Below are 57671 nucleotides of genomic sequence, written 5' to 3'. Positions count from 1 at the left end.
GGCGCTGACCCGGGACGGCCTCACGGTCGCGCACGGACGCGCCGCCGTCGACCGGGCTGTCGCCGCTCCCGCTCATCCGCGCCCCGACCTCGTCGTGATCCTCGGGTCGCCGCTCGTGGACCCCCGCCGGGGCGACCTCTGGCTGCGACACGGCGTCCCCCATCTGCCGGTCACCCCCGCTGCCCCGCGAACCACCATCGGTCCTCTCATCGACGGCTCCGCGACCGTGCCGTGCCTGTGGTGCCTCGACAGGCACCGCGCCGACCGCGACGACGCCTGGCCCGTCGTCATCAGCCAGGCCGCGCCGGCTCCGGCCCTCGTGCCACCCCTCGCTCCCGACGGCCTCCACGACCCCCTCCCTCCGGGCCTGGCCCACATCGTCGTCGGCAGCGTGGCGTTGTTCGTCTTCGGCCTGCTCCAAGGCCACTCACCCCCGGCCGGCGTCTCGGTGGAGGTGAGCCTCCCCTGGCCGAGGATGGACCACCGGCGCTGGCCGACCCACCCCCTGTGCCCCGACCACCAAGCGGCCGGCGACCGGGCCGGCGCCCCTCCCGCCACGCTCCCCGGGCACCCGCACCTCGATGACGGGGCACCGGACGAGCAGGCCCCGGGTGAGCAGGCCCTGGCTCGCGGCGCCTGACCCGCGGCGCCCGGAACGCGGCGGGACACTCCACCACAAGGCTGGACAGGCTGCCGGTCGCACGTCGGGTCTCCGGTAGACATAGAGTCGTGGGTGGGCCGCACCCCGGCGCGACCCTCCGTCCGCGGGTGGTGAACGGCCACGGGCCCGCACGAGAGACCGACACTCCCGAGGAGGTGCGTCGTGACCGACCTGCCACGCAAGGCCGTCGTGCGGTCGGCGAAGCTCGCGTCGGTGCCGCTCGGCTTCGCGGGCCGCACCGCACTCGGCCTCGGCAAGCGCCTCGGCGGCCGCCCTGCCGAGCTCGTCGCCGCCGAGCTGCAGGCTCGCACCGCCCAGCAGCTCTTCCAGGTGCTCGGGGAGCTCAAGGGCGGGGCCATGAAGTTCGGCCAGGCCCTCTCCATCTTCGAGGCCGCCCTGCCCGAGGACCTCGCGGTCCACTACCGTGCGCTCCTGACCAAGCTCCAGGACAGCGCGCCGCCGATGCCCACGAGCTCGGTCCACGGCGTGCTCCGCACCAACTTCGGGACCCGCTGGCGCGGCCGGTTCGAGTCGTTCGACGACGAACCGGTCGCCTCGGCGTCCATCGGCCAGGTGCACCGCGCCGTCTGGAAGGACGGGCGCGACGTCGCCGTCAAGATCCAGTACCCCGGGGCCGGGGCAGCCCTGATGAGCGACATCCGCCAGATCAGCCGCGTCGCCAAGATGACCGGCGGCTGGGTCCCCGGCATCGATCTCGGCCCCATCCTCGAGGAGCTTCGCGACCGGATGGCCGAGGAGCTCGACTACCGCCTCGAGGCCGAGTCGCAGGCGGCGTTCGCCACGGCGTTCGAGGACGACCCCGACTTCGCCATTCCCCACGTCGTCGAGGCCCGCGAGCACGTCATCGTCTCCGAGTGGCAGGACGGCCTGCCGCTGTCGCGCATCATCGCCGAGGGCACGCAGGAGCAGCGCGACACCGCGTCCCGGCTCTACCTGCGTTTCCTGCTGGCCGGGCCGGCCCGAGCCGGCCTGCTCCACGCCGACCCGCATCCGGGCAACTTCCGCATCACCCCCGACGGGCGGCTCGGGGTCATCGACTTCGGTGCGGTCAACCGCCTCCCCGACGGCATGCCCCCGGAGATCGGCGAGCTGCTGACCGTGGGCCTGGGCGGCAGCGCCGAGGACGTTCTCGACGGCCTGCGCGAGATCGGCTTCGTCAAGGAGAACATCGACCTCGACGCCCATCGGCTGCTCGACTACCTCGAGCCCTTCATGGCGCCCTTCCGCAGCGACACCTTCACCTTCAGCCGGGACTGGCTCCGAGGTGTCTTCGCCCACATCAACGACCCCCGCCAGCCCAACTACGCCGTCGCCTTCAAGCTCAACCTGCCGCGCGAGTACCTCCTCATCCACCGCGTCTGGGGTGGGGGCATCGGCGTCCTCAGCCAGCTCGGCGGCACCGTCCAGGGCCGGGCCATCGTCGACGAGCTGCTTCCCGGGGCCGACCTGCCGCCCGTGGGCGACGGCTGACGCCGCGGCTCGGCACCGGTTCGCCGGACGCTCACCACCAGGCGGGGTCGAGCTTGCCCTCGATCGCGCGGACGTTCTCGCGACTGCAGCTCTCGCACGTCCACGTGGTGCGCCCACGGTCGATGCCGCGGCTCCACGTCAGCAGCGCCGTGCCACGCTCGGCGGCTGGAGGGACCGCTCCGCACACGCAACAGACGAGCGGCTCGTCGCTCGTCGGGCCGTCTGTCCTGCTCTCGTCCACAGGTCCTCCCTGGTCTCGGTCCGAGTATGCGTCAGGCTGCGGACCGCCGGAAGGGTCGTGTCGAACCCTTCGAGACATGAGGAACCGCGGGTGACGTGCGCGTCACCCGCGGCTCGCTCACTCGATTCAGTTGTCCTGCAACGCGCCTCGTGGCGCGGTCGTTCACTTCTGGCTGTGGCGTCGACCGGCGCGGATCTCCTGCGCGATCAGCCGGGCGCTGCGACGAATGCCGCCGCGGTCCTGGCGCTGACTGCGCTGGTTGATCCGGTCGCGAGCCAGCATCTCGAGCTGGTTCATGACGATCTCCTGATCTGTGAAAAGGCTTGTGCTGTGGTGTTGTCGGTGTCGTGCTCATGCGTGGTCAAGGGCTCACGCCGCCACGGGGTGCTTGCGCGGACGGCCACGGGGCCGCTTCCGGGCCACGACGGCGCCCTGGACGAGCAGCTGCCCGCCCCACACGCCCCAGGGCTCCTGGCGCTCGAGGGCGCCCGCGAGGCACTGGACGCGCGCCGGGCAGAGCCCGCAGAGCGTCTTGGCGAACTCGACGTCCTCGGGGCGCTCGGCGAACCAGAGCTCCGCGTCGTAGTCGCGGCAGGGAATGGTCTCGCCGACCTGCTCGGCCTGGTTGCTCAGGTCCAGTAGCTCACTCAGCTGCATCGTTCTCACCTCCGTCTCCTGGGCGGCCATGGGCTGCCCCTGCTCACTCGTGTCTGGTCTGGTCCGAAGACCGGCACCCGTGGCGCCTGTCTCGGTCCTGCTGCTCGGCATCCGGGGAGTCATCTGTGTCCCTGATCTGTCGGGCACCCGGTCGGGTGCTTCCTGTGCGGTGTCGGTTACTGCGATGGAGCGGCATTCGGCCGGCGAGAAAGGCCGGGGAAAACACGAAGGCCGCGGACCCGGTGATGTCGGGTTCGCGGCCTGGAGGTGAGGCTTCGGGTCTTGTCAGACCGGTGGCCTCCCAGAGCGGGAGCGAACGACATCGGGGGTCTTGTAGGTGGGGGCGAAGCCGAGGCGGTCGACCGAGACGTCTCCCTGGATCGGGGAACGGAGGTCGGCGACGGAGGCGCCCAGGACGGCGGCGACGGACACACTCGTCCCCTGGACCGAAGCGTCGATGGCCGCGAGGCGGACCTGGCCGGCGGTCGGCCGCAGACGCACGGAAAGGACGCAGGAGACTGCGTTCATCGTCATCGTGGTGTTGTCCATCAGGCCGACCTCCTCACTGGTGCTCATGGGTCCCAAGCCGGCCACCTAGACCGCTGGGCTTGACTTCGACAAGGTTACGCGTGCGCTGCGCGCCCGAACAACTGATTTATCGAACTTTCTGTAACTTCTTTTCGCCGGCTAACCAATGTCCGCGGATTCGGTTGCGGCAGAACGGTTTTCGAGAAGCTCTTGCGGGTCGGCGCCACGCAGGATGGCCAGGATGTCGCTGCCGTACTGCTCGAGCTTGCGCACCCCGACCCCGCTGATGCCCGAGAGCGCCCGCTCGTCGGCGGGGTTGTGCTCCGCGATGGCCGTCAGCGTCGCATCGGTGAAGACGACGTATGCCGGCACGCTCGCCTCGCGCGCGACCGCGAGCCGCCAGGTGCGCAGCCTCTCGAACGTCGCCTCGTCGTAGGTGGGAGGGCAGTCGTCGCAGCGGCCGGTCTTGCGCTGGGCGGCGGAGACCAGCTCGGCGCCGCAGCCGCGGCAGTGCGCGAGCCGGGCCACCTTGGGCGCCGTCCGCTTGGAGCCGCCGGTGCGGGCCTCGGTGCGGGCCCCCTGCCCGAGGATGTCGGCGGCCGGGGCGAGGAATCGCGAGACACGACGGGTGGCGCGGGCTCCCGGTGTACGGGCGCCGGACCAGGAGAGGAAGAGCTGGCGTCGCGCCCGTGTCAGCCCGACGTAGAGCAGCCGACGCTCCTCCTCGATGGCGTCGGGGCCCTCGGCCATCGAGATCGGCATGAGCCCGTCGGAGGCGCCGACGAGGAACACGGTGTCCCACTCCAGACCCTTGGCCGCGTGCAGGCTCGCCAGGGTCACTCCCTGCACCGCGGGTGCGTGCTGCTCGGCGGCGCGCCGGTCGAGCTCGGCCACGAGCTCGGGCAGCCGCGCCTCGGGCGCCGCGACGGCGATGTCGTCGGCCAGCGTCGCGAGGGCGCTGAGCGACTCCCACCGCTCGCGGGTGGCCCCTCCACCTGCCGGGGGCTCGTGTGACCAGCCGGCCCCGGTGATGACGTCCCGGGTGATCTCGCCCAGCGGCTTCTCGCCGTCGTCGCTGCGCGCTGCCCCGCGCAGCAGGAGGATGGCGTCTCGCACCTCCTTGCGGGCGAAGAACCGCTCGCCACCGCGCACGAGGTAGGGCACGCCGGCGTCGGTGAGGGCCGACTCGAACGCCTCGGACTGTGCGTTGGTGCGGAAGAGGATCGCGATCTCCGCGGCCGGGTGGCCGCCGTCGACGAGAGCCCGGATGCGCTCGGCCACCGCCGCCGCCTCGGCCGGGTCGTCGGGATGGCTCACCAGCTCGGGCACGGGCCCGGGCTCGCCCTGCGCGAGGAGGCGCACGGCCCCGTCGCGCGCAGCCTGGGTGCCGGAGGCGACGATCGTGTTGGCGAGGCTCACGATCTGCGGCGTGGAGCGGTAGTTGCGCACGAGCCGGACCACGTGGGCGCCCGGGAACCGCTTGGGGAAGCCGACGAGGTGCCGGGGGCTGGCGCCCGTGAAGGAGTAGATCGTCTGGGCGGGGTCGCCCACCACCGTGAGGTCCTGGCGCTCGCCGAGCCACAGGTCGAGGAGCCGCTGCTGCAGGTCGTTGACGTCCTGGTACTCGTCGACGACGAACTGGCGGTACTGGCCGCGCACGGTGCGGGCGATGTCCTCCCGCTCGTCGAGGATGCCGACGGTCAGCAGCAGGACGTCCTCGAAGTCGATGACCCCGCGGCGCTGCTTGACGTCCTCGTAGGCCTCGAAGAGCCGCGCCATGGCGGTGAGGTCCAGGCCCGGCGGCTCACGGCGCTGCTCGCGGGCGCGGGCGGCATACGACTGCGGCGTCAGCAGGTTGACCTTCGCCCACTCGACCTCGGCGGCGAGGTCACGCACGGTGGTGCGGTCGAACTGCATCCGCAGGCGGCTCGCCGCCTCGGCGACGGCCGCAGCCTTGTGGCTCATCACCTCGGGCGCGGCGCCGCCGATGGCCTGCGGCCAGAAGAAGTGGAGCTGGCGCAGGGCGGCCGCGTGGAACGTGCGCGCCTGCACGCCCTGCACGCCGAGTCCGCGCAGCCGCGAGCGCATCTCCCCCGCGGCTCGCGCGGTGAAGGTCAGCGCGAGCACCCGCTGCGGCTGTTGCGCCCCGGAGTGGACGGCATACGCGATGCGGTGGGTGATGGCGCGGGTCTTGCCGGTGCCTGCACCCGCGAGGATGCACAGCGGGCCCGGCGGGGCCAAGGCGACCTCGCGCTGCTCGGGGTCGAGCCCGTCGAGGATCTGGTCGGCGGACGGCACTGCACTCAGGAGTGATCACCCTTCGAGGTGGCCAGCAGGGTTGCGGCATGGTCGGGCACGTAGTTCTGCTCGTGCTGCGGCGGGCGCTCGTAGCCGCGGGGGGCCGGGCGGTCGGGGACCGGCGGCACCTCCGGGGTCATCGGCTCGTGCGGGATGGAGGTCAGCAGGTGGTGCATGACGTTGATGCGAGAGCGCCGCTTGTCCTCGGACTCGACGACGTGCCACGGCGCCCACTCGGTGCTCGTGGCCGCCATCATGACGTCCTTGGCCTCGGAGTAGTCCTCCCAGCGGGTGATCGACTCGAGGTCCATCGGCGAGAGCTTCCACTGTCGCATCGGGTCCTTGGCGCGCGACCGGAAGCGGCGCTCCTGCTCGACGTCGGACACGCTGAACCAGTACTTGCGCAGGATGATGCCCTCGTCGACGAGCATCCGCTCGAGGACCGGGGCCTGCTCGAGGAAGAGGTGGTACTGCTCGTCGGTGCAGAACCCCATGACCCGCTCGACGCCGGCCCGGTTGTACCAGGACCGGTCGAAGAGCACGATCTCGCCGGCCGCCGGCAGGTGCGCGATGTAGCGCTGGGAGTACCACTGGGTGCGCTCGCGGCCGGTCGGCGCGGGCAGCGCCGCGATGCGGGCGATGCGGGGGTTGAGGTACTCGGTGATGCGCTTGATCGCCGAGCCCTTGCCGGCGGCGTCGCGGCCCTCGAAGAGGACGACGACGCGCTGCCCGGTGGTGCGCACCCACTCCTGGAAGGCCACGAGCTCGGCCTGCAGACGCCGCACCTCGGCCTCATAGACCTCGAGGTCCATCTTCCGAGGTCGTTTTGCACCGTGCGGGGCCATGGACTCATCCTTGCACCGAGGTGCGACCGGCGTGACGGACCATCCCCAGCCGGGAACAATCCGCGGCTCCGTGACGCTGCACTGGCAGTACGACCGCCAGCACGAGACGAGCGAGAAGGAACGGCATGCCGAAGGTCACCCCCGACGAGGGATCGATCACGATGTTCACGACGTCGTGGTGCGGCTACTGCACCCGCCTGAAGGGCCAGCTGACGCGCGAGGGCGTCCCGTTCACCGAGATCAACCTCGAGACCAGCCCCGAGCACATCGACTTCGTCGAGCAGGTCAACGGCGGCAACCGGACCGTGCCGACCGTCGTCTTCCCCGACGGCAGCGCCGCGACCAACCCCTCGCTCTCCGAGGTCAAGCAGCGCCTGGCCGGCTGACGCTCCTCACCGCGCCTCCCCACCAGCCCCTTCTCACCAGCGCCTCCTCACCAGCCCCTTCACCAGCGGGGTGGGACGCCGCCCGTCACCGACTCCACGGTGGCGCCGAGCCAGCGTTCGATGATGCGCTTGGCGATCGAGATGCCGCTCGGTGTCCGGACGGTGCCGGCGCGTAGCAGGTCGCGGTACTCCTCCCGGGACACCCAGCGCGCCTCGGCCATCTCCACCGGGTCGATCGTCAGCTCCGTCTCGCGGGTCGTGGCCGCGAAGCCGATCATGACCGACGACGGGAACGGCCACGGCTGGTTGCCGAGGTAGCGGGCGGTGTCGATCGTGATGCCGACCTCCTCCGAGACCTCGCGGGCGACCGCGGTCTCGAACGACTCGCCGGGCTCGACGAAGCCGGCAAGCACCGAGAACCGCCCCTCGGGCCAGTGCGCGCCCCGTCCGAGGAGCAGCCGGTCGTCGGGGTCGACGACCGACATGATCACGGCCGGGTCGGTGCGAGGGTAGTGGTCGCTGCCCTCGCGCTCGCAGTGGCGGACCCAGCCGCCCTCCGTCGGAGAGGTGGGGGCGCCGCAACGCGGGCAGAAGCGGTGCGTGGCGTGCCAGTTCGCGAGCGCCAGTCCCGTGGTGAAGATGCCCGCGTCGCGGGGAGCGAGTGCCTCACCGGCCTGCCGCAGGGTGAGCCAGCCCTGCTCGGCCGGTTCGTCATCGAGGGCCGGCACCACGACGCCGACGTATGCCGTCCCGTCGCCGTCGCGACCGAGGTGCAGTGAGAGCCGGTCACGGTCCTCCGGCAGCGGCGGCCTCAGCGCCAGGGACAGGGAGCCGCCGTGGCTGCCGTTCTGTCCAGGCCTGCCGGGCACGCGGGCGTCGCCGGTCGCACCTGTCGCGCCGGCGGTTCCGTGAGCGCCCGGAGTCGCCGCCGACCCGTCACCGGCTCCCACCACCTGCATCCGGTCACCGCGGATCTCGGCCACCAGCGTTCGCGGGTCGCCCAGCAGGTCGGTCAGCACGTCGGGGCGGCGGCGCTCCTCCGCCACCCGATCGAGGGAGCTGCGCGAGAGGGCGAGGTCGGCCAGGGGCTCGTCGGTCACTGCCACACGCCCACCCTAGGCGGCCGCCGTGGCGCCCTGACCGGTGTCGAGGGTGCACGTGACGCGGGGCTGCCCGGGCGTCGCCTCCCACGCTCGGCGCGTCGCTCCACTTACGGTGGACGGGTGACCCGAAGCCCGCTGTTCCTCGCCGCGCTGGCGAGCTCGGCCGTGCCGGGCCTGGACCCGGTGAGAGTCCAGGGGGTCGCGACCCGGCCGGGCGATCTCTTCGAGATCGCCTACGTGCAGGACAGCCAGGACCGGCGCTGGGTGGTCAAGGCGCCCTGCACGGCAGCTGCGGGCGCGATGCTGGACGACGTCTCGGCGCTGTCCGGGCTGCTCGGGCGCCGCATCGAGATCGCGATCCCGATGGTGCGCGGCTACTCCCCGGTGCCCGAGGGGCGAGCCGCCGTCTACCTGCGCCTACCGGGCCGTCCTCTCGACTTCGCCGCTCTCGACGCGGGCCCGCTGGCCGCCGAGGTGGGCCGCGCCCTCGGCCACATCCACAACATCGACCACCTGGTCCTCGAGGAGGCGGGACGGCCCACCTACGACGCCGAGGCACACCGCAGGCGCCAGCTGTCCGAGCTCGACCGGGCTGCCGCCACGGGACACGTGCCGACCGGCCTGCTCACCCGCTGGGAGCACGCGCTGGAGGACGTGTCGCTGTGGCGCTTCGCCCCGAGCGCGGTGCACGGCACCCTCACCGGCGACAACGTCCTCGCCTCCTTCGAGGACGACGACGACGCGTCCACCGGTCGGGTGCGCGGGGTGCTGGCGTGGGAGGAGAGTCGCATCGCCGACCCTGCGGACGACTTCGCCGAGCTCGCCAGCGTCGCGCCGGCCAGGACCCTCGACGCCGTCCTGGACGCGTATGCCGCCACGCGGATCGAGCGACCCGACGTGCACCTCGTGCGCCGCGCCCGCCTGGCTGCGGAGATGGCGCCGTTGCGCCGGCTCCTGCGCGCCCTGTCCGCGGGTGAGCTGGACGTCGTCGAGAGCACCGCCGAGCAGCTGCGCGCCCTGGAGGCGCGCGTCGAGGCGGACGACCGACGACACGCCCAGGAGGACCGGAGGCGCAGCGAGCGTGCCGAGCAGGCACGCCAGCAGGCGGCTGCCACACCCGCGGGCAGGGAGACTGCCGCGGCCTCCCCACCGTCCGAGCTGGAACGGCCGGAGCCCGACTGGGACGCGACCCAGCCACACGTGCCCTTCCCGGCGCCGGGCGCGACCCAGGCGATCTCGAAGGCCCCCCTCCTCGACGAGGCCCACGGAAGACCGGCGTCGGACGGCGGCCCGAGCACGTATGCCGCTCCGGAGAGCCAGGCGCGCGAAGGCACCCGCACCGGGAGCACTGTCCACGACCCTGCACAGGATCCACCCCACGAGCCAGCCCAGGAGCCGACCCCCGAGCCGGGCCAGCCGGCCCACGAGGGACCTGCTGGTGGCACCGTCGACGAGCCGGGTGACGCTACGCACACCGCCGGCGCCGGCAACGAGGCCGTCCGGCACGACCGCACCGGGAGCACCGTCTTCTCGTCGCCCGGCGACGTGCACCCGGTCGGCGAACCCGCTACTGACGGCACCGCCGAGGGGTCGGCGGACGAGCCCGCGCGGCAGCCGGAGGAGTCACAGCCCGTGCCCGTGGTGGCGCCGGGCAGCGAGGCGTCCGCGTTCGAGATCGACGAGGTCGAGGCACTGCCGGAGGACGAGGGGGCGGTCCTCGACCTGCACGAGGGCGCGTCGGGGTTCGTCCCGGTGACTCCTCCCGGCCAGGCCCGCACGGACGAGTCCCCCTGAGCCGGCACCCCTGGCGGTGGACTACTCGGGCAGCGTGCGGAGGAGCCCGACGAGTGCCGTCTCATCCGGCAGCTCAGGGCGAACGGTGACGCCCTCCCGGGCGTAGTAGAAGGCGGCATCGACGAGCGACGGGTCCACGCCTCGCAGCCGAGCGAAGGCAACGGCGTACGCCGCGAGCTGGAGGGCGCGGACCGTCGCGTCTCGGCCCGTGGGGCGTGCTCCCGTCTTCCAGTCGACGACGGTCCACCCGCCGTCGTCGCGCGGGAACACCGCGTCGACGCGGCCCCGCACCGCGATGCCGTCGATGATCGTCTCGATGGACAGCTCCACCTCTTCTGGGATGCGGTCGGCCCATTCGCTCTGGAGGAAGCGCTCCTTCATCGCATCGAGGTCGCCGTCGGCGCCGGCACCCTCGTCGGCGCTGCCGGGCAGCTCGAGCAGGTCGACGAAGGCCGCCCGCGCGTAGTGCTCCTCGATCCAGGCATGGAACGCCGTGCCCTGCCGCGCCGCGACTGCGGGCGGGCTCGGCATCGGGCGCCGTAGCGACATGGCGAACGCCTCGGCGTCACGCGCGAGCGACACGACGGCGGACGCGGACAGGTGGCGCGGCACGTCTACGACCGGCTCGCCGCGGGACCTGCGGGCCGCCTGCTCGGCGAGCAGGATGCGCAGGTCGTCGACCCTCCGATCGCCTTGTGGCACAGCAGGGCCCGACTCGATGAGGGCGGCCACCCGACGATGGGCGTCGAGCAGCCCGGCACGGCGTTCTGCCATGGGGTCGTGCGGCCACTGGCGTGAGAGCGGCACGGCCAGGTGCGGGTTGCTCGGCGCGCACGCCTTGCCCTTGCCGTCGACGACCGGCTCGGGTGCGGCCACCCAGGCCCTGCGCGCAACTGCGCCGGGAAGGGCGTCCTCGACCTCGGTGAGGAATCGCGAAGGAACGGACAGTGTCTTCTTCGCGGCTCCCCAGAGATGGGTCGTGAGCAGCATCGCGGAGCGCGCCCGTGTGAGGGCGACGTAGGCGAGGCGGCGCTCCTCGGCGATGGCATGGCTGCCCCCGTCGAGCACGAAGGCCTCGATGGCCACGCTCAGAGCCTTGCGGTCGGGCACGCCCCGCCAGTCCAGGTGCGGCAGCCCGTCGCGGTCGCCCCGCAGGTCGTAGGGCAGGGAGTCCAGGCCGATCAGCCAGCCCTTGTCCTTGACGGCGCCCGAGCACGCGTAGTCCACGGGATCGCTGCCGGCCACGGGCGCCACGGCCGTCGCGCCGTGCGCGGGGAAGACCCCCTCGACAAGCGTCGGCACCGCCACGACGTCCCACTCCAGGCCCTTGGCCGCGTGAACCGTCAGGACCTGCACGGCGTCGGCGTCGGACTCGACGTGGCCGGCGTCGAGGCCCCGCTCCTGCTCGCGGGCCGCGTCGAGCCAGCTGAGGAAGCCCGAGAGCGTGGGGCGGTCGGCGGTCATGGCGTAGCGGGCCGCGACGTCGGCGAAGGCGTCGAGGTGGACCCGGGCGGTGGAGGCGGTGTGCTCCGCTCGGGCCAAGACCTCGATGTCGAGACCGATCGCCACCTCGGCCTCGGCGACGAGATCGACGAGAGGCAGTGCCGTCAGGCGGCGGAGGCGGCGCACGACCTCACCGAGCTCTCGGAGCCGAGCCAGGGCCTCGTCACCGATGGTCGCGCCGTCGCGGCTCGTCCACCCCGCACGCGGCAGGTCGTCGAGAGCCTCGACGAGAGTGGCCGTGTCGGCGCTGTCGGCGGCCAGGTCGGAGCCACGGCGGTCACTCTCCGGCGCCGCCTCCAGCGGCTCGTCCGGGCCGAGCTGGGACGGTGGTCGACCCACCGACTGTGCGCTTGCGTCGGGTGATGGACCTTCCGTCGCTGCCGGGGACGCCTGGCCATCGGCCGCGGACCTGTCCGCTTCCTGCTCGGACCCTGCGGCTCCTCGTGCCGGGCGGGAGTGCAGCTCGCGAGCCCAGGCCCACAGGCCGGCCAGGTCGGCCGCGCCGAGTCGGACCACCGGGCCGGTGAGCAGGCGCATGAGGTGGTCGCCCCGCGTGGGGTCCTGCACCACCCAGAGTGCCGCGACGAGGTCGCTGACCTCCGGCGTCACCAGCAGGCCGCCGAGGCCGACGACCTCGACGGGGAGCTGCCGACGGCGCAGTGCCTCGAGGACGATCGGGAAGGTCGACCGGCGACGGCAGAGGACGGCTGCGCTGCGGCCGGTGCGGCGACCGCTCGGGCTGAACCAGTGCGAGGCGACCCACTCGGCAACGTGGTCGGCCTCCTCCTCCGCCGTCTCGAGGCGCGCCACCTCGATGGACCCGTCACCCGCTCCGGGCCGTGGACGCAGCGGCTGCACGTGCTCTGTCGCGAGGGGCGCAGCGACGGCGTTGGCGGCGTCGAGGATCGACGAGTCGTTGCGCCAGCTCGTCGAGAGCGGCAGCACTCCGGCCGGGCCGGACCCGTCGGCGAACTCGGAGGGGAAGCGCAGCAGGGTGGTGGCGCTCGCGCCACGCCAGCCGTAGATGGACTGGTTGGGGTCACCGACCGCGGTGAGCGCGACCCCCGGGTGGTGGAACAGCGAGCGGAGCAGCTCGAGCTGTGCCTCCGAGGTGTCCTGGAACTCGTCGAGCAGCACGGCGCGGAAGCGCTCCCGCTCGATCTCCGCCACGGCGGAGACCGATCTCGAGAGCCGCGCCGCGATGGCCATCTGGTCGGCGAAGTCGAGGGACTCGCGCTCGCGCTTGAGGTCGAGGAACGCCTCGACGATCGGCAGGACGGTGCGCCGTTCGCGCAGCACCGCGACAGCCTCCTTCGCCGCGGTGAGCGAGCCCTTCCCGTCGCCGTCGGGCAGCGAGTCGAGCCGGGCCAGCACCTCGTCGAGGTGTGCCATGACCTCGCCCGGCGTGCGGACGTGCTCCGCCATCTCACCGGCGAGGGCCATGACGGCCTGGACGACGGTCGCCTCGCTCTTGACGACGCCGTCCATGGGGCCGTCCCAGCGCGAGACCGCCTCGGCGGCGAGCTGCCAGGCGCCCGCCTCGGTGAGGATGCGGAACTCCGGCTCGATGCCCACCCGCAGCGCGTGCTCGCGGACGAGCCGGCCGGCATACGCGTGGTAGGTGGACACGGTCGGGGTGCCGCCGAGGACCTCAGCGCCGCTGCCGTCGTCGGCGGGCGGCGTCCAGATGCCGGCCCGTTCGAGACCTCGGAGCCGCTTGGCGATGCGCTGCGACAGCTCGGCGGCCGCCTTGCGGGTGAAGGTGAGGCCGAGCACCTGGTCGGGGTCGACGAGGCCGTTGGCGACGAGCCAGACGACGCGCGCCGCCATGGTCTCGGTCTTGCCGGAGCCGGCGCCGGCCACGACGAGGAGCGGCCGGGCGCCCGCCTCGATGACGGCCGCCTGCTCGTCGGTGGGTGGCGGCATCTCGAGCGCCCGGGCGATGTCGAGGGCGCTGTGGTGCGGTCGCGAGCCCGCTGCCAGGTCGGCGGCCGGCTCGAGGTCGGTGTCGACGGAGGTCACAGGGCGTCACCTTCAGGCTGGACGGGACACGAGGAGCGGACCGGGCACGTCTCGCACGCCTTGCCCTGGGACGCCCGGAACTCGGCGGCGCCCATCCCCTCGGCGGTCTCCTCGACGAGGGCGCGCGCCCACGTGGGGTCGGTGCTGCCGGCGAGGGGGTCCTGCGTCAGGACGCTGGGCTTGAGGCCGGTCAGGCCGCCCTTGCCGATGAAGACGAGGGCCGCGCCCGCGCTCTGGTCGCCGAGCTGCGCGAACCCGCCCTCCTCGACGGCGACCTGGTAGGTGCCGAGCTGCCCGTGGGTGGCCAGCTCCGCCTTGGTGGGCTTGGACTTGCCGGTCTTGAGGTCGACGATGCGCACGTGCCCGTCGGCGTTGCGCTCGATGCGGTCGACGCGCCCGGCGACGACGGCGCGGCCGACCGTGACGCGGAAGTCGGTCTCGATCCCGACACGTTCCCAGTCGCGCTCGGCACTGGCGCGGTAGGCGGCGAAGCGGGCCACCATCTCGTGCGCCTCCTTGCGCGTGCGTTCGGTGACCCACCCCGGCTTGAGCCCGAGGCGCCCCCACCGCTCGTCGACCTCGCGCTCCAAGGTCTCGAGCGGGGCGTCCGGCAGCTCGGCGACGATGTCGTGCACGAAGGTGCCGACCGAGGCGGCCCCGAGCGAGACTCCCTCGCCACCGACGGAGGTCAGGAACCAGCGCATGCCGCACTCCGCGAAGTAGGTGACCTTCGACGGTGACACCGGGACCGGCTCGTCGGGTCGGCGCACCGGCCGGTCGCTGGTGACCGAGCGCAGCGCCCACCAGGAGCGCGGGTCGGCGCCGCGGACTCCCTCCCGGGCAGCGGCGGCGAGCAGGTTGAGGGCGGGCTCGGCCACCCCGGGGTCCGGGCTGACGGCCTCGCGGCGCAGCTCACCGACGAGGCCCGGCAGCGTCATGGTGCGGGCGACCTCGGAGTACGGTCGCACCTCGTCGGCCAGCCGCGTGGACGCCGGCGGGTCGACGAGGTCGAGGTAGACAGACGGCTGCTCGTCCTCGTTGCCCACCGCCGTGACGAGCAGGCGCTCGGTGGCGCGGGTGACTGCGACGAGGAACAGGCGCGTCTCGTCGTAGCGGACGGCGGCCTGGGCGGCCCGGAAGCCGAGGGGCCGGTGGGCGACGACGTCGACGAGGTCCTCGGAGCCCAGGACGGAGCCGCGCAGGCGCAGGTCGGGCCAGACCCCCTCCTGCACCCCGGCGACGACCACGATGCGCCACTGGCGACCCGCCGCCGTCTGCGGTGTCAGCAGGGCGACCCGTCCACCGGACTGGGCGCCGACGAGGAGGGTGTCGCCCGGGACGTCCTGGCCCTGGATGTGCTCGAGGAACTTGTCCGGACCGGCGGTGGGGAGCCGGTCGACGAAGGCGCCGGCGGCGTCGAAGAGCGCGAGCACGGCGTCGAGGTCGCGGTCGGCCCGCTCGCCGGAGCTGCCGCCGGCCAAGGCCTGGCGGCGCCACCCCTCGGCGAGGCCGAGGCCCTGCCAGATGGCCCAGAGCACCGACTCGGCCGTGACGCCGCGGTCCCAGCGGCCGTCGCCCGCGACCCGGGCTGCGGCAGTGCCCGCTGCGAGGGCCTCGGCGATCCGTGCGGCAGGCCGCCCGGTGGACCCCAGCAGGGCCGCGCGAGCGGGCGACTGGACCAGCTCGGCGAGCAGCTCGTCGCTGGACCGGCCGCCGCCGGAGGCGAGCTCCTCCTGCCGCAAGGACCGCCGCAGGCGCCGCAGTGCCACGGCGTCGGACCCGCCCACGGGCGACAGGAGCAGGTCGGCGGCGCGCACCGGGTCGATGGCATGGCGCTCGCCCCGGTGCTCGGCACGCGCCATCGCGATGCTCTCGTCGAGCAGGTGGAGCAGGGGGCGCACCGCGCTCTCGTCGCGGACCGGCGTCTCGGCCGTGCCGGCCTCCACGGGCACGCCGGCGTGCGCGAGCAGCCGGCGCATCGCGTCGGCACGTGCGGAACCGCGGACGACGACGGCCATGTCGGTCCACGGCACGCCCTCGACGAGGTGCGCACGGCGTAGCACCGCGGCGACGTGAGCGGTCTCCTGCGCCGCCGACCGCAGCAGGGCGACCTCCATGGTCGCCCGCGAGGGGTCGTCGACGGCAGGGGCCATGCGTCGCTGCTCGCCTCCGCCGAGGGCGCCGATGCGTCGTGAGACCCGGTCGGCCACCCCGACCAGGGCAGAGCCGAGCCGGTGGCTGCGGTCGAGGACGACCGTCTCGCTCGACGCCTCGCCGCCGAGGTCGTCGATCAGGTCGAAGAGCCCGCCGACGAACCGGGGGTCGCGGCCCGCGTCGGCCAGGTCGCGCCAGCCGTCCGCGAGGAACCGTGGGTCGGCGCCGCGGAAGGTCTGGACCGCGACGTCCGGGTCGCCGATGAGCACGATGCGGGGGCCGCCCGGGCCGGCGAGCACCCGCAGCAGGCGCGCCGCCGCTGAGGTGAGCTCCTGCGCCTCGTCGACGACGACGAGCCGGATGCGCTCGTGCACGCGGTCGAGCGCGGAGGGGTCGTCGGCGAGCAGCTCCGCGACGGCCGTCAGCACCCAGGCTGGGTCGTAGGACCCGTGCCGGCTGAGCGAGGTCACCTCGTCGTACTCACGCAGCACGTGGGCGGCCGCGGCCCACTCCGGACGGTCGTGCTCCACGGCGAGCCGGGCGAGGTCGTCGGGCGTCTGCCCCAGCTCCACCGCCCGCATGAGCAGGTCGCGCAGCTCGTTGCGGAAGCCCCGGGTGCCGAGCGCCTCGCGGAGCTGCTCGGGCCAGTCGGGCCCAGGCACCTCGCCCGACGCATGCCCGGCGAGGAGGTCGCGCAGGATGACGTCCTGCTCGGGACCGTTGAGCAGCCGGGGCGCGGGCTCGCCTCGCAACGCCGCCTCGGCCCTCAGCACCCCGAAACCGAACGCCTGCCAGGTGCGGGCCAAGGACTCCGTCGACGTGCCGCCGAGCCGGGCTGTCACCTGCTCGCGCAGCTCGCCGGCGGCGCGTCGGCTCGAGGTCAGCACCAGGCAGGAGTCGGCCCGCAGGCCTCGCCGCTGGACCGCATCGGCGACGAGCTCGACCGCGAGCGTGGACTTGCCGGAGCCGGGCCCGCCGAGCACGCGAAGGACGTGTGCTGACGAGTCGAGGGCGGCCTGCTGGCGCTCGTCGAGCGTGACCCGCACGGCGGCGGGGGCGGGGGCTCGGCGCAGGATGACCACGACGAGATTCCATCACGCGCCCCCGACACCACCGGATCCCAGGGCCATCGCCGCGCCGCGCCGCGCAACCACTCCACCGTTACCGCCACCACCACCACCGCCACGCGCCACCGCCACCGAGGCGTCGGGCCGAAACCGGCAGCCGACCCGCCCACCGTGCCGGGCCTCGCACCGGGGCGCCTCCCCACCGGGTCTCGTACGATGCGGGTGGCGCGGTGCGCTCCCCAGCCCGGACGGCAGGACCCCGAGACCACACCCCACCCGAGGGCGGCTGATGTCAGCAGAGAAGAGCGTCGGACCCACCGTGTGGGACCGCCTGCTCGCGTGGGCCTGGCCCAGCCACCCCCCGCGCTGGCAGGACGTGCCCGGTCGCCTGCGACCGACGCTGGTCACGGTGTCCCGGCTCACGACGGCCGCGGTGACCGCATACGTCCTCTCCCAGGTGGTGACCGGCGGCACCCAGGACCTCACCGGCCCCCTCACCGCGCTGCTCGTGGTCCAGGCGTCGGCCTTCTCGACCATCAAGATGGGGGCCGTCCGCGTCGGGGCGGTCCTGTCCGGCATCCTCGTCGCCACGCTCCTGTCGACCTGGATCGGCCTCACCTGGTGGAGCCTGGCCGCCGCCATCGCGGCCTCCCTGCTGTTGGCGAAGGTGCTGCGCCTCGGGGAGCAGGCCCTCGAGACCCCGATCAGCGCCATGCTCATCCTCGGGGTGAGCAACCACGACGTCGCCGCCGAGACCCGGATCATCAACACCCTCATCGGTGCGGCGGTGGGGATCGCCTTCAACGTGCTCTACCCGCCGGCCATGCCGACCGGCGCCGCGAGACAGGCCCTGCTCAGGGTCGTCGACGCCGCCGCTTCGCCGCTCGTCGACGCGGCCGAGGGCCTCAAGGCCGGTCCCGTGAGCCGGGACCAGGTCGGCGAGTGGATCGACCGGGCCCGCTCGGCCACCGGCGAGGTCGCCCGTGCGACGGAGACGATCGGCCACCTCAAGGACAGCCGCCGCTTCAACCCGCGGGCGCTCGGCACGGTCGACGTCGAGCCGGTGCTCGCCTCGGCCCTCGACAACCTCGAGCACTGCCTGCTGGCCATCCGCGCCCTGTTCACCCTCCTGCTCGCCGAGCTGCCGCCCGAGGCCGCGCGTGAGGACCCCTACGGTGACGAGCTGCGCTCGGCGTTCGCGGTGGTGCTGGACGACACCGCCGAGTGCCTGCGCGCCTTCGGCGGCCTCGTGGTGGCCGAGTCGGAGGGCCGCGAGGAGGACGCGGAGGCGGCCCTGGCGCAGAGCCTCGACATCCTGCGCGAGACGCAGGCCATCCTGACCGAGCTCATCCTCGTGCGGGCCCGCGAGGACACCTCTTCGTGGTTGCTCCGGGGCTCCATCCTCGCCGCGGTCCAGCAGGTGCTGGCGCAGCTGGACCTGGAGAACCGCGCCCGCGTGCACCGCCAGTGGAAGGAGCAGCAGGAGCACCGACGACTCGCCCAGCTGCCCCGGCTCGTCCACGACGTGCTCCCCCACCCCGACCGGCCCTACCCCCGAGGGCTCGAGCCCGGGCGCCGGCGTCGACCCCGCCGGCCCACGCGCGCCGACGACCAGGCGGAGCGCCACTAGGAGGAGGCGACGACCTCGACCTCGAAGCCCTCCCCGCTCTCGAGATAGGCGGCGTAGTGCTGCGGCCCACCGGCATACGGGTGCCGGTCGGCGAACATCAGCGTCCACCCCCCGTCGGCGCACTCGTCCGCCAGCGCGTCGACCTCGGCGCGCGAACCACCGTGGAACGCAAGGTGGTTCAGCCCCGCCCGCCTCCGCTCGTGCCGGCCGGGGACGACATCCGGGCCGGACTCGACGACGACGTAGAGCGACCCGAGCTCCCACGCCTGGCCGTGCCCCCAGTCGTCACCGAGGTGGTAGCCGAGCCGGCCGAGGAGCCATCCCCACTCGCGCCCGGCGGCCGCGATGTCCTCGACCCAGATCTCCACGTGGTGCAGGCCGCCGCGCGGTCCCGCTCCCCCACCGGCGGAGGTGGAAGCCGCTTCCGCGAAGTCCCACCGTGCCCTGGCCATGTCGGCTCGCGCACCGTCGACGAGCCCGCCCACCATGGGCGTGCCCTCGGCCCGCCAGTGCTCCAGCGCCTCGTCCTCGAGCCCCTGCGGGGGTCGGCCGTCCGAGCGGATGACGCGCCACCACGGCACGTCGGAGCCGTAGCGGCTCATCACCGTCCCGACCGTCCGCGGACCCATGCCGCCGAGCCGCTTGGCGATGTCGCCGTACGCGAGCACGCGGCCCTCCGGGATCGTGGAGACGAGGTCGAGCACCCGGTCGGCGTGGTCCTCCAGCGGCACGGGCGTCCTCTCAGTACTCGGGCTGGCTCGGGTCGATCTCCCGCAGGTAGGCGAGTATGCCGCCCTCGACGTTCGCGACGTCCGTGAGCCCCGCGCGCAGCGCGAGCCGGGTCGCCTCCGCGGAGCGGGCGCCGACCTTGCAGTGGATGAGGACCCTTCTGTCCGAGGGCAGCTCGTCGAAGGCCTCGCCCGAGCGGAAGAGGTCGAGGTGGATGGGCACTGCGCCGGGGATCGAGGCGATGGCGCGCTCCTCGTCGCCGCGCACGTCCACGAGCAGCGGCGGCTCCGCGCCGGCGAGCTCCTCGGCCATCTGGTGGACCGTCACCGTGGGCAGGTCGCCCTCGTCGTGGTGCGCGGCGCCCGGCACGCCACAGAACTCGACGTAGTCGACGAGCTCGGTGACGGTCGGGTGCTCGCCGCAGACCGGGCAGTCGGGGTCGGGTCGCACCGTCAGCGTGTCCCAGGTCTGGCGCAGCGCGTCGTGGACCATGAGCCGGCCCACGAGCGGCTCCCCGATGCCGAGCAACAGCTTGATCGCCTCGGTCGACTGCACGGACCCGATGGCCGCGCAGAGCACGCCGAGCACTCCACCCTCCGCGCAGCTGGGCACCGAGCCGGGAGGGGGCGGGTCGGGGAAGACGCAGCGGTAGCAGGGGCCCCGGCCGGCCCACCACACCGAGACCTGCCCGTCGAAACGCAGGATCGAGCCCCACACGTGCGGCTTGCCGAGGAACACGCAGGCGTCGTTGACGAGGTAGCGCGTCGGGAAGTTGTCGGTGCCGTCGACGACGAGGTCGTAGTCGCCGATGATCCCCAGCGCGTTGGAGGAGTCGAGGGCGACGTCGTGCCGGACGACGTCGACGTGGGGGTTGACCCGGTGGACGGCGGCCTCGGCCGACTCGGTCTTGGGCCGGCCGATGTCGGCGTCGGAGTGGATGACCTGGCGGTGCAGGTTGGTCAGGTCCACGACGTCGGCGTCGACGACACCGATGGTACCGACACCAGCGGCCGCCAGGTAGAGCAGGGCCGGCGACCCGAGGCCGCCGGCGCCGACGACCAGGACCCGAGCGGCGGCGAGGCGCTCCTGGCCCTCCCGGCCGACGTCGGGGAGGAGCACGTGTCGGGCGTACCTCGTGGTCTCGGCCTTGCTGAGGGCTCGACCCGTCTTGACCAGCGGATCCGTCGACATGCCCTCACCGTACTGCTCGGTATGGTGAGAGGGACCGGTCGTCTGCAGGGACGGCGACCCCTGACGAGCAGCGCGGCCACGCGCGAAGAGGACCCGCATGGCAGACGAGACCACACCGCCGGGCCGCGGCCAGCGGTTGCCCCGATCGGAGCGGCGGGCGCAGCTGCTCGACGCAGCCCTCGGCGTCTTCGTGGAGAACGGCTACCACGCGGCGGCGATGGACGACATCGCCGCCCGGGCGGGCGTCTCCAAGCCGGTGCTCTACCAGCACTTCCCCGGCAAGCTGGAGCTCTACCTCGCCCTGATCGACCAGCACACCGGCGAGCTCGAGCAGCTCGTGCGCGACGCCCTGGCCCTGTCCGACAACAAGGCCCGCATCAACACGATGACGCGCGCCTACTTCGACTTCGTCGGCCAGGAGGGCGCCGCCTTCCGGCTCATCTTCGAGTCGGACCTCGCCAACGAGCCGGAGGTCCGCAGGCGCCTCGACCAGATCGACCTGACGTGCGCCGAGGCGATGGCCGAGATCATCCGGAGCGAGACGTCGATGGACCAGGAGGAGGCCGTCCTCGTCGGGGTGGCGTTCGTCGGGCTCGCCCAGACGTCGGCGCGCCACTGGCTCACGCACGAGGCCACCGTGTCCAAGGAGACGGCGGTGCGCATCACCGCAGCCCTGATCCGCCGCGGCTTCGGCGCCTTCCCGCTCGTCGGCCGAGGCGAGGCCCGCGGCGACGGCGCTTCCGAGGGCGCCGTCGAGGGCGGCACGGAGCGAGGCGCCGAGGGAGGCGCCGAGGGAGGCACCGACGGGCAGGGCGGCGCGGCTCGGGAATCCGTCGGCTTCACCGCTGGTTAAGGTGACGACAAGGCGCGGTCGACCGCGTCAACCAGAGATCTGAGAAAGCAGGTTTGACGTGGAGGTCCGCATCGGAGTGCAGCACGTGGCGCGCGAGATCACGTTCGAGACGACGCAGTCGGCCGACGAGATCTACGCCGCCGTCAAGGCGGCGCTCGGCTCCGACGTCCTCGAGCTGACCGACGACAAGGGCGGCCGGGTCATCGTCCCGTCCGCGTCGATCGGCTACGTGACGACAGGCGCAGAGCGCAAGACCGGCGTCGGCTTCGGCGCCGTCTGACCGTACCCCCGACTACTCGCACAACGGGTTTCGCCGCTTCCCGACGATCCCGGGGCCGAAGGCCGCCGACCGACACCGGTCGGCGGCCTTCGCCGTGTGGGCGTGGTGCTCCGACTCCCAGCCGGTCGCCAGGAAAGCGTGGCAGCAGCCGCTCGGACGGGTACAGGAGAAGCGAGCGAGCCGAGACCACCGGCCCGTCGTCGCCCGCGCGGGCACCAAGGAGGAAACGCACACCATGATCGGAACCATCCTGGCCGCCCTCGTCGCAGGCGCGATCGTGGGACCGCTCGCGCGTCTGGTGCTGCCCGGCAGACAGCACATCGGCGTCCCTCTCACCATCGTGCTCGGCGCCGTCGGGTCGCTGATCGGCGCCTTCATCTACTACAAGGCGACCGGCGTCAGCGACACGCGCGGGATCGACTGGATCTCCGGCCTCATCGGCGTCGTCGTGGCTGCCGCGCTCATCGTCGGCTACGGGATGCTGACCGGCACCAGCAGCCGCCAGACCCGCTGACCCACACGGGCGCCCGGCCGCGCCGGCCCGCCTGGCACGTCTGGCCCCTTTGTCCCCCGGACGTCGGATGCATATGGAAATGCAACCCGCGACGTCCACCATTCCAGCCACAAGCGGTGAGACATTTATCTCGTCGCATGTGTTCTCCGCACCCCTCGCGGACCAATCGGTCGCACAGCGCGACCAGAAGGAGCGTCACATGATCGGAACAATCATCGGAGCCATCATCGCCGGTCTCATCATCGGCGCACTGGGCCGACTGATCCTGCCCGGCAAGCAGAACATCTCGATCCTGATGACCATCGTCATCGGCATCATCGCCTCGCTCGTGGCGACGCTGATCCTCGGCGGCATCTTCGGCTACACGAACGCCAGCGGCGGGATCAAGTGGTGGTACTGGATCGTCAGCGCCATCCTCGCGGCCATCGGCATCGTGGTCTACGGGCGCATCACCAAGCGCGCCGTCTGACAGTTCACCGAGGGGGCCCGACCGACCGGTCGGGCCCTTCTCCGTGTCCGCGCAAGTCCATCGCGCAGCCCGTCCCGACCCGCCGCGTATGCCGTCCCGGCCCGCCCGAGCGCACGGCGCCTCGGCGACACACCAGGGCACACGGCATACGCCCGCGGTCAGGCCGACAGGCCGAGGCGCTGCATCCGGCGGGAGTGCTCGTCGGTGAGGCGCACGAACATCCGTCCGAGCTCGGCGAGGTCGGCGCCGGCCCGGCCGGGGGCCCCGACGAGGATGCTGGCGAGGGCGTCGCGCTCGACGCCGACGCGCTGGGCCTGGGTGATCGCCTCACCGACGAGGCGCCGTCCCCACAGCGCCAGCCGGCCCGCGACCCGGGGGTCCTCCGCGATCGCCTCGCGCACGACGCTGACGGCGAAGTCCGCCTGGCCGGTGTCCTCGAGGACGCTGAGGACGAGCGAACGGGTGTCCTCGTCGACGTAGCGAGAGATCTCGCGGTAGAAGTCCTGGGCGATGCCCTCGCCGACGTAGGCCTTGACGAGGCCCTCGAGCCAGTCCGAGGCGCTCGTGCGCTCGTGGAAGGCGTCGACGGCGGGCACGAAGGGCTCCATCGCCGTCTCCGGCTCCACGCCGAGCGACTGGAGCCGCTCGGTGAGGGCGGCGTAGTTCTTCAGCTCGTGGGCGGCCAGCGTCGCGAGGGCCGACTTGTAGCGCAGGGTCGGGGCGAGGTCGGCGTCCCTGGCCAGCTGGCTGAAGGCCCGCAGCTCGCCGTAGGCCAGCGCGCCGAGCAGGTCCGTGACCGCCGCGAGGTAGCCGGGCTCGTCGGGCCTCTCCTCCCGCCTCTCCTCGGGGCTCGCGTCGGGGCTCTCGCCAGTGGTCTCGGGCGTCGCCTCGTCGCTCATGCCCACAATGTAGTGAACGAGTTCGGGGCTTTCGCCCGCATGCCGGTAGACTGGGCCGGACAACTCGGTGCCCGGTCGGCCCGATGGTTTGCCCAGATGGTGCTCGCGGGACTCACCGCGCACCGGTGGAGCCCGCACGGTCCAAGCAGTGCGAGAGCCACCCACCGTCCCTGACAGTCTCCGATCGGCCCGTCACGCGCCACTGAGCTCCCGACACAGCGGGGTGCTCGTGCCGATCGAGAGATGCCCATGACCCAGTCCCACGAGACCGCCGCCGATGGCGCGGTCGCCATCGAGGCGCCTGCCGCGCCTGACGCAGCGGCGCAGGACGCGCCCGAGCTGACGTTCGCAGACTTCGACGTCCACCCCGACATCGTCGCCTCGCTCGCCGAGAGCGGGATCGTCCACCCCTTCCCCATCCAGGCCATGACCCTGCCGGTGGCCCTCGCCGGCCACGACATCATCGGCCAGGCCAAGACCGGAACCGGCAAGACGCTCGGCTTCGGCGTCCCCATCCTCAACCGCGTCGTGGCCCCCGGCGACGCCGGGTTCGAGTCGCTCGCGCGTCCCGGCAAGCCGCAGGCGCTCGCCGTCGCCCCGACCCGCGAGCTCGCGGTCCAGGTGGCGGCCGACCTGCAGCGCGCCGGCAAGGGCCGCGGCATCCGCGTGCTCACCGTCTACGGCGGCCGCGCGTACGAGCCGCAGATCGAGGCCCTCAAGACGGGCGTCGAGGTCGTCGTCGGCACCCCCGGGCGCCTCATCGACCTGTCCAAGCAGGGTCACCTCGACCTGTCGCAGGCCCGCACCGTGGTGCTCGACGAGGCCGACGAGATGCTCGACCTCGGCTTCCTGCCCGACGTCGAGACCCTCATGTCGCTGACGCCGGCCTCGCGCCAGACGATGCTCTTCTCGGCCACCATGCCGGGCGCCATCGTCGCCCTCGCGCGCCGCTACATGTCCCAGCCCACGCACATCCGCGCGATGGGCGACGAGAACGAGAACGCCCACACCGTCAAGGCGGTCGAGCAGTTCGTCTACCGCGCGCACGCCATGGACAAGGTCGAGATGCTCTCGCGCATGCTGCAGGCCAACGGCCGCGGCCTGACGATCATCTTCAGCCGCACGAAGCGCACCGCCGCCAAGGTGGCCGAGGAGCTCGTCGAGCGGGGCTTCGCCGCGGCCGCGATCCACGGCGACCTCGGTCAGGGCGCGCGCGAGCAGGCCCTGCGCGCGTTCCGCAACGGCAAGGTCGACATCCTCGTGGCCACCGACGTCGCCGCGCGCGGCATCGACGTCGAGAACGTCACGCACGTCATCAACTACCAGTGCCCCGAGGACGAGAAGACCTACCTGCACCGCATCGGCCGCACGGCGCGCGCCGGCAACACCGGTGTCGCCGTGACGTTCGTCGACTGGGACGACCTGCACCGCTGGGCGCTGATCAACAAGACCCTCGACCTCGGCATCCCCGAGCCGCAGGAGACCTACTCGAGCTCCGAGCACCTCTACACCGACCTCGACATCCCGGCCGACGCCAAGGGCCGGCTGCGCCGCTCCGAGCAGAAGCTCGCAGGCCTCGGCGCCGAGGAGATCGAGGACCTCGGTGAGACCGGCAAGCGCCACGGGCGCGGCACCGGTGGCACGGGCCACGGCTCGGGCCATGGCGCAGGTCGTGGCGACGGCGCCGGGCGGGGACGCTCGCGGTCCGACCGTGGCCGGGACGGGGACACCGCCGAGGCGGGCACCACCCCCTCGGAGGACGGCGGGAGCCGCCCCCGTCGCAGCCGCAACCGCCGACGTACGCGTGGTGCCGGGGCGGCCGCCGCCGGCGCAGCGGGTGCCGCCTCGGCCTCAGGCGAGGACTCCCCTGCCACGTCCGAGGCAGCATCGACCGACGGCGAGGGTGGCTCCCGTCGGCCGCGGCGCCGTCGTCGCGGTGGCGCCGGGCGAGACGGAGCAGCCGCACGCGAGGGCGCGACCGCGTCCACCGCGCCCGCAGCGGAGTGACCTGCACGCACTGACACCTAGAGCACGCGTACGGCCGGGCCCCTGGTGGGACCCGGCCGTGCGCGTACGCCCTCGACGCGCGCCGGTCCGAGTGGCCGGAACGAAGGAGACAACGCCGCCTCCTGGGCGGTTTGGCGCGATCGCTCCGGTTGATCCGACCGGACCCCGCCGTCAGGGCGCCCCGGTGCGCCGACGGCCGGGCCCCTGGTGGGACCCGGCCGTGCGCGTACGCCCTCGTGGGGCGTGGGAGATCAGGCGTCGATCGTCGCGGTGTCGATGACGAAGCGGTAGCGCACGTCGCCGGCGACCACGCGGTCGTATGCGGCGTCGACCTCGTCGGCCGAGATCTTCTCGATCGTCGCGCCGATGCCGTGCTCGGCGCAGAACTCGAGCATCTCCGCGGTGGCGGGGATGCCACCGATGTTCGAGCCGGCCACGACGCGGCTGCCGCCGACGACGGCCCCGGGCGCGAAGTCGTAGTTGCCCGTGGGCAGGCCGACGTTGGCGATGACGCCCAGCGGACGCAGCAGGCCGATGTAGGTCTGCATCGGCAGGTCGGCGCTCACCGTGTTGATGATGAGGTCGAACGTGCCCTTGAGGCCCTGCAGCACGCCCTCGTCACCGGTGGCGTAGTAGTTCGTCGCGCCCAGGGCCTCACCGTCGCTCTTCTTGGCGTCGGTGCGGCTCAGCACGCTGACCTCGGCGCCCATGGCGGCGGCCAGCTTGACGGCCATGTGGCCCAGGCCGCCGAGGCCGATGACGGCGACCTTCTTGCCGGGACCGGCGCCCCAGCGCTTGAGCGGCGAGTAGACCGTGATGCCGGCGCAGAGCAGCGGCGCGGCGACGTCCAGCTCGATGCCGTCTGGGATGGCGACGGCGAAGCGCTCGGAGACGACGACCTGCTGGGCGTAGCCGCCCTTGGTCGGCTCACCGTCGTAGCCCTTGCCGTTGTAGGTCATGACGGCGCCCTTGGTGCAGAACTGCTCCTCGCCGTTCTTGCAGAACTCGCACTCGCCGCACGAATCGACCATGCAGCCGACGCCGACGCGGTCGCCGACCTTGTACCTGGTGACGCCGTCACCGACGGCCGACACGACACCCGCGATCTCGTGGCCGGGGACCATGGGGAAGATCGCGCTGCCCCACTCCTCGCGGACCTGGTGGATGTCGCTGTGGCAGATGCCGGCGAACTTGATGTCGATGAGGACGTCGTCGTCGCGCAGGTCGCGGTGCTCGACGGTCCGGGCCTCGAAGGGGGCTCCGGCGCTCGGTGCGACCAGTGCAGGCGTGGAAATCAAGAGGATGTCTCCTTCGTGGTGGATTGGCGACGCTCTCAGGTGCAGCGCCTCGCCACCGCGGTTCATTCCCGCGTCGGAGATTTCCCGGAGGTCACGGTCCAGGGACCGCCGACGGCCTCAGAGCCGCACGAGCAGGGACGCCGCCACGTCGCGGTAGGCCTGGGCGCCCTTGGACGAGCGTGCGGTCGCGAGGATCGACCGCCCGACGGCAGGGGCCTCCGCGAAGCGCACCGTCTTGGGGATCGGCGGCTCGAGGACCGGCAGGTCGTAGCGCTCCCCCACGTCGGCGAGCACCTCGCGCGCGTGGTTGCTGCGCCCGTCGAAGAGCGTCGGCAGGATGCCCCAGACCTCGAGGTCGCGGTTGAGGATCTTCTGCACGTCGGCGACGGTGTCGAGCAGCTGCCCGACGCCGCGGTGGCTGAGCATCTCGCACGGCATCGGGATGATGAGCGCGTCGGCCGCGGTGAGCGCGTTGAGGGTCAGCACCCCGAGGCTCGGCGAGCAGTCGAGGAGCACGACGTCGTATGCCGTGTCGAAGCCTTCGAGGGCCGAGCGCAGGACGTACTCGCGCCCGGGCCGCGGGAGCAGCATGGCCTCGGCGCCGGCGAGCTCGATGGCCGAGGGCAGCAGGTCGACGCCCTCCTCACAGGTCACCACGATCTCGCCGGGATCGGCTCGACCCGTGAGGACGTCGTGGACCGACCGCTCGACGGTGTCCGGGTCGACGCCGAGGGAGAAGGTCAGGCAGGCCTGCGGGTCGAGGTCGACGAGCAGGACCCGCTTGCCCTGCTCGGCGAGCGCCGCGCCGATGCTGGCGACGGACGTCGTCTTGGCCACGCCGCCCTTCTGGTTGGCCAGCGCGATGACGGTCGGACGGGCCTGCGCCGCCGCGGCCTGCTGCTGCCGTGCGGGGGCGGTGGACCTGTCGCTCGTGCGGGTGCGGGGCGCCATGCGGCCCAGTGTGTCAGGTCGGTCACCGGGTGGGCCGAACCGGATGCCACGCCTCGCAGGTCACGTGACGCAGCCGACACGGCTGCTGCACCTTCAGGGCACGACCCGCGGAGCCGCCGCGCGTTCAGGTGTCGGCGGGCGGGGTCACGGCGGAGTCGTATCCTGCGGCCTCGAGCCCAGCCCAGTCGGACTTCTCCGGCCCCATCTGCTGGCCCTCCGGACAGTGGGCGCGGAAGTCGCACCACGAGCAGATGGCCGAGGTGCGCGGCGGGAACCGGGCCGACTCCACGCCCAGCTCCTTGAACTCCGCGTCGGCACGCCGCAGGTCGGAGGCGATCGACTCGGCCTCGGCGATCTTGCGACCGAGCGACTCGTCGGTGTGCTCGTGCGCGGCGACGGCGCCGGAGGGCACGTGGTGCAGCTCCACCCGGTGGCAGGGCCGGCGGAACATCCGCGAGGCCGCGACGGCATACAGCGCGAGCGGCAGCGACGTGCGGGCGTCGTCGTCGGTGGGCACCTGCCGGCCCGTCTTGTAGTCGACGACGACGAGCTCGCCGTCACGGTCGTCGAGCCGGTCGATGCGGCCGGTGATGGCGACCGCCTCGGTCTTGAGCGACACGCTGCGCTCGATGCCGACCGGCTGGTTGTCGCGGTCGCTGCGCCGCAGGTAGTCGGTGACGGCGTCGCGCACCCGCAGTCGCCAGGCCGCGGACTGCTCCGGGTCGCGGAAGCCGACGTCGATCCACGACGAGCGGACGAGCTCGGCCACCCCGGCCGGCGTGCGCCGGTCGGCCGGCAGGTCCCAGAAGTCGCGCAGGACGTTGTGGGTCGCGATGCCGACCGACGTGTGCGCCCGCTGCGGGCGAGCCTGTGGCCGCGGGCGGTCGAGGTACTGCATGCGGTAGCGGCGCGGGCAATCGAGCCACGCCAGCAGCCGCGACGGCGACCCGGAGTAGAGCGGCGTGGGCATGCCGGCGAAGGTCGTCTGCTCAGCGGCACCCGTCGTCACGCCGCCACCCTACGGCGCAGCCCCGACACCGCGCGGCACCCGCACATAGGGCGTCTCCGTCCCTCGGGCGAGGCCCGAGGGCTCACGGCCGCAGCACCTCGGTGGCGCCGCTCGAGGCCGCTTCGATGGCGTCGAGGACCTCGGGTGCGGTCGTGTTCTCGCCGAGACGGTTGCGCTTGCCCGTGCCGTGGTAGTCGCTCGACCCGGTGAGCACCAGCCCCAGCCGCGCCGCCAGCTCCGTGGCGTGTGCGACCTCCTCGGGACCGTGGTCGCGGTGGTACGCCTCGAGCCCGACGAGGCCTGCTTCGCGCATGCGGACGATGAGGGCGTCGTCGAGGGCACCCGACCGCGTCCGCGTGAACGGGTGGGCGAGCACCGGCACGCCGCCGGCGGCGCGCACCAGCTCGACGGCCCGGACGGCGTCCGGGGCGTAGTGGCCGACGTAGTAGGGCGAGTCGTCCCCGAGCCACTCGCGGAACGCCTGGTCGCGGTGCTCGATGGTCCCGTTGGCGATGAGGGCGTCGGCGATGTGCGGTCGGCCGGGGGTCGCCCCGGCCGACACCTGCGCCAGCACCTCCTCGTACGTCAGGGGTATGCCGTCCGCCGCCATCCGCTCCACCATGCGTTCCAGCCTGGTGGCGCGGGAGTCACGGGCCCGCGCCAGCTCCTCGAGCAGGGGCCGGTGGCCCGGGTCCGGCAGGTAGCCGAGCAGGTGGATGGACGTGTAGCGCCAGGCACAGGAGATCTCGATGCCCCTGACGAGCGTGACCCCGTGCTCGCGCGCCGCGGCTGTGGCCTCGTCCCAGCCGGCGACCGTGTCGTGGTCAGTGATGGCGAGGACGTCGACGCCGGCCGTCGCTGCAGCAGCCAGCAGCTCGGCGGGCGTCTCGGTGCCGTCACTGACCGAGGAGTGCGTGTGCAGGTCGATGACGGGGCGCGCGCGGTCCGTGCCTGCGGTCCCGGTCGGTGTCACGCTCCCCAGCCTAGGGCGCGATCGGCGCATCCCTCCCACACCGACGCACCCGCGGCGGATACCGGCGTTCGAGACACCACGCTGGCAACCTTTGTCGGACGCCGCCCGTAGATGGGGCATGAGCAGGGACAGGGGAGCACAGTGAGCCGCCGCCGCGACGCGCGTGACGCCGACTTCACCGCCTTCATCACGCAGGCCGGGCCGGCGCTCCTGCGCACCGCGTGGCTGCTGACCGGTGACCACCACAAGGCGCAGGAGCTGACCCAGGCGTCGCTCGTCAAGACGTACGTCGCCTGGCCCCGGGTGCGGGAGGGCGAGGCGCTGGCGTACGCCCGGCGCATCCTCGTCAACCACCGGACCGATGTCTGGCGCGCGACCCGCCGCGAGCTCGTGACCGACGCGCCACCCGAGATCGACGAACGGGCGGCGCGACGAGACGCCGTGGCGACGATCGACGACCGCGACCTGGTCGTACGCCTGCTGCGCGCCCTCCCGAGCAGCAGCGCACCGTCGTCGTGCTGCGCTACTACACCGACCTGTCCGAGCAGGCCACGGCCGACGTGCTCGGCATCTCCGTCGGCGCCGTCAAGAGCGCCGGCTCGCGCGGCCTCGCGACGCTGCGTGCGGCGCTCACCGCCTCGCACGCCGCCGACGCCGCCGACGCCGACGAGGACGCCGCAGCCCAGGCCCAGCCCACCCCCGAACGCACCGGCCGAGAGAGGAGCGCCCGATGACCACGACGCCCGAGTCCGACGTCCGCGCCGCGCTGAACGGAGCCACCCACGTCGACGGCCTGTCGTTCGACCCCGAGGCGGTCCTCCTCGAGGGACGCCGCGTGGTCCGGCGCCGCCGCCTCGCCGTCACCGGCCTGGCCGCGGCCGCCACCGCCGTCGTCGCCGTCGTCGCGGTCCAGCTCGGCACCGGCCAGCCACGGGCCCTGCCGGCCCTTCCCCCGCAGGTGTCGCAGACCATATCGGCTGCACCGACCGGACCGTTCTCGGGCACCACCGCCAGCGACGGGTTCCGCCAGGGCAAGAGCGTCGATGTCGCGGTGGTCCCTCGAGGCGATGGCACGGTGCGGGAGACGTGGACCCTGTACGACGGAGCCAGCCGGCTGGGCACCGTCACCCGGACCGTGCCCTCGGTGCGCGTCGGGCAGGCGAGCTTCCTCATGCCGGCGGAGTCCAAGCAGAAGGGGATGGTCTACGGCTACGCCCTCACCGGGCCGGACGGCCCCACGGAGGGCCACGTCATGACGCAGCTGGTCTCGGCCCCTGAGCCGGCAGGCCCCGGTCACGGCGGGGGCCTGACGCTGCACGACGTCGCGTCCGGCCGCATTGTCGGCTCCCTGTTCTGGGCCGAGACGCCCCGCCCCGACCAGGTCGTGGGAATGACCTGGAACCGGACGAACCCGACCACCGCAGGGGTCACGTGGCTCGGCGACGGGGCGGCCCTGCGCAGCGACCGACCCACCGGCATCGACGCCGCGGTCGTGACGGTGAGCGCTCGTACGTCGGTGCTCCTGTGGCGCGACGGCGACCGGTTCTCCTTCGGTCAGCGCGCGGTGCCGTTCTCCGACCCGGGGTCCCTGCAGGTGGGGACCAACCCGCACTCCTCAGGTGCGCCCGGCTACGAGAACGACCTGGCCGTCGGCTGGGTCGCCGGCGACTCCGTGACGCTGACCTCGTCCGACCCCGGTGACACGTTCGCGATCACCTACGGCACCCCGGTCGGCGGCCGGACGCCCTTCGTGGCACGCGCCGGTCGACCCGACGTCAAGGGCACCGTGACGGTGACCGGTGGCGGCGAGACCCAGACCCTCGCCACCTGGGACCCCCAGTGGTGACCCGCGACGGCAGCCCGAGCCGTCACCCCTGGGCTGCCGGCTCGCGGCCGGGCCAGTTGCGGTCGGGCACGGGCACCGGGCGGCCGGGCTGCTCGCCGCCCCGGGCCTCGAGGTAGTTGGCCTTGGGCACCATGACCTTGCGCCGGAAGATGCACACGACCGTGCCGTCCTGCTTGTAGCCGATCGTCTCGACGTGCACGACACCGCGGTCGTCCTTCGAGGTCGACTCCCACTTGTCGAGCACCGTCGTCTCGCCGTAGATCGTGTCGCCGTGGAAGGTGGGCGCGACGTGCTGCAGCGACTCGATCTCGAGGTTGGCGATGGCCTTGCCCGACACGTCCGGCACCGACATGCCGAGCAGCAGCGAGTAGACGTAGTTGCCGACGACGACGTTCTGCCCGAACTGCGTCGAACCGGCCGCGTAGTGGGTGTCGAGGTGCAGCGGGTGGTGGTTCATCGTCAGCAGGCAGAAGAGGTGGTCGTCGTACTCGGTGACCGTCTTGCCGGGCCAGTGCTGGTAGACCGCGCCGACCTCGAACTCCTCGTAGCTGCGCCCGAACTGCATTGCCGCTCCTCGTCCTCCGACCTCACCCGGCCCCGCTGGGACGAGCGCTACCAGCCTGCCCGAGCGGACGGCATACGCCCATGGCCGTATGCCGTGTGCTTGCTCACGGTTGGGCGCGGTCGTCCGCGACGGCGAAAGTCGGGTCGCTCACCGGCGGCGCGTCGGAGAGCAGGGGCGCGCTGCTGCCGGGGGCGTCGGGGTCGGGGTCGGTCTGCAGGGTGGCCCCGGCGGCGGGGCGTGGCCGCAGGCCGCTGCCCCGCACGACGAGCAGCCCCGCGAAGTAGGTGCCGAGCGACACGCCCGCGGCGAGGCCCAGCCCGAGGCTGAACGCCTGCACCAGGGTGGGCACGCCGATCGCGAAGCCGTTGCCGTCGGGGTCGGTGACCAGCTGGGAGATGCCCTCGTAGGCCATGCGCCCCGGCAGCAGGGGGACGATGGCCGCCGTCGTCACGGCCAGCGCCGAGATGGTCAGCCGTCGCGCGAGCAGCCGCGCGGCGAAGCCGATGACGAGGGCCGCGGTGGCGGAGGCGGTCACCGCACCGAGGGCGAGGGTCCGCTCCCCCAGCGCCAGCACGAGCCAGCCGAGGCCTCCGGCGACCGCGGCGACCGCGACCGCCCGCCCGCTCGAGTACGACATGACGGCGAAGGCCACCGAGATGACCACGGCGCAGACGACCTGCACGACGATGTTGTCGCTGAGCAGGGTCTGCGACGTGATCGCGATCGGGTAGTCGAGCCGCTTCCCGAGCGAGAGCACGACCGAGATGCCGACGGCGATGCCCAGCGAGAGCACGACGACCTCGAAGCCCCTGGCGCCGGCGGTGACGTAGTAGCCCTCGAGCGCGTCCTCGGCGGCCCCGACGACCGACAGCCCGGCCAGCAGCAGCACGATGCCCGACGCCACGACGAGCGACGGCGAGACGTCGCCGACGAACCCGACCCCTGCCGACTGCGCGACGACCAGGAGCGTGGCCACCGCCGTCGGGATGGCCGCACCGACGCACTGTGCGAAGAAGGCGGCGACCCCGGCGTTGGTGAGCCAGCCGATGACCCGGTTGACGAGGGTGGCCGTGAGGAAGCTCAGCAGGATGATGAAGGGACCGGCGCCCACCAGCCCGGCGGCGCCCGCGGCCAGCGCGCCACCGGCGACGGTCACGAGCCAGCGCCGGTAGGGGTGGGGCGCGGTGATCACCGCGTCGAAGCGCACCCGCGCCTCGTCGACCGGCACCGGGTCGATGGACAGGTCGACGATGAGGCTGCGCAGGCGCTCGAGGCGCGTGTAGTCCTGGACGCGGAAGCGCACGATGCGCATCACGGTGATCGGGTCGGCGTGCGGGCCGCGGTGGTAGGAGACGGTCACCGACGTGTAGGTCACGTCGACGTGGACCGAGCTGAGGCCGTAAGCCTTCGTCAGGGTGAGCACCGTCGCCGTGACGTCGGCGGCGGCGGCGCCGGTGGCGATCATCGCGACCCCGGCGCGCATGGCGAGGTCGATCACGGCCTGCGCCGTCAGCGGGTCCACACCGTCGGGCGTCGTCCAGATGGGGATCTCGTCAGTGGGCGGGCCGCTCGGGCGCATCGCACGCCGCGTGCTCGCGCGCAGCGAGGGCAGGCTCGCACGTGCCGTGGTCGGCCGGGCGGTTCGGTCGGTGCGGGGCACCTGAAGACTGTATTGGGCGCCGCAGCCCCCGTCAGGGGCGGGGGGCCGCCCGGCTCGCCTCTGCGGCGGGGCGACGGAGCGGCGGTGCACCGCCTGCGTAGGGTGCCCGGGCGCACGCACGGGCAATGTCGTTGTCCTCGGTCACGCCGGCCGTGACACGATGGCGCGATGAGTGAAGAGCAGAAGACGTCGCCGGGCCGCAAGCGCCCGACGACCGACGAGTTCCGCGCCTTCGTGGCGAGCGGATGGGCGCCTCGCAGCACCGAGGTGACCCCTCGGGCCGAGGTCGCCGACCACGCAGCCCGGCGCCGTGAGGCCGTGAGCGCCGCCTTCCCCGGCGAGCGCCTGGTGGTGCCCGCGGGTGGCCTGAAGGTCCGCAGCAACGACACCGACTACGTCTTCCGGCCGCACAGCGCCTTTGCCCACCTCACGGGGCTCGGCAGCGACCGCGAGCCCGACGCGGTCCTCGTCCTCGAGCCCAACCGGACGCCAGGCGGCCAGAGCGCACACGGGCACGAGGCGGTCCTCTACTTCCGTCCCCTGGCCGACCGCGACACCGAGGAGTTCTTCGGCGACTCCCGCTACGGCGAGTTCTGGGTCGGCGCGCGTCCGACCCTCGCGGACGTCGAGTCCGAGCTCGGTGTGACGGCCCGGCACATCGACGAGCTCGCCGACGCGGTCGCCAAGGACGCCGGCCACATCACGGTCCGGGTCGTGCGTGACGGCGACCCCGAGGTCGCGGCGCAGGTCGACCGAGCCCGGGCGGCCGCGTCCGAGACCCAGGAGGCCATCGAGGCCGAGACGCGGGTCGAGGTCCAGCACGCCGCCGACGAGGAGTTCGCCGCCTTCCTGTCGAAGCTGCGGTTCGTCAAGGACGAGTGGGAGGTCGAGCAGATGCGCGATGCCGTCGCCGGCACCCACAAGGGCTTCGACGCCGTCATCGCCGACCTGCCCGAGGCGGTGCGCCGCGGGCGCGGCGAGCGCTGGGTCGAGGGCGTCTTCGGTCTCCACGCGCGCCACCACGGCAACGGCGTCGGCTACGACTCGATCTGCGCGAGCGGCGACCACGCCAACACGCTGCACTGGATCAAGAACACCGGCGACATCCGTGAGGGAGACCTGCTCCTGCTCGACGCCGGCGTCGAGGTCGACTCGCTCTTCACCGCGGACATCACCCGCACGCTGCCGGTCAGCGGCACCTTCACCGACGCCCAGCGCCGGATCTACGACGCCGTGTACGCCGCGCAGGAGGCCGGCATCGCCGCCTGCCGGCCGGGCAACCGGTTCAGCGACGTCCACGCCGCCGCCATCCGCGTCATCGCCGAGCACCTGCACGCGTGGGGCCTGCTGCCCGAGGGCGTCGACGTCGAGGGCACCCTCGACCCGGAGCACGGGCAGTACCACCGCCGCTGGATGGTGCACGGAACGAGCCACCACCTCGGTATCGACGTGCACGACTGCGCCCTCGCGACGCGCGAGGAGTACAACGACGCCGAGCTGCGCCCCGGCATGATCCTCACCGTCGAGCCGGGCCTCTACTTCAAGGCCGACGACGAGCTCGTCCCCGCGGAGCTCCGCGGCAACGGCGTGCGCATCGAGGACGACATCCTCATCACCGAGGACGGCTGCGAGAACCTCTCGGCCGCGATGCCGCGCAGCAGCGACGAGGTCGAGCGGTGGATCGCCGGCATCTGGGGCGCCAACGCCTGAGGACGCACCGCCGCACGACGTCGCCAGCCCCTGACGGAGCACCGTCGGGGGCTGGCTCGTGCTCGGGTGCCGTCAGCTCGCGGGAGGGCCGGACGGCGGCCCGGAGAGGGGGCCGGTCGGCGGGACCGGGGGGACGCCCACACTGGAGCCCGAGCTGGAGCCCGTGCCGGTGCCGGTGCTGGTGGGGATGCCGGCCTTGGCGAGGATCTCACGCCCCTGCTGGGCGAACTTGTGCTCGCAGAACACCTCGTAGCGGGTAGCGACGATCTGGCTCACCGAGGAGAAGTCACGGGCGCCGCGGGTGAACGCGTAGCCGACGAGCGCCCAGATCAGGCCGAAGAGCGCACCGTAGAGCGCGGTGTAGAGCAGCAGCGTGAGGGGGCTGGAGGGCCGCGAGAAGAGCGAGAGGATCAGGCCGACGAAGAGTCCGAGCCACACGCCGGAGAGCAGGCCGCCGACGGCGACGCGCCCCCAGGTCAGGCGGGCGGTCACCCGCTCCATCTGCTTGAGGTCGGTGCCGACGATGAGGCAGTTCTCCACCGGGAACTGGTTGTCGGAGAGCGTGTCGACGGCCTTCTGCGCGTCGACGTACTGCTCGAAGACACCCAGCGACATGGGGTACTCGAGGGACAGCGTCGCGAAGCCCTGGCGTCCGCCCGGACCCTTCGGTTGCAGGCTCATGCCTCCATCCTCGCATCCCCTCGCGGGACGCGAGGGGCGCTCAGGACCGGAGCTTGTAGTCCTCGACGAGCCGCCGGCCGATGATCATCCGCTGGATGTCGGCGGTCCCCTCGCCGATCAGCAGCATGGGCGCCTCACGGTAGAGCCGCTCGATCTCGTACTCCTTGGAGTAGCCGTAGCCGCCGTGGATGCGGAAGCTGTCCTCGACGACCTGTGAGCAGTACTCCGAGGCAAGGTACTTCGCCATACCGGCCTCGAGGTCGTTGCGCTGGCCGGAGTCCTTCTTGCGAGCGGCCTTGACCATCATCTCGTGGGCCGCCTCGACCTTGACGGCCATGTCGGCGAGGCGGAAGAGCACGGCCTGGTGCTCGACGATCTTCTTGCCGAAGCTCTCGCGCTGCTGGGCGTAGGAGACCCCGAGCTCGAACGCCCTACGGGCGACACCGCATCCGCGGGCGGCGACGTTGACGCGGCCCACCTCGACGCCGTCCATCATCTGGTAGAAGCCCTTGCCCGGCTCGCCGCCGAGGATCTGCGCGTCGGTGGTGCGGTGGCCGTCGAGGACGAGCTCGGTGGTGTCGACGCCCTTGTAGCCCATCTTGTCGATCTTGCCGGGCACCGTGATCCCCTGCGCAGTCTCGCCGAACCCGGGCTCCTTCTCGACGAGGAAGGTCGTCATGTTGCGGTAGACCGAGTCGGCGCCGGTGTCGGTCTTGACGAGGACGGCCACGAGGTTGGCCGAGCCGCCGTTGGTCAGCCACATCTTCTGCCCGTTGATGGTCCAGTCGCCGTCATCGCCCCGGACCGCCTTGGTCTTGATCGCTGCGACGTCCGAGCCGCAGCCCGGCTCGCTCATCGAGAAGGCGCCGCGGATCTCGCCGGTGGCCATCCTCGGCAGGTAGCGCTGCTTCTGCTCCTCGGTGCCGTGCTGCAGCAGCAGGTAGGCGACGATGAAGTGGGTGTTGATGATGCCGCTGACGCTCATCCAACCGCGCGCGATCTCCTCGACGCACAGGGCGTAGGTCAGCAGCGACTCCCCCAGGCCGCCGTACTCCTCGGGGATCATCAGGCCGAAGATCCCCATCTCCTTCATGCCGTCGACGATCGCCTGCGGGTACTCGTCACGGTGCTCGAGCTCCGTCGCGACGGGGAGGACCTGCTCCTCGACGAACTCGCGGACGAGCTTGACGAGCTCGGTCTGCTCCTCGGTGAGGCCGTCGGTCTGCTGGAGTCGGGACATGCGCGGATCGCCACCTTGGGGTTGGGCTGGGTCGACTGCGACCGAGTATGCCGTCGCGCCGGCAGGGGGTCACCGCGTCCGCCCTGTGAGGGTCGACACCTGTGTCGTCGGTCACCGGCCCTGCCGGCGGCCCGCGGCGGGAGCCCCGGATAAACCCGTTGCAGGGACCCCGGCGCGTGCGCGACCCTCGGTGTCGACCGCGACGGTGGACGACCGGCGCACCGGACCCAAGGAGGGCGACATGTCGATGAGGGCCTCGGGCATGCCTGCCCATGTTTCTTCTTCCTTGGAGTTCACTTGTCTCACAATGCTTTCCACGACGACGACCTCGAGATCGTCGACGCGCGGCTGACCGGTCGGCGTCCCTCTCACCTCGAGACCCAGCAGTATGCGGTCGACACCGACCCGGACGCCCCTCCGGAGGGCGACCGGTGGTCGAGCTGGGACGGCGCCACCCACGGCCCGAAGCCCCGGCCCGCCTGGGTCATCACCGACCTCGGCGCGGTCGAGGCCGACCTGGGGGTCCTCAAGACCGGCAAGGAGGCCGACGTCCACCTGGTGCGCCGGTGGGTGCCGGGCTCACCCGACCGGGACGTGCTCATGGCCGGCAAGCGCTACCGGTCGAGCAGGCACCGCATGTTCCACCGCGACTCGGGCTACCTCGAGGGGCGGCGGGTGCGGAAGTCGCGCGAGACGCGGGCCATGCGGACCCGCACCTCGTTCGGCAAGGAGCTGATCAGCGGCCTCTGGGCCTTCGCGGAGTTCGAGACGCTGGTCCGGCTGTGGGACGAGGGCCTGCCGGTGCCCTACCCGGTGCAGATGTCCGGCGAGGAGATGCTGATGGAGTTCATCGGCACCCCCGACGGGCAGGCGGCCCCGCGTCTGGCGCAGGTGCGACCGGACCCTGCACTGCTCCCGGTGCTCTTCGAGCAGCTGCGCGAGGCGATTCTCCGGCTCGCCGAGCTGGGGTGGGCGCACGGGGACCTGTCGCCGTACAACATCCTCCTCGAGGGCGACGGCGACACGGCGCGGCTGGTGCTCATCGACTGGCCGCAGGTGGTCGACGTCATCGGCAACCCGCACGGCCCCGAGTTCCTCGAACGGGACGCGCGGAACATGTGTGAGTGGTTCACTCGACGTGGGTATGCGGTGGACGAAGGCCTGCTCTTCGGTGACCTCATGGCGGCGGCGACGTCGCGCTGGTGAGCCCACGAAGGGCCGAGGACGAGATGGAGGTCACCCGTTCGTGGGGTGACCTCCATCCGCCCGGCCTTCCCGGGCCCGGGCGTGGACCCGCCCGAGGGGGGGCGCCGGGCCGGGCGTCAGTCGGTGAGGAAGTCGGCGGTGTGCCCGAACTTGCCCGAGTGCACGAACGCCTCGAGCGGCAGGCGCGAGCGCGGCAGCCGGGCCCGGGTGCGCACCCAGTCCGGCATCTGCGCGTCGTCGTCGGGCCCGCCCGGCAGGCCCAGGGCGATGCCCGTCGTCACCGCCCAGTGCGGCGGGACGGCGAAGCGCTCGGTGGCTGCTCGGTGGTCGAAGCCGCCGAACTGGCGCACCTGCAGCCCCATCGAGCGGGCCTGCACGGTGATGTGGGCGACGGCCTGCCCGAGGTCGAACATGGCGTAGTCGCTGTAGGCGATCTCGTGGTCCTCGTCGGTCGCGACCTGGTGCAGCGTGAGGATGATCGCCGAGGCCGACGGCGCCCAGGCCTGGTTGGCCGACGAGAGGACCTCGACCATCGCGGCGTGCGTGTCGTCCCCGCGCAGGCCCACGAGGAAGCCCCACGGCTGCGAGTTGCCGGCCGAGGGTGACCAGCGCGCCGCCTCGAGGATGGCGCGCAGCTCCTCGGGCCGCAGCTCGTGCGAGCGGTCGTAGACCAGGACGCTCTCGCGGTCGCGCAGCAGCGGGGTGAGCGTCTCGGGCTGCGCCGGGGTCACCAGGGGCGTGTGCCGTCCCGTGTCCGCTGTCATCCCACCCGTCATGCCGTGCTCACCGTCCTCACGCACGTGTCAACCATGCCGGGCGCCGCGCTCTTCCCGGGCCGGTCTGTGCGCAGGCACACGCTCGGCAGGCACACGCTCGACACCTGGTCAGTACCCCGAGCCGCCGGGCGCCGACCAGCGGGGGCGGGTCGTCAGTAGGCGCGGCCCACGACGGCCAGCACCCCGTCGGCCGACTCGGACACGGGCACCGAGCCGTCGGGCATCGTCAGGCAGCGCACCGTGACCGCCGACTCGGCGAGCCGCGCCTCACCCTCCGGCCCCAGCGTGGACCACGGGATGGTGGCCCACCCGGTCCTGGCCGCCTCGGCCGCCTCGGCCTCGGTGGTCACGGCGGAGGTGTTGGCGTCCCGGTGGGCCAGCGCGGCGGCATACAGCGCCTCGTGGTCCGCCTCGAGGGCGGTGCAGACGGTGTCGACGACTCCGCGCAGGGCCACGGGCGACTTGCCGCCGGCGATCCGGCGCGCCACGGTGACCGAGCCCTCGGCGAGGTCGCGCGGCCCGACCTCGACGCGGACGGGGATGCCCTTGAGCTCCGCGTCGACGGCGCGGCGCCCGAACGGCGTGTCGACGCGAGCGTCGAGCTCGGCCCGGACCCCGCGTGCCAGCAGGTCCGAGACCACCTGACGGGCCGCCTCGTGGACGCCTTCGCCGGCCTTGACGACGAGCACGAGGACCTGGACCGGTGCCAGGCGGGGTGGCACGCGCAGGCCCTGGTCGTCACCGTGGGCCATGATGAGGCCGCCGAGCATGCGCGTCGACGTGCCCCACGACGTCGTCCAGCAGGTCTCCTGGCGGCCCTGCTCGGAGAGGTAGGTGATGTCGAACGCCTTCGCGAAGTTCTGCCCCAGCTCGTGGCTCGTGCCCATCTGCAGGGCCTTGCCGTCGCGCATCATGGCTTCGAGCGCCAAGGTGTTGGTGGCGCCGGCGAAGCGCTCACGAGCCGTCTTGCGGCCCAGCACCACCGGCACGGCGAGCATCTCGCGCATGAAGGCGGCGTAGACGTCCTCGTGGATCCGCTTCGCGTAGGCCCGGGCGTCCTCCTCCGTGGCGTGCGCGGTGTGGCCCTCCTGCCACAGGAACTCGCTGGTGCGCAGGAAGATCCGCGGCCGCAGCTCCCAGCGCACGACGTTGGCCCACTGGTTGAGCAGCAGCGGCAGGTCGCGATAGCTCTGCGTCCACTTCGCGAGGTACTCCCCGATGACCGTCTCGGACGTCGGGCGCACGACGACCGGCTCCTCGAGCTCCTTGCCGCCGGCGTGCGTCACGACGGCCAGCTCGGGGCTGAAGCCCTCGACGTGCTCGGCCTCGCGCGTCAGGTACGACTCGGGGATGAAGAGCGGGAAGTACGCGTTGCGCGCCCCGGCCTCCTTGATGCGCCGGTCCATGTCGGCCTGCATCCGCTCCCAGATCGCGTAGCCGTACGGTCGGATGACCATGGTGCCGCGCACCGGCCCGTTGTCGGCCAGCTCCGCCTTCGCGACGACGTCCTGGTACCAGCGGGGGAAGTCCTCTGCCTGAGGAGTGAGCACGCTCTTGGGCATGCGCCCGATCCTACGGAGGGCATGTCGCCGCGGCCCGTCCGTTTTCCCGTCCGCAGCTCAGCCGCGCCGCATCGTGGCGACGAGGAAGGCCTGCCACGCCTCGCGGGAGTCGGCGAGCTCGCCGGGCCCACCGACCTGCTCCAGGATGCGGGTCGTGGCGTCCCGGGTCGCGTCGTCGTACTCGCCTGTCAGCTCCACGTCGGTGCGCCCCCACACGTGCCGGCACATGGCCTGGACCGCCTGCACCTGCGCCCGCGAGCGCTGGATCAGCCTCGGCTGCTCGGCGCCGAAGCGACCGACGTCGACGTGGATGTGGTTCACGTGGGCGTCGTCGAACAGGTAGGTCAGCACGTCGGCGAACTCGTGGTGCAGTCCGGCAGCCGTGCGCCAGTAGAGGGCCAGGCGACGGCGCAGCTCCGGGGCCGGGGCGTCGCGCCACTGGTCGTAGCGCAGCGACGTGAGGTCGCGGCCACCGGCGCGGAGACCCGCGATGTCCAGGGCCTCGCCCGATCGGTGCCACGAGGTGGCCGACGCCGACCCCACCCAGGCGCCGTAGGAGCGCAGCTCGTCGGGCGCCTGCCCGACGTGGCGGCGGTGCAGGGCGATCCACCTGTCGAGGCGCGCGCCGAACGCGCCGGTGACGTAGAACGTGGCAGGGCGCCGGTCGACCTCGTAGACGTGCCGGGCCGGCCCGACCTTCGTACGGCTCGTCAGGGCTGTGCGTGCGACCGGCACCGGCGCGCGCCGCTGCTCCGGTGGGTACGGCTCGCCGACCCCGGCGAGAACCGGCATCGCGAGCGTCCCCCGCGACACGGCATACGCCCCGGCCGACACGGCACCGAGGCCGAGGCCGCCCGCGGCGAGCACGGTACGGCGGCGCGGCCCGCGCCCGCTCCTCGCGCCGGGCCGCTCGTCCGTCATACCGGGACAACGAGCGGAGCGCCGGCGTGGTTTCCCGAGCCGGGCGGCATCCGGCCCTTGCTCAGAAGCGGCCACGCGGGTGGCCCCCGGCCGCGACAATGGCGGTAGGCGGACACCCGCGCGGGACCTGCCTTCGGTGGTCACACCGGCACAAGGAGGAGGCGGCCGTGGAAGGTCCCGGGTCGGAGGCACGAGCGACGCAGTCCGGCGTCGTGAGCCTGCGACGGACGCGCGCCGGCGCCTCCTCCTCGACGGCGCTGGTCGCGTTCGCCGTGGCCGCGCGGGGACTCGAGCGGGGCACCGAAGCCGTGCGCTGGGGGCGTGCCCGGATCGAGCCGGCCCGCAGGGTGGTCGCTGCAGCGGGCGCACGCCTCCCCCGACCGGAGTGGCTCTGCGACCTCGAGGCCGAGGGTGCCGAGCGCGCCGAGGCGGCGCGGCGAGAGGCCGACCGCTTCCTCACGGCGGCACTCGGCCTGGTCGCAGACCAGGTGCTCGCCCGCCTCGACGTGGCCGCCCTCGTGCTCAGCAGGGTGGACGTCGACGCCATCGTCGAGGACGCCATCGCCCACGCCGACCTCGACGCCGCGGCAGCGCGTCTGGACGTCGAGGCCGTGGTCGACCGCATCGACCTCACCCGGATCGTCCTCGAGCGGGTCGACCTGCGGGCCGTGGCGCTGGCGCTTCTGCAGCGCCTCGACCTCACCGGGATCGTCCTCGACGGCGTGGACCTGGCCACGGTCGTCGCCGCCGCGATCGACCGCACCGACCTCGACGCGCTGACGGCGACGGTCATCCAGCACGTGGACCTCGACGCGGCCGCCTCCCGGCTCGACGTGGAGGCCGTCATCGACCGTCTCGACCTCACGCGCATCGTGCTCGAGCGCGTGGACCTCGACACCATCGTCGACACGGTCCTGTCGCACCTCGACCTCGTGGCCATCGCCGGGGAGGTCATCGACGGCGTCGACCTTCCCGAGATCATCCGCGAGTCCACCGGCTCCATGGCCTCGGACACGGTCCGCGGGGCCCGCATGCAGGGCATCCACGCCGACGAGGCGGTCGAGCGTGCCGTCGACCGCCTGCTCCTGCGCCGGCGCCGGGGGTCCGCGGGCCCCATCGGCCCGGTGGGCGGCCCGGCCGGCGGTGCGGCGCCGTCGTGAGCACGATCGGAGAGACCCCCGTCCCGCGCGAGGCGCGGCCCTACCAGGGACGCCACGCCGGCCTGGTCACCCGTCTCATCGCTGCAGCCGTCGACCTCGCCGTGGTCGTCGCCGTGCTCGCGGCGGCCTACGTGGGCTGGTGCGGCTTCCTGCTGCTCATCGACCCGCGGAACTTCTCCTTCCCCGAGGTGGGCGTCGTGTTCAGCCTCCTGTCCGCCTTCGTCGTCAGCGTCGGCTACCTGACCGTGGCGTGGACGCTGAGCGGGCGCAGCTACGGCGACCTCGTCATGGGCCTGCGCGTGGTCGGCCCCGGGGGGCGCCGCCTGCACGTCGTGGGTGCCTTCGTGCGAGCGCTCGCCTGCGTCATCCTTCCCGTCGGGCTGCTGTGGGTCGCGGTGAGCCGTCAGCAGCGGTCCTTCCAGGACGTCGTGCTGCGGACGTCGGTCGTCTACGACTGGCAGCCCCGCACCGCGCACACCCAGAAGGCTTAGCCGGTCGCACCGGCCGGCCAAGGGCAACGGTCAGGACAGGGCGGCGATCGCCTCGGCGGTCGCGAGCACCTTGCGGGCGGTGTCGACGTGGAGGTTCTCGATGAGCCGCCCACCGAGGGTGGCGACCCCCCGCCCCTCGGCCTGGGCCGCCTCGAACGCCGCGATCACCGCCTCGGCCTCCTCGACCTGGGCAGGGCTCGGCGCGAAGACCTCGTTGCACGGCTCGACCTGGCCGGGGTGGATGAGGGTCTTGCCGTCGAAGCCGAGCTCACGTCCCTGCCGAGCCTCCTCGAGGAAGCCGTCGGCGTCCTTGACGTCGTTGAAGACCCCGTCGAGGACCGTGACCCCCGCCGCGCGGGCGGCCAGGACGGCGAGCTGCAGCGAGGTCTGGATCGCGGCGCGGCCGGGCGCGAACGTCGCGCCGAGCTCCTTGTAGAGGTCGTTCGTGCCGAGCACGAGGCACGCGAGCCGGTCGGAGGCGCGGGCGATCTCCTCGGCGTGCAGCACGGCGACCGGCGTCTCGACCATGGCCCAGAGCCGGGTGCGCTCCGGCGCCCCGGCGGCCTCCATCGCGGCGACCAGGTCGCGCACCTCCTGCGCCGAGCCCACTTTCGGCACGACGATGGCGTCGGGCCCGGCGGCCGCTGCCGCGGCGAGGTCGGCGTCGTGCCACTGCGACCCGATGCCGTTGACGCGGATCGTCAGCTCGCGCCGGCCGTACTCGCCGGACCGCGCTGCGGCGCAGGCGTTCTCGCGTGCCGCCTCCTTCGCGTCGGGCGCGACGGCATCCTCGAGGTCGAGGATGAGCGCGTCGACGGGGAGCGTCTTCGCCTTCTCGAGCGCACGCTCGTTGGAGCTCGGCATGTAGAGCACCGAGCGGCGCGGGCGGTAGGCGGACGTCCCGCCGTCGCATGCCGTCTGCTCCGTCATGACGTCAGCTCTCCCTCGGGGGCGGGCTCGGCGGCATACAGCTCCGCGAGCGCGGGGTCGGTGCGGGCCAGGCGCTCGGCGAGCTCGACGATGACGAGGCACTGCTTGAGGCTGGCGTCGTCCTCCATCTTCCCGTCGAGCATGACGGCGCCCGTGCCGTCGCCCATCGCGGCGACGACGCGGCGGGCGTGCGCGACGTCCTCGGCCGAGGGGCTGAAGACGCGCTTGGCGATCTCGATCTGAACCGGGTGCAGCGACCACGTGCCGACGCACCCGAGGAGGAAGGCGTTGCGGAACTGGTCCTCGCAGGCGACGACGTCCTCGATGTCGCCGAACGGGCCGTAGTACGGGTAGATCCCGTGCATCGCGCAGGCGTCGACCATGCGGGCGATCGTGTAGTGCCACAGGTCCTGCTGCGCCGTCGCCCGCTCCCCCCTGATGTCGCCTCCGACGGGGTCGGTGCGCACGAGGTAGCCGGGGTGCCCTCCACCGACGCGGGTCGTCTTCATCCGGCGGTCGGCGGCGAGGTCGGCGGGTCCCAGCGAGAGGCCCTGCATGCGCGGGGAGGCGCCGCAGATCTCCTCGACGTTGACCATGCCGCGGGCCGTCTCGAGGATCGCGTGGACGAGGATCGGGCGCGTCAGGCCCGCCTTGGCCTCGAGCTGCGCGAGGAGGCGGTCGACGTAGTGGATGTCCTCGGCGCCCTGCACCTTGGGGACCATGACGACGTCGAGCCTGTCGCCGATCTCGGTGACGAGCGTCGTCAGGTCGTCGAGCACCCAGGGGCTGTCGAGGGCGTTGACGCGGGTCCACAGCTGGGTGTTCTCACCGAAGTCGGTGGCCTTCGCGATCTCGACGAGCCCGGCACGGGCGGCCTCCTTGCGGTCGGCCTTGACGGCGTCCTCGAGGTTGCCGAGCAGCACGTCGACGGTGCCGACCATGCCGGGCACCTTGGCGGCCATCTTGGGGTTGCTCGGGTCGAAGAAGTGGATGACCCGGGACGGGCGGGCCGGCACCTGCGTCAGGGGCGTCGGCGCCCCCACCGCGAGCGGGCGGCAGAAGTCCTTGGCGCTGCGCATGCGCGTCAACGTAGCAACGGCCCGACGGGCTGCGTTATGACGACAGTCACGCATCCCGCCGATGAGGTCGGGATCACTATGGTGGCCGTGTGACCGAGCAGAGCGACCCGCAGCCGGCGACCGCATCGGCCCTGCTGGCAGAGGCGATGACCAAGTCGGGCCTGCTGTGGATCGACGTCGCCGACGACCGCACCTGGCCGGCCTGGCACGTGTGGGACGAGGGCGCGGCCCTCGTGGTCAGCGGTCCGGGCGAGCAGCCCCTGCCCTGGCTTCCGCCCGAGGTGCGCCTCATCGTGCGCAGCAAGGACACGGGCGGGCGCCTGCTCACCGTCCGGGCGCGCACCAACGTCCTCGACCCCGGTTCACCCCAGTGGGAGCGCGCGGCCGACCTGCTGCGCGCCTCGCGGCTCAACGCGGTCGACGACTGCGTGACGCGATGGGCCGCCGAGTGCACCATCACGGCACTCATGCCCTTCGACAGCCCGCTCGAGTCCCCGGGGGCGTATGCCGCCGTGGACCACCGCACGCCGCCTGCCCGGACGACGGCGACGACCACGTCGTGGCGGCCGTGGCACCTCGGCGGACGTGGGGAGGAGCGGGCCGTGCGCCGCCGCCTGCACCGCGAGGAGAAGGCCGCTCGCAAGGCCGCCAAGCAGCGGGCGAAGCTGCGCAAGAAGCGCCGCCGCCGTGGCGGGCGCTGGCCCGAGCTCTGACCCCATACCCTTGCCCCATGAGTGCGAGCACGCGTGTCTTCGTTGCCCGCCTGACCGGACTGAGCGTCTTCGACCCGCTCGGTGACCAGGTCGGGCGCGTGCGTGACGTCGTCGTGATGTTCTCCCTGAACCGGCCGGAGCCTCGCGTCATCGGTCTCGTCGTCGAGGTGCCGGGGCGGCGACGCGTCTTCGTCCCGATGACCCGGGTGACCTCCATCGACGCGGGCGCAGTCATCACCACAGGCCTCGTCAACATGCGCCGCTTCGAGCAGCGCACCAACGAGGTCCTCGTCGCCGCCGAGCTGTTCGACCGCACGGTGCGCGTCACGACGCCCGAGGCGATCGAGGCCGGGTTCGCCACGGCCCTGGTCGAGGACATCGCCATCGAGCAGGGTCCCCGGAGGGAATGGGTCGGCACGCGGGTCTTCGTCCGGCAGATCACGGCGGCGGTCTCGTCGGCGTCCAAGGCCATGTCCCGGCTGACCCGCCGGCGGTCCGGCAAGACCATGCTCGTCGACATCCGCGACGTCGTGGGGCTGCACGAGCAGCCGGGCGCCCAGAGCGCCGAGCGCCTGCTCGAGACCTACGACGACCTCAAGGTCGCCGACCTCGCCGAGGTCATCCACGACCTCAACCCCAAGCGCCGCGCCGAGGTGGCGGCCGCCCTCGACGACGAGCGCCTCGCCGACGTCCTCGAGGAGCTGCCCGAGGACGACCAGGTCGAGATCCTCGCCGGCCTCGCCAACTCGCGCGCCGCCGACGTGCTCGAGGCCATGGAGCCCGACGACGCCGCCGACCTGCTCGCCGACCTGCCGCCCGAGCAGGCCGAACAGCTGCTCCAGCTCATGGAGCCCGACGAGGCCGCTCCCCTGCGCCGGCTGCTCGCCTACGACGAGAACACCGCCGGCGGCATGATGACGACCGAGCCCGTCGTGCTCGGTCCCGAGGCGACCATCGCCGAGGCGCTCGCGACCGTGCGGCGCGAGGAGCTCGCCCCGGCACTCGCCTCCATGGTCTACGTGTGCCGTCCGCCCCTCGAGGCACCCACCGGCCGCTACCTCGGGCTCGTCCACATCCAGCGGCTGCTGCGCGAGCCGCCGCACGGCGCCGTCGGCTCGATCATCGACAAGGAGATCGAGCCCCTTCCCGCGACGGCCTCCCTCGAGACCGTGACGCGGACCCTCGCGACCTACAACCTCGTGTCCCTGCCGGTCGTCGACGACGACGGGCGGCTCATCGGCGCCGTCACCGTCGACGACGTGCTCGACCACATCCTCCCGGAGGACTGGCGCGAGGAGCGGCACGAGCTGGGGGTGAAGCCGTGAGCGAGCGCACCGAGCGGCGTCAGTCCTCGCGGGCCCTCCGCGGCGACAAGCTGGACCAGCCCTACGAGCAGCGCGCCCGCTTCCTGCCCGAGGTCTCGCTGACCCAGGAGGCCTTCGGCGTCCTGTCCGAGAAGTTCGCGCGGTTCATGGGCACGGCGCAGTTCCTCATCGGCATGACGGTCTTCGTCATCGCCTGGGTCGGCTGGAATGTCCTCGCGCCCAGGGACCTCGTCTTCGACGAGTACCCCTTCATCTTCCTGACGCTCATGCTCAGCCTGCAGGCGTCGTATGCCGCACCGCTCATCCTGCTCGCCCAGAACCGCCAGGCCGACCGCGACCGCGTCGCCCTCGAGCAGGACCGTGCCCGCGACGAGCGCAACCTCGCCGACACCGAGTTCCTGACCCGCGAGGTGGCGTCGCTGCGTCTGGCCCTGCGCGAGCAGGCCACGCGTGACTTCGTGCGCTCCGAGCTGCGCAGCCTCCTCGAGGAGCTCGAGGACCGCGCGCTCATCCGCGGCGCCGAGGACACGGCGGGCGAGGCCGGCTGACCCCCTTGGACCGTCGGCCGTGGTGAGCGAGCGCACCCCGGGCGGCGTCGGGAACCCGTGCGCGGCGGCATACGATGGAGCACATGTCTGCCGCCGCACTACCCAGCCGTGACACCCTGCTCACGGCACTCTCGAAGGTCAACGACCCGGAGATCCGCAAGCCGATCACCGAGCTCGGCATGGTCAAGTCGGTCGAGATCGACGACGCCGGCAAGGTCGACCTCGCGATCTTCCTGACGGTCTCCGGCTGTCCGATGAAGGACACGCTGACCCGCGACACGAGCAACGCCCTGCTGGCGGTCGACGGCGTCACCTCCGTCGAGGTCGAGCTCGACGTCATGAGCGACGAGCAGAGGGCCGCCCTGCGCACGCAGCTGCGCGGCGGCGCCCCCGAGAAGGAGATCCCCTTCGCCAAGCCCAACAGCCTCACGCGGGTGTATGCCGTCGCATCCGGCAAGGGCGGCGTCGGCAAGTCGTCGGTGACTGTCAACCTTGCCGCCGCGATGGCCGAGCAGGGCCTGCGCGTCGGCGTGGTCGACGCCGACGTCTACGGCTTCTCGGTGCCGCGCATGCTGGGCGTCGAGCAGCGGCCCACGCAGGTCGACGATATGATCCTGCCGCCGATCAGCCACGACGTGAAGGTCATCTCGATCGGCATGTTCGTCCCCGGCAACCAGCCCGTCGTGTGGCGTGGCCCGATGCTGCACCGCGCGCTCCAGCAGTTCCTCGGTGACGTGTTCTGGGGCGACCTCGACGTGCTGCTGCTCGACCTGCCGCCCGGCACCGGTGACATCGCGATCTCCGTGGCCCAGCTGATCCCGACCGCCGAGATCCTCGTCGTCACGACCCCGCAGCAGGCTGCCGCCGAGGTGGCCGAGCGCGCCGGGTCGATCGCCCTGCAGACGCACCAGCGCGTCGTCGGCGTCATCGAGAACATGAGCTGGCTCGAGCTGCCCGACGGCACGCGCCAGGAGATCTTCGGCTCCGGTGGTGGCCAGGCGGTGGCCGACTCCCTCACCCGCAGCATCGGCGCGCCGGTCGAGCTGCTCGGCCAGATCCCGCTCGACACCCGCCTGCGCGAGGGCGGCGACTCCGGCACCCCAGTCGTGCTCGGCGCCCCCGACTCGGCTGCCGGTGTGGCGCTGCGCGGCATCGCCCGTCGCCTCGGCACGCGCGCCCGCGGCCTCGCCGGCCGCTCCCTCGGCCTCACGCCGGCCGGTCGCTGACCGCCCTGAACGCAGGACGTGGGCACTCGACCATCGAGTGCTCAGTCCTGTGGCTGATGGTTCAGGCCAAGGAGTCGACCCACGCTCGGTGCAGGTCGGAGAACCGGCCCGAACCGGCAGCGACGAGGTCGGCCGGTGCGCCGTCCTCGACGATGCGGCCGTGCTCCATCACGAGGACGCGGTCAGCGATCGCGACCGTCGAGAGGCGGTGCGCGATGACGATGGCGGTGCGCCCCGCGAGGATCGTCTGCAGCGCCCGCTGCACCAACCGCTCCGACGGGATGTCGAGGGAGGACGTCGCCTCGTCGAGGATGAGCACGGCGGGGTCGGCGAGGAACGCCCGGGCGAAGGCGACGAGCTGGCGCTGCCCGGCGCTGAGCAGACCGCCGCGGTGGGACACCTGCGTGGCGTAGCCCTCGGGCAGCGCGCAGATGAAGTCGTGCGCACCGAGCTCCCGGGCGGCTGTCTCGATCTGCTCGTCCGTGGCCTCGGGCCGGCCGAACCGGATGTTGTCGGCCACCGAGCCGCTGAACAGGTAGTTCTCCTGCGTCACCATGACGACGGCCCGGTGCAGGTCGTCCTCGGAGACGCGCCGCAGGTCGACGCCGTCGAGGAGGACCTTCCCTGCGGTGGGGTCGTAGAAGCGCGTGGTCAGCTTGGCCAGGGTGGTCTTGCCGGCCCCGGTCGTGCCGACCAGCGCGACCGTCTGGCCGGCCGGGATGGTGAGGTCGAGGTCCGGCAGCACCGGCGACCCGGCCACGTAGTCGAACCGGACGTGCTCGAAGTGCACCTCGCCCCGCGCGTCCTGGAGAGCGACCGGGTCCCTCGGCTCGGGAACGTCGGGCACCTCCTCCAGCACCCCGGACAGCTTCTCGAGCGCGGCCGAGGCGGACTGGAAGGTGTTGTAGAACTGCGAGATCTCCTGCATCGGCTCGAAGAACTGGCGCAGGTAGAGCAGGAAGGCGGCGAGCACACCGACCGTGACGTCACCCTGGTAGGCGAGGTAGCCGCCGTAGAGGAGCACGACGGCGATCGTGACGTTACCGATGAGGCGGATCCCCGGCATGAACCACGCCACGAGCCGGAACGCGACGAGGTTGGCCCGGCGGTACTGGTCGTTGACGTCCTCGAAGATCGCCTGGTTGCGCGGCTCGCGGCGGAAGGCCTGCACGGCGCGGATGCCGTTCATCGACTCCACGAAGTGGACGATGACCAGCGCCACCTTCTCGCGCGTGGCGCGGTAGCTGCGCGCCGACTCCTTGCGGAACCAGTTGGTCAGCAGCGCCAGCGCCGGCCCGCAGAGCAGCGCCACGAGCCCCAGCTTGAGGTCGAGGACCAGCAGCAGGACGGAGGTGCCGACAAGGGTGAGGGCGGCGGTGACGAGGCCGTCGAAACCCGTCTCGAGCATCTCGTAGATCGCGTCGACGTCGGAGGTCTGCCTGGAGATCACGCGGCCCGAGGTGTAGCGGTCGTGGAAGGCCGGGCTCAGCCGCTGGAAGTGCCGGAACATGCGCCGCCGGATCAGCAGCAGGATGTCCTGCCCGATCTGGCCCGACCGGACGAGGAACAGGTTGCGGGTCACGGCCTGCGTGATGGTGGCCACCAGGACCAGCGCGACGATGACCAGAAGTGGCCCGAGGTCGCCGGACTGCCGGATCGCCGGGATCCCGACGTCGATGCCGTCCTTGACGAGGTACGGGATCGACAGCCGCGCGACGTTCTCCAGGACGACGACGACCATGAGCCACCACAGGGCGCGGCGCCACGGGCGCAGCAGCTCGGCCAGGAGCCGGCGCGAGCGCGTGGCGAGGCCGGCGGACGTCTCGGCGGACAGCTCCCCCTCGATGTCGTCGGCGGCGACGCCGCGCCAGTCCTGCGCCTGCGCACTCACGCGGACACCTCCCGGGAGATCGACGGGCCGGTGGCATGCGGCCGCGCGGGCGCGGCGGCGTCGCGGCGACCGGCGTCAGGGGCGAGCTCCTCCACCGAGTCACTCGGGTCGGCGGCCAGCAGCTCGCGGTAGGCAGGGACGCTGTCGAGCAGCTCCCGGTGGGTGCCGACGTGCGTGATGGTGCCGTCCTGCAGCAGCGCCACCTTGTCGGCGAGCATGACGGTGGAGGCACGGTGGGCGACGATGAGCCCGGTCGTCTCGGACAGGACGTTGGAGAGCGCCTGCTCGACGAGCTTCTCGGTGTGGACATCGAGGGCCGAGAGCGTGTCGTCGAGGACGAGGACAGCCGGCCGGGAGAGCACGGCCCTGGCCAGGGCGAGGCGCTGGCGCTGGCCGCCGGAGAGCGACATGCCCTGCTCGCCGATGCGCGTGTCCAGGCCCCACGGCAGGTCGTGGACGAAGCCGGCCTGGGCGATCTCGAGCGCTGCCAGCACCTCCTCCTCGGGCGCGTCGGACCGGCCGAGGGTGACGTTCTCGCGGGCGCTCATCGAGAAGAGCGTGGGCTCTTCGAAGGCCGTGGCCACGAGGCTGCGCAGCTCGCTGAGGCGCAGGTCGCGCACGTCGACGCCGTCGATGGTGATGCGTCCGCCGGTCACGTCGAAGAGCCGGGGCACTAGGGCGGTCAGGGCCGTCTTGCCCGTGCCGGTCGCCCCGACGAGGGCGAGGGTCTCGCCCGGAGCCAGGTCGAGGTTGACGTCGTGGAGCACCAGCTGGTCCGGCGCATCGGGGAAGGCGAAGTCGACGTGCTCGAAACGCAGGTGACCCCGGGCCGCCACGTCCGGGCGGTGCGGACCGGAGACGATGTCCGGCTCGGTGTCGAAGATCTCGAGCACGCGGGTAGCGGCCGTCATTGCCTCCTGGGCCATGGCGAGGATGACGCCCAGCGACGACACGGGCCACACGAGCGAGAGCATCAGGGTGATGAAGGCGACCAGCTCTCCGGGGGTGAGGCTGCCACGGCCGACGCCGATGGCGCCGAGCAGGAGCACGACGACGACGGCGAGGTTGGGGATGACCTCGAGGAAGGTCCAGAACTTCGCCGAGAGCCGGACCTTGTCCATGCTGGTGGCCTGCAGCTCGCGGGCGGCCGCGTCGTAGCGGCGGGCGACATGGTCGCTTCGACCGAAGGACTTGATGACCCGGATGCCGACCGCGCCCTCCTCGGCCTGCGTGGCGAGGTCGCCCTGCTGGTCCTGCACGCGCCGGGAGATGACGACGTAGGCCTTCTCGAAGCGCATCGAGAGCCAGATGATCGGCACGGCGGCCGCCGCGACGACGAGCCCGAGCGGCCAGTACATGGTCAGCAGCACGATCGTGACGACGAGCAGCTGCAGGACGTTGATGACGAGGAAGAGCAGGCCGAAGCCGCTGAAGCGGCGGATCGCCGACAGGTCGGTGGTGGCCCGGGACAGCAGCTGGCCGGACTGCCACCGGGTGTGGAAGCTCATGGGCAGGCTCTGCAGCCGTGAGTACAGGTCTCGGCGCAGGTCCGTCTCGAGGCCGAGCACGGCATTCGACTGGACCCAGCGGCGCACGAAGATCAGCACGGCCTCGAGCACGCCGAGGGCGAGGGCCAGCAGTCCGAGGGGCAGGACCGGCGCGAGCTCGTGCCGGGTGATGGGGCCGTCGATGATGGCGCGGGTCACGAGGGGGATGGCGATCGAGAGACCGACCCCGGCGATCGAGGCGGTGAACATGGTGACGAGCGCCCGTCGGTGGGGGCGGAGGTAGCCGCGAAGCCGCCACAGCGAGCGGACGGACGCGGGCGGCTGGGAGTGGGCTTCGTCTGGCATCAGAAGCCGACGATAACCCCACCCATCGGACTCGATGCCTCTGGGTCAGACTTTTCTCCCCAAGGCGGGCTACGTCGCCTCGGAGTCCCAGGGAGTCGGCACAGACGGGTCATGGCCGCGCGGGGTGCTGACCGGCTTGTCGACGGCCGGGGACGGCACGTAGTCCTCGTCCGGCGGGGACGCCAGGGCGTCACGCACGATCTTGCGCGGGTCGTACTGACGCGGGTCGTAGGCCTTCCAGTCCACGTCGGAGAACTCCGGCCCCATCTCGTCCTGGAGCTGCTGCTTGGCACGGTCGGCCATGGCGCGCGCCTGGCGGACGAACCTGCCGAACTTCGCGGCATACTCCGGAAGGCGCTCGGGCCCCAGGATCACGATGGCGAGCACACCGAGCAGGAGCAGCTCCCACCCGTTGATGTCGAACACAGTCCCTCGCTTCCACGCGTACCAGCGGGGCCATCCTATGGCGGTCGGCTGAAGCTCAGCTGCCAGGATCGGCTTCGAGGGTCATCCGCAGCTCGAGCTCCGCGTCCCCGCGCTTGACCTTGAGGGTGACGGTGTCACCGACGGCCCTGGCACGGATGGAGACGACCAGCTGGTCGGGCGTGCGGACCCGCTTGCCCTCGAAGCCGACGACGACGTCGCCGGGCTTGACGCCCGCCTTGTCCGCGGGGCCACCGGCGGTCACCGCACCGGGCTCGTCGGTCACCTGCGCGCCGTCCCCGGAGAACGTCCGGTTGAGCTCCACGCCGATGACGGGGTGGGTGGCCTTGCCGGTCGCGATGAGCTGGTCGGCGGTGCGCCGGGCCTGGTCGCTCGGGATCGCGAAGCCGAGGCCGATGCTGCCTCCGGTGGAGCCGCTCGTGCCGGGCACCCGGGCGATCGCGCTGTTGACCCCGATGACGCTGCCCGACATGTCGAGCAGCGGTCCGCCCGAGTTGCCGGGGTTGATCGCGGCGTCGGTCTGGATGGCGTTGATGTACGAGGACTCGCCGGGGTCTCCCGGGGTCACCGGCCGGTTGAGCGCGCTGACGATGCCCGTGGTCACCGTCTGGTCGAGGCCGAGCGGCGCGCCGACGGCGATCACCTGGTCACCGACGACGACCTTGTCCGAGGGGCCGAGCCGCAACGGCGTCAGGTCGGTGCGCCCGATCTTGAGCACCGCCAGGTCGTAGCTGGCGTCACGCCCGACGATCGTGGCCTTCTCGGTGTCGCCGTTGCTGAGGACGACCTCGATGTCGCCGTTGACGCCGCCCTGGACGACGTGGTTGTTGGTGAGGACGTGGCCCTTGCCGTCGACGACGAAGCCGGACCCGGTGGCGGAGCCCTCGCTGCCGCCGCTGACCTTGATGGTCACGACGCTCGGGAGCGCCACCGCCGCGATGTTGGCGACCGAGCCGGCAGGGCGCTGCGTCGCGCCGGGACCGGGATCCGGGAGCGTGGACCCGGCGAGGTTGACCCGGTCCTCCGCGACCTGTCCCGCGACCCCGCCCACCACTCCGGAGAGCAGGCACAGGCCTGCCACGGCAGCCACGAGCTTCCCCCTCCCCCGTCGCGACGCAGGAGCTGGACGCTCGTCGGTCCGGGGTGCGCCCCCGTCCGACGGAGGCGCCCCGCCGGGCCCCGCCGCGTCTCCGGCCGCGTCTCCGGCCGCGGAGTCGGCACGGGCCGGCGCGCCGGGAACGCCTGACGGGTGCTCGCCGAAGACGTCGAACCACGCGTCGTCGGAGCCCGGCTGGCCGGTGGTGGAGGACCCACCGGACGGTGAGGCTCCACTCTGGGGAGCGCGAGCCGGAACGGCGTACGGCGACGAGGACGGGATGGCGCGGGTGTCGTGCAGGTCGACGATGCCGGTCTGCTCCGGTGCTCGCACGGGCTCCGGAGGGCCGACGGGCGTCTCACCGGGCGCGCTCGAACCACTCGAGACACCGGAGGGTGCCGGATCGCCGGGGGAGGTCTGCCCCGGGCCCGGTGTCGGCTCGGGCCCCGGCGGTCTCGGCTCGTCGCTCATGGGGTCGATTGTGCCGAACGGACCGTGGTGATCCGCACGGAGTCCACGACTCCGTTCACGATTCCGGAGCCGAGCCGCGAGCCCGTGGCGCCGGACGGGGTGGCAGACCGCGTGGAGACGAACCAGGAGGGCACGCCTCCCGAGTCGAGGCCGCTCGTGCGACGTGACTCGGTCGGAGCGGGCGAGACCCGGTAGACCGGGAGCACCGAGCTGCCGAGGCCGGCCGCACCGGCCGGGCTGCCCCCGAAGTTCGCGACCGGGCCGGGCACCGAAGGCAGCCGGCCGGCGGGAGACGGCGACACCGCCAGCCCCCAGGCCGCTGCCACCGAGGCGCCCGCCGCGATGGAGGCGAGGACCGCCGCGCGCATCGGCGAGCGGTGCAGGGCCGGAGCCGTCGGGGGCACGGTGGGCACCGGCTCGTGGAAGGGAGCGGACGTCATACGGGAGCGGTCCGGGGCGGGCGGTACGCCCGGGGTGCCGGACACGCCTCGAGCCTCGTCCGCAGGGGCCGAGGCCGCGAGGCCGATGAGGGAGGTGCGCAGGCTCATCGGGACGCCGGTGTCGGCGCGCAGGGCCGCGACGATGCGGCGTTCCTGGTCGGCAGCCGCGCGGCACACGGTGCAGCACACGAGGTGCTTGTCGTAGAGGTGCAGCATAGCCGGGGGCAGGGCCCGGTCGACGTACGCACGGACGTGTCCCTTCAGGTGCGGCGTCACGACATCACCTCGGGTCTTCTCATCGCTGGCTGGCGGCGACCCGACGGCCGGGCAGGCGCAGGCCGGCACGGGCGGGGCGCGACTCGGGCTTGGCGGGGCGGGCGGCAGCAGCCACCTCGGGAGCGCGGTGGGCCAGGGCCTCGCGCAGCTGCGCGCGGCCACGGTGGATGCGCGAGCGGACGGTGCCGAGCTTCACGCCGAGGGTTGCGCTGATCTCCTCGTAGCTGAGGCCCTCGATGTCGCACAGGACGACGGCGGCGCGGAACTCCGGCGCCAGGGCGTCGAGCGCCCGCTGCACGTCGTCGTCGAAGCGCGCGTCGTGGTAGCTCTGCTCGGGGCCCTTCTCGGCGCTCGGGAGCCGGCCGGCCGCGTCCTCGGGGAGGGCGTCGAAGCGGATGCGCTGCTTGCGACGCATCTTGTCGAGGAAGACGTTGGTGGTGATGCGGTGCAGCCAGCCCTCGAACGTGCCGGGCTGGTAGGAGCTCAGCGACCGGAACACGCGCACGAAGACGTCGTGGGTGAGGTCCTCGGCGTCGTGAGGGTTGCCCGTGAGGCGGTAGGCGAGGCGGTAGACCCGGGCCGAGTGCTGCTCGACGATCTCCTCCCAGGTGGGAGGTGTCCATGCCGCGTCGGCCTGCTCCACCGGGGTGGGAGAGGTGGACGTCACGCTGGTGCTCACGGGGGCTGGGCCTTTCAGGCGAGGGGATCACTGTCGACAACGCTGTCGTTTGTCGATTCGTTCCCGTCATCGTCGCGGATGGGCCTGTCCGCGGTGTCTCGGGAACCTGTGCGGACGCTGTGGGTCAGCGCGCCTGCGGGCTGCCGTCCCTGGGGGTCGCCTCGTGGTGCCGCCGGCCGTGGCTGCGGCGGTCCTCCTTCATCTCCGCCTCGAACAGGTGGCGCCGGCCCTGGGCGAGGTCGTCGCGGGCGTCGGACTCCAGGCGCTTGAAGGTGGAGTAGTAGGAGTCGTCGTAGTCCTCGACGATCTGGAAGGTCCACCGGCCCTCGATGACGTTGCGGCCGACCAGCTCGGTCTGCAGCCGGTCGGCGATCGCGTCGTGACCGGCCTTGCGGAAGAGGTCGACCGCCTCGCCGAGCGCGAGGTCAGCCGTGCCGGTCAGTCGGTGGAAGCCGTAGAGGTAGCCACGGGCGTGCTCGACCACCTCGAGCGCCTCGGAGAGCTTGCCGAGGGCCTCGACCGTGGCGTCGTCGACACCCTCGGGGCGCTGGTGGTCGGGGCTGGGCAGGTCCTGTTCGCTCATGACGTGATCCTTACCCGCTTCGGGAAGACGCGTGCCGAAACGGTTCGGCCCACCACAGTAGGGTTGCGGGCATGAGCACGCAGAAGGTCGCCGCCTGGTCGCACGCAGAGGAGTTCGTCACACCGGGCGAGCACGTGGAGGAGGCCGGACGCCGCGGGGAGGAGCTCGGCGCACCGGCCGTCGGCAACGGCGTGGGGTCCGTCCTGCAGACCCTCGCGGCAGCGACCGGCGCCAAGGCCGTGATGGAGATCGGCACCGGTGCCGGCGCCTCCGGCCTCTGGCTCCTGGGGGGCATGCCGGCCGACGGCATCCTCACCACCATCGACCTCGAGACGGAGCACCAGCGCGCCGCGCGTGAGGCCTTCGCGGCCGCCGGCTTCGCGCACCAGCGCACCCGCGTCATCGCCGGTCGCGCCCTGGAGGTCCTCCCCCGCATGACCGACGGCGCCTACGACCTCGTCGTGGTCGACGCCGACAAGCAGGAGTACCCCGACTACCTCGCGCAGGCGACGCGGCTGCTGCGCCGTGGCGGCACCCTCGTCATGACGTGGAGCGACAAGGAGTCCGACCCCGCGAGCCGCGACCCCGAGACGCGCACGCTGCGCGAGGTGGGCCGCACCATCCGCGACCAGGGCCGGTTCATCGTCTCGCTGCTGCCCGTGGGCGAAGGCCTGCTCGTCGCCGTCAAGCGCTGAGCGGGCGTATGCCGGGTCGCGGCCCGGCGGCATACGGCCACTCCTCAGCCG

At 72.7% G+C, this 57671-nt stretch carries 53 protein-coding genes and 1 pseudogene (1 of these 54 running past the window's edge); 22 read left to right on the top strand and 32 right to left on the bottom strand.

From position 1 onward, the window contains the following. Positions 1–640: the 3' portion of a hypothetical protein gene (locus ABD241_RS01825; protein ID WP_344057860.1), read on the top strand. The gene continues 299 nt to the left of window position 1, outside the view; the window shows 640 of its 939 coding nt (coding positions 300–939); its start codon lies off the left edge, out of view; it ends in the stop codon at positions 638–640. 183 nt (positions 641–823) lie between these two features. Further along, positions 824–2152 carry an ABC1 kinase family protein gene (locus ABD241_RS01820; RefSeq protein WP_344057858.1) on the top strand — a complete coding sequence of 443 codons (1329 nt, stop codon included), beginning with the start codon at positions 824–826 and terminating at the stop codon, positions 2150–2152. A 31-nt stretch (positions 2153–2183) separates the two neighbouring features. Here ABD241_RS01820 and ABD241_RS01815 read toward each other — a convergent pair whose 3' ends face one another. The 6 genes from ABD241_RS01815 to ppk2 all read right to left on the bottom strand — a co-directional run bounded on the left by ABD241_RS01815 (position 2184) and on the right by ppk2 (position 6721). Next, positions 2184–2393, bottom strand: a complete 210-nt coding sequence (locus tag ABD241_RS01815) for a hypothetical protein (protein WP_344057856.1) — start codon at positions 2391–2393, stop codon at positions 2184–2186. A 162-nt stretch (positions 2394–2555) separates the two neighbouring features. Further along, positions 2556–2690, bottom strand: a complete 135-nt coding sequence (locus tag ABD241_RS01810; RefSeq protein ID WP_344057854.1) for a hypothetical protein — start codon at positions 2688–2690, stop codon at positions 2556–2558. A 72-nt stretch (positions 2691–2762) separates the two neighbouring features. After that, positions 2763–3050 (bottom strand): WhiB family transcriptional regulator, encoded by a 288-nt coding sequence (locus tag ABD241_RS01805; RefSeq protein WP_142184720.1) that lies wholly within the window; start codon positions 3048–3050, stop codon positions 2763–2765. Between the two features lie 285 nt (positions 3051–3335). Continuing rightward, positions 3336–3626, bottom strand: a complete 291-nt coding sequence (locus tag ABD241_RS01800) for a hypothetical protein (RefSeq protein WP_344057851.1) — start codon at positions 3624–3626, stop codon at positions 3336–3338. A 111-nt stretch (positions 3627–3737) separates the two neighbouring features. Beyond that, positions 3738–5876: an ATP-dependent DNA helicase UvrD2 gene (locus tag ABD241_RS01795; RefSeq protein ID WP_344057849.1), complete on the bottom strand. Its 2139-nt coding sequence runs from the start codon at positions 5874–5876 to the stop codon at positions 3738–3740. Positions 5877–5881: 5 nt separating this feature from the next. Beyond that, complete coding sequence (gene ppk2, locus ABD241_RS01790) at positions 5882–6721, bottom strand: polyphosphate kinase 2 (protein WP_344057847.1); 840 nt, start codon at positions 6719–6721, stop codon at positions 5882–5884. Between the two features lie 125 nt (positions 6722–6846). Between ppk2 and ABD241_RS01785 the strand changes: the two genes are divergently transcribed. Continuing rightward, the gene (locus ABD241_RS01785; protein WP_142184726.1) at positions 6847–7107 is read left to right on the top strand and encodes a mycoredoxin; all 261 of its coding nucleotides are present in this window, start codon (positions 6847–6849) and stop codon (positions 7105–7107) included. A 59-nt stretch (positions 7108–7166) separates the two neighbouring features. Here the strand turns inward: ABD241_RS01785 and nudC are convergent, their stop codons facing one another. Continuing rightward, positions 7167–8213 carry an NAD(+) diphosphatase gene (gene nudC, locus ABD241_RS01780; RefSeq protein ID WP_344057844.1) on the bottom strand — a complete coding sequence of 349 codons (1047 nt, stop codon included), beginning with the start codon at positions 8211–8213 and terminating at the stop codon, positions 7167–7169. A 117-nt stretch (positions 8214–8330) separates the two neighbouring features. On the opposite strand from nudC, the gene ABD241_RS01775 reads away from it, so the two are divergent. Further along, positions 8331–10004 carry a phosphotransferase gene (locus ABD241_RS01775; protein ID WP_344057842.1) on the top strand — a complete coding sequence of 558 codons (1674 nt, stop codon included), beginning with the start codon at positions 8331–8333 and terminating at the stop codon, positions 10002–10004. Positions 10005–10025: 21 nt separating this feature from the next. Here ABD241_RS01775 and ABD241_RS01770 read toward each other — a convergent pair whose 3' ends face one another. Next, positions 10026–13529 carry an ATP-dependent helicase gene (locus ABD241_RS01770; protein WP_344057840.1) on the bottom strand — a complete coding sequence of 1168 codons (3504 nt, stop codon included), beginning with the start codon at positions 13527–13529 and terminating at the stop codon, positions 10026–10028. Next, entirely contained in the window at positions 13526–16765 is a 3240-nt protein-coding gene (locus ABD241_RS01765) for an ATP-dependent helicase (RefSeq protein WP_344057839.1), read from the bottom strand. Before ABD241_RS01765 ends, ABD241_RS01770 begins: the two co-directional genes overlap by 4 nt. 274 nt (positions 16766–17039) lie before the next feature. Between ABD241_RS01765 and ABD241_RS01760 the strand changes: the two genes are divergently transcribed. Further along, positions 17040–18380, top strand: a complete 1341-nt coding sequence (locus tag ABD241_RS01760) for an FUSC family protein (RefSeq protein WP_344057836.1) — start codon at positions 17040–17042, stop codon at positions 18378–18380. Here ABD241_RS01760 and ABD241_RS01755 read toward each other — a convergent pair. Together ABD241_RS01755 and moeB are read right to left on the bottom strand one after the other, a co-directional pair. Continuing rightward, positions 18377–19111: an MGMT family protein gene (locus ABD241_RS01755; protein ID WP_344057834.1), complete on the bottom strand. Its 735-nt coding sequence runs from the start codon at positions 19109–19111 to the stop codon at positions 18377–18379. The two genes, ABD241_RS01760 and ABD241_RS01755, sit on opposite strands and share 4 nt — an antisense overlap. Before the next feature lie 10 nt (positions 19112–19121). Further along, positions 19122–20300: a molybdopterin-synthase adenylyltransferase MoeB gene (gene moeB / locus ABD241_RS01750; RefSeq protein WP_344057832.1), complete on the bottom strand. Its 1179-nt coding sequence runs from the start codon at positions 20298–20300 to the stop codon at positions 19122–19124. 97 nt (positions 20301–20397) lie between these two features. Here moeB and ABD241_RS01745 point away from each other — a divergent pair, with 97 nt between their 5' ends. The 4 genes from ABD241_RS01745 to ABD241_RS01730 all read left to right on the top strand — a co-directional run bounded on the left by ABD241_RS01745 (position 20398) and on the right by ABD241_RS01730 (position 22416). Next, the gene (locus tag ABD241_RS01745) at positions 20398–21153 is read left to right on the top strand and encodes a TetR/AcrR family transcriptional regulator (RefSeq protein ID WP_344057830.1); all 756 of its coding nucleotides are present in this window, start codon (positions 20398–20400) and stop codon (positions 21151–21153) included. A gap of 58 nt (positions 21154–21211) precedes the next feature. After that, complete coding sequence (locus tag ABD241_RS01740; protein ID WP_344057828.1) at positions 21212–21433, top strand: DUF3107 domain-containing protein; 222 nt, start codon at positions 21212–21214, stop codon at positions 21431–21433. 235 nt (positions 21434–21668) lie between these two features. After that, the gene (locus ABD241_RS01735; RefSeq protein ID WP_142221193.1) at positions 21669–21947 is read left to right on the top strand and encodes a GlsB/YeaQ/YmgE family stress response membrane protein; all 279 of its coding nucleotides are present in this window, start codon (positions 21669–21671) and stop codon (positions 21945–21947) included. 199 nt (positions 21948–22146) lie between these two features. Then, positions 22147–22416 carry a GlsB/YeaQ/YmgE family stress response membrane protein gene (locus tag ABD241_RS01730; protein WP_344057824.1) on the top strand — a complete coding sequence of 90 codons (270 nt, stop codon included), beginning with the start codon at positions 22147–22149 and terminating at the stop codon, positions 22414–22416. A 158-nt stretch (positions 22417–22574) separates the two neighbouring features. Here ABD241_RS01730 and ABD241_RS01725 read toward each other — a convergent pair whose 3' ends face one another. Continuing rightward, positions 22575–23315, bottom strand: coding sequence for a ferritin-like fold-containing protein (locus ABD241_RS01725; protein WP_344057822.1), 741 nt, complete (start codon positions 23313–23315; stop codon positions 22575–22577). Between the two features lie 243 nt (positions 23316–23558). On the opposite strand from ABD241_RS01725, the gene ABD241_RS01720 reads away from it, so the two are divergent. After that, positions 23559–25322, top strand: coding sequence for a DEAD/DEAH box helicase (locus ABD241_RS01720; RefSeq protein ID WP_425580651.1), 1764 nt, complete (start codon positions 23559–23561; stop codon positions 25320–25322). A 251-nt stretch (positions 25323–25573) separates the two neighbouring features. On the opposite strand, the gene ABD241_RS01715 is transcribed toward ABD241_RS01720, so the two are convergent. The 4 genes from ABD241_RS01715 to ABD241_RS01700 form a co-directional block, all read right to left on the bottom strand. Continuing rightward, complete coding sequence (locus ABD241_RS01715) at positions 25574–26620, bottom strand: NAD(P)-dependent alcohol dehydrogenase (RefSeq protein WP_344057818.1); 1047 nt, start codon at positions 26618–26620, stop codon at positions 25574–25576. Positions 26621–26737: 117 nt separating this feature from the next. Then, entirely contained in the window at positions 26738–27571 is an 834-nt protein-coding gene (locus tag ABD241_RS01710) for a ParA family protein (RefSeq protein ID WP_344057816.1), read from the bottom strand. Between the two features lie 124 nt (positions 27572–27695). After that, positions 27696–28580, bottom strand: coding sequence for a RecB family exonuclease (locus ABD241_RS01705; RefSeq protein ID WP_344057814.1), 885 nt, complete (start codon positions 28578–28580; stop codon positions 27696–27698). An 82-nt stretch (positions 28581–28662) separates the two neighbouring features. Continuing rightward, a complete protein-coding gene (locus ABD241_RS01700) occupies positions 28663–29553 on the bottom strand; it encodes a PHP domain-containing protein (protein WP_344057812.1) in 891 nt (296 codons plus the stop codon). A gap of 111 nt (positions 29554–29664) precedes the next feature. Here ABD241_RS01700 and ABD241_RS01695 point away from each other — a divergent pair. The 3 genes and pseudogenes from ABD241_RS01695 to ABD241_RS01685 form a co-directional block, all read left to right on the top strand. Further along, positions 29665–29877, top strand: a pseudogene (locus ABD241_RS01695) (SigE family RNA polymerase sigma factor); the annotation flags it as partial. 191 nt (positions 29878–30068) lie between these two features. Beyond that, positions 30069–30287 (top strand): sigma factor-like helix-turn-helix DNA-binding protein, encoded by a 219-nt coding sequence (locus ABD241_RS01690; RefSeq protein WP_344057810.1) that lies wholly within the window; start codon positions 30069–30071, stop codon positions 30285–30287. Beyond that, complete coding sequence (locus ABD241_RS01685; protein ID WP_344057808.1) at positions 30284–31399, top strand: hypothetical protein; 1116 nt, start codon at positions 30284–30286, stop codon at positions 31397–31399. The genes ABD241_RS01690 and ABD241_RS01685 overlap by 4 nt, the downstream gene beginning before the upstream one ends. Positions 31400–31421: 22 nt before the next feature. Here the strand turns inward: ABD241_RS01685 and ABD241_RS01680 are convergent, their stop codons facing one another. Further along, complete coding sequence (locus ABD241_RS01680; RefSeq protein ID WP_344057806.1) at positions 31422–31964, bottom strand: MaoC family dehydratase; 543 nt, start codon at positions 31962–31964, stop codon at positions 31422–31424. A 103-nt stretch (positions 31965–32067) separates the two neighbouring features. Then, positions 32068–33624, bottom strand: a complete 1557-nt coding sequence (locus tag ABD241_RS01675) for a threonine/serine exporter family protein (RefSeq protein WP_344057804.1) — start codon at positions 33622–33624, stop codon at positions 32068–32070. Between the two features lie 168 nt (positions 33625–33792). Here ABD241_RS01675 and ABD241_RS01670 point away from each other — a divergent pair, with 168 nt between their 5' ends. Beyond that, positions 33793–35334, top strand: a complete 1542-nt coding sequence (locus tag ABD241_RS01670) for an aminopeptidase P family protein (RefSeq protein ID WP_344057802.1) — start codon at positions 33793–33795, stop codon at positions 35332–35334. 72 nt (positions 35335–35406) lie between these two features. On the opposite strand, the gene ABD241_RS01665 is transcribed toward ABD241_RS01670, so the two are convergent. Continuing rightward, a complete protein-coding gene (locus ABD241_RS01665; RefSeq protein WP_344057800.1) occupies positions 35407–36015 on the bottom strand; it encodes a YflT domain-containing protein in 609 nt (202 codons plus the stop codon). 40 nt (positions 36016–36055) lie between these two features. Then, positions 36056–37255, bottom strand: coding sequence for an acyl-CoA dehydrogenase family protein (locus ABD241_RS01660; RefSeq protein WP_344057798.1), 1200 nt, complete (start codon positions 37253–37255; stop codon positions 36056–36058). Positions 37256–37552: 297 nt separating this feature from the next. On the opposite strand from ABD241_RS01660, the gene ABD241_RS01655 reads away from it, so the two are divergent. Next, positions 37553–38461 (top strand): serine protein kinase RIO, encoded by a 909-nt coding sequence (locus tag ABD241_RS01655; protein ID WP_344057796.1) that lies wholly within the window; start codon positions 37553–37555, stop codon positions 38459–38461. Positions 38462–38577: 116 nt separating this feature from the next. Here the strand turns inward: ABD241_RS01655 and ABD241_RS01650 are convergent, their stop codons facing one another. From ABD241_RS01650 to ABD241_RS01640, 3 genes are all read right to left on the bottom strand, one after another. Next, positions 38578–39261, bottom strand: coding sequence for a nitroreductase family protein (locus tag ABD241_RS01650; protein ID WP_344057794.1), 684 nt, complete (start codon positions 39259–39261; stop codon positions 38578–38580). A gap of 128 nt (positions 39262–39389) precedes the next feature. Then, positions 39390–40799 (bottom strand): proline--tRNA ligase, encoded by a 1410-nt coding sequence (gene proS, locus ABD241_RS01645; protein WP_344057792.1) that lies wholly within the window; start codon positions 40797–40799, stop codon positions 39390–39392. Between the two features lie 57 nt (positions 40800–40856). Next, positions 40857–41720 carry a hypothetical protein gene (locus ABD241_RS01640; protein WP_344057790.1) on the bottom strand — a complete coding sequence of 288 codons (864 nt, stop codon included), beginning with the start codon at positions 41718–41720 and terminating at the stop codon, positions 40857–40859. Between the two features lie 167 nt (positions 41721–41887). Here ABD241_RS01640 and ABD241_RS01635 point away from each other — a divergent pair, with 167 nt between their 5' ends. Together ABD241_RS01635 and ABD241_RS01630 are read left to right on the top strand one after the other, a co-directional pair. Beyond that, a complete protein-coding gene (locus ABD241_RS01635) occupies positions 41888–42880 on the top strand; it encodes a hypothetical protein (RefSeq protein WP_344057788.1) in 993 nt (330 codons plus the stop codon). Further along, a complete protein-coding gene (locus ABD241_RS01630) occupies positions 42877–43371 on the top strand; it encodes an RDD family protein (protein ID WP_344057787.1) in 495 nt (164 codons plus the stop codon). Before ABD241_RS01635 ends, ABD241_RS01630 begins: the two co-directional genes overlap by 4 nt. Positions 43372–43401: 30 nt before the next feature. Here the strand turns inward: ABD241_RS01630 and ABD241_RS01625 are convergent, their stop codons facing one another. Next, a complete protein-coding gene (locus tag ABD241_RS01625) occupies positions 43402–44301 on the bottom strand; it encodes an HpcH/HpaI aldolase/citrate lyase family protein (RefSeq protein WP_344057785.1) in 900 nt (299 codons plus the stop codon). Continuing rightward, positions 44298–45380: an HpcH/HpaI aldolase/citrate lyase family protein gene (locus ABD241_RS01620; protein ID WP_344057783.1), complete on the bottom strand. Its 1083-nt coding sequence runs from the start codon at positions 45378–45380 to the stop codon at positions 44298–44300. Before ABD241_RS01620 ends, ABD241_RS01625 begins: the two co-directional genes overlap by 4 nt. Positions 45381–45469: 89 nt before the next feature. On the opposite strand from ABD241_RS01620, the gene ABD241_RS01615 reads away from it, so the two are divergent. The 4 genes from ABD241_RS01615 (at position 45470) to ABD241_RS01600 (ending at position 49192) form a co-directional block, all read left to right on the top strand. Then, on the top strand, positions 45470–46093 hold the full coding sequence (locus ABD241_RS01615; protein WP_344057781.1) for a hypothetical protein: 624 nt from the start codon (positions 45470–45472) through the stop codon (positions 46091–46093). 17 nt (positions 46094–46110) lie between these two features. Then, positions 46111–47418, top strand: a complete 1308-nt coding sequence (locus ABD241_RS01610) for a magnesium transporter MgtE N-terminal domain-containing protein (protein ID WP_142184768.1) — start codon at positions 46111–46113, stop codon at positions 47416–47418. Further along, positions 47415–47966 carry a DUF1003 domain-containing protein gene (locus ABD241_RS01605; RefSeq protein WP_344057777.1) on the top strand — a complete coding sequence of 184 codons (552 nt, stop codon included), beginning with the start codon at positions 47415–47417 and terminating at the stop codon, positions 47964–47966. The genes ABD241_RS01610 and ABD241_RS01605 overlap by 4 nt, the downstream gene beginning before the upstream one ends. An 83-nt stretch (positions 47967–48049) precedes the next feature. Then, entirely contained in the window at positions 48050–49192 is a 1143-nt protein-coding gene (locus ABD241_RS01600) for an Mrp/NBP35 family ATP-binding protein (protein WP_344057775.1), read from the top strand. Between the two features lie 61 nt (positions 49193–49253). Here ABD241_RS01600 and ABD241_RS01595 read toward each other — a convergent pair whose 3' ends face one another. From ABD241_RS01595 to ABD241_RS01565, 7 genes are all read right to left on the bottom strand, one after another. Next, on the bottom strand, positions 49254–51083 hold the full coding sequence (locus tag ABD241_RS01595) for an ABC transporter ATP-binding protein (RefSeq protein WP_344057773.1): 1830 nt from the start codon (positions 51081–51083) through the stop codon (positions 49254–49256). Then, complete coding sequence (locus tag ABD241_RS01590) at positions 51080–52936, bottom strand: ABC transporter ATP-binding protein (protein ID WP_344057771.1); 1857 nt, start codon at positions 52934–52936, stop codon at positions 51080–51082. The genes ABD241_RS01595 and ABD241_RS01590 overlap by 4 nt, the downstream gene beginning before the upstream one ends. A 69-nt stretch (positions 52937–53005) precedes the next feature. After that, on the bottom strand, positions 53006–53362 hold the full coding sequence (gene tatB / locus ABD241_RS01585; protein ID WP_344057769.1) for a Sec-independent protein translocase protein TatB: 357 nt from the start codon (positions 53360–53362) through the stop codon (positions 53006–53008). Positions 53363–53417: 55 nt separating this feature from the next. Beyond that, positions 53418–54947 (bottom strand): S1C family serine protease, encoded by a 1530-nt coding sequence (locus ABD241_RS01580; protein ID WP_344057767.1) that lies wholly within the window; start codon positions 54945–54947, stop codon positions 53418–53420. Continuing rightward, positions 54944–55663: an anti-sigma factor gene (locus ABD241_RS01575; protein WP_344057765.1), complete on the bottom strand. Its 720-nt coding sequence runs from the start codon at positions 55661–55663 to the stop codon at positions 54944–54946. The genes ABD241_RS01580 and ABD241_RS01575 overlap by 4 nt, the downstream gene beginning before the upstream one ends. Positions 55664–55682: 19 nt before the next feature. After that, entirely contained in the window at positions 55683–56342 is a 660-nt protein-coding gene (sigE, locus tag ABD241_RS01570; protein WP_344057763.1) for an RNA polymerase sigma factor SigE, read from the bottom strand. A gap of 124 nt (positions 56343–56466) precedes the next feature. Next, positions 56467–56925, bottom strand: a complete 459-nt coding sequence (locus ABD241_RS01565) for a hypothetical protein (RefSeq protein ID WP_344057761.1) — start codon at positions 56923–56925, stop codon at positions 56467–56469. 71 nt (positions 56926–56996) lie between these two features. Between ABD241_RS01565 and ABD241_RS01560 the strand changes: the two genes are divergently transcribed. Further along, a complete protein-coding gene (locus tag ABD241_RS01560; RefSeq protein ID WP_344057759.1) occupies positions 56997–57620 on the top strand; it encodes an O-methyltransferase in 624 nt (207 codons plus the stop codon). Positions 57621–57671: the final 51 nt, after the last annotated feature.

Origin of the sequence: Terrabacter lapilli, from assembly GCF_039531305.1 — a bacterium.
In the GTDB taxonomy this organism is placed as follows: domain Bacteria; phylum Actinomycetota; class Actinomycetes; order Actinomycetales; family Dermatophilaceae; genus Terrabacter; species Terrabacter lapilli.
The sequence above is the reverse complement of the archived record's forward strand: the minus strand, read 5'-3'. Positions and strand labels throughout refer to the sequence as shown.

Coding starts and splice junctions, on each gene's coding strand:
- ABD241_RS01810 (WP_344057854.1), bottom strand. CDS start 2,690: ATGAACCAGCTCGAGATGCTGGCTCGCGACCGGATCAACCAGCGCAGT.
- ABD241_RS01745 (WP_344057830.1), top strand. CDS start 20,398: ATGGCAGACGAGACCACACCGCCGGGCCGCGGCCAGCGGTTGCCCCGA.
- ppk2 (WP_344057847.1), bottom strand. CDS start 6,721: ATGGCCCCGCACGGTGCAAAACGACCTCGGAAGATGGACCTCGAGGTC.
- ABD241_RS01685 (WP_344057808.1), top strand. CDS start 30,284: ATGACCACGACGCCCGAGTCCGACGTCCGCGCCGCGCTGAACGGAGCC.
- ABD241_RS01610 (WP_142184768.1), top strand. CDS start 46,111: ATGAGTGCGAGCACGCGTGTCTTCGTTGCCCGCCTGACCGGACTGAGC.
- ABD241_RS01800 (WP_344057851.1), bottom strand. CDS start 3,626: ATGAGCACCAGTGAGGAGGTCGGCCTGATGGACAACACCACGATGACG.
- ABD241_RS01710 (WP_344057816.1), bottom strand. CDS start 27,571: ATGGCGCCCCGCACCCGCACGAGCGACAGGTCCACCGCCCCCGCACGG.
- ABD241_RS01665 (WP_344057800.1), bottom strand. CDS start 36,015: ATGAGCCTGCAACCGAAGGGTCCGGGCGGACGCCAGGGCTTCGCGACG.
- ABD241_RS01560 (WP_344057759.1), top strand. CDS start 56,997: ATGAGCACGCAGAAGGTCGCCGCCTGGTCGCACGCAGAGGAGTTCGTC.
- ABD241_RS01760 (WP_344057836.1), top strand. CDS start 17,040: ATGTCAGCAGAGAAGAGCGTCGGACCCACCGTGTGGGACCGCCTGCTC.
- ABD241_RS01600 (WP_344057775.1), top strand. CDS start 48,050: ATGTCTGCCGCCGCACTACCCAGCCGTGACACCCTGCTCACGGCACTC.
- ABD241_RS01660 (WP_344057798.1), bottom strand. CDS start 37,255: ATGTCCCGACTCCAGCAGACCGACGGCCTCACCGAGGAGCAGACCGAG.
- ABD241_RS01590 (WP_344057771.1), bottom strand. CDS start 52,936: ATGCCAGACGAAGCCCACTCCCAGCCGCCCGCGTCCGTCCGCTCGCTG.
- ABD241_RS01620 (WP_344057783.1), bottom strand. CDS start 45,380: ATGCGCAGCGCCAAGGACTTCTGCCGCCCGCTCGCGGTGGGGGCGCCG.
- ABD241_RS01735 (WP_142221193.1), top strand. CDS start 21,669: ATGATCGGAACCATCCTGGCCGCCCTCGTCGCAGGCGCGATCGTGGGA.
- ABD241_RS01730 (WP_344057824.1), top strand. CDS start 22,147: ATGATCGGAACAATCATCGGAGCCATCATCGCCGGTCTCATCATCGGC.
- ABD241_RS01785 (WP_142184726.1), top strand. CDS start 6,847: ATGCCGAAGGTCACCCCCGACGAGGGATCGATCACGATGTTCACGACG.
- ABD241_RS01565 (WP_344057761.1), bottom strand. CDS start 56,925: ATGAGCGAACAGGACCTGCCCAGCCCCGACCACCAGCGCCCCGAGGGT.
- ABD241_RS01640 (WP_344057790.1), bottom strand. CDS start 41,720: ATGACGGACGAGCGGCCCGGCGCGAGGAGCGGGCGCGGGCCGCGCCGC.
- proS (WP_344057792.1), bottom strand. CDS start 40,799: ATGCCCAAGAGCGTGCTCACTCCTCAGGCAGAGGACTTCCCCCGCTGG.
- moeB (WP_344057832.1), bottom strand. CDS start 20,300: ATGTCGACGGATCCGCTGGTCAAGACGGGTCGAGCCCTCAGCAAGGCC.
- ABD241_RS01805 (WP_142184720.1), bottom strand. CDS start 3,050: ATGCAGCTGAGTGAGCTACTGGACCTGAGCAACCAGGCCGAGCAGGTC.
- ABD241_RS01625 (WP_344057785.1), bottom strand. CDS start 44,301: ATGACGGAGCAGACGGCATGCGACGGCGGGACGTCCGCCTACCGCCCG.
- ABD241_RS01670 (WP_344057802.1), top strand. CDS start 33,793: ATGAGTGAAGAGCAGAAGACGTCGCCGGGCCGCAAGCGCCCGACGACC.
- ABD241_RS01680 (WP_344057806.1), bottom strand. CDS start 31,964: ATGCAGTTCGGGCGCAGCTACGAGGAGTTCGAGGTCGGCGCGGTCTAC.
- ABD241_RS01725 (WP_344057822.1), bottom strand. CDS start 23,315: ATGAGCGACGAGGCGACGCCCGAGACCACTGGCGAGAGCCCCGACGCG.
- ABD241_RS01580 (WP_344057767.1), bottom strand. CDS start 54,947: ATGAGCGACGAGCCGAGACCGCCGGGGCCCGAGCCGACACCGGGCCCG.
- ABD241_RS01720 (WP_425580651.1), top strand. CDS start 23,559: ATGCCCATGACCCAGTCCCACGAGACCGCCGCCGATGGCGCGGTCGCC.